44 protein-coding genes (2 of these 44 running past the window's edge) are annotated in these 57671 nt (G+C 71.8%); 21 read left to right on the top strand and 23 right to left on the bottom strand.

Features of this window, described 5'->3' with window-relative positions:
* A protein-coding gene (locus tag ACZ6ZP_RS10000) for a hypothetical protein (RefSeq protein WP_351160928.1) crosses the window boundary here: on the top strand, positions 1-363 show its 3' end. Its footprint begins 540 nt before the window's first position; the window shows 363 of its 903 coding nt (coding positions 541-903); its start codon lies beyond the left edge, outside the window; the stop codon is at positions 361-363.
* Positions 364-433: 70 nt separating this feature from the next.
* Positions 434-1750, top strand: coding sequence for an MFS transporter (locus ACZ6ZP_RS09995; protein ID WP_383817888.1), 1317 nt, complete (start codon positions 434-436; stop codon positions 1748-1750).
* Positions 1751-1764: 14 nt separating this feature from the next.
* Here ACZ6ZP_RS09995 and ACZ6ZP_RS09990 read toward each other — a convergent pair whose 3' ends face one another.
* The 5 genes from ACZ6ZP_RS09990 to ACZ6ZP_RS09970 form a co-directional block, all read right to left on the bottom strand.
* On the bottom strand, positions 1765-2271 hold the full coding sequence (locus tag ACZ6ZP_RS09990; protein ID WP_399973756.1) for a thioesterase family protein: 507 nt from the start codon (positions 2269-2271) through the stop codon (positions 1765-1767).
* Positions 2268-3263: a 3-hydroxyacyl-CoA dehydrogenase NAD-binding domain-containing protein gene (locus ACZ6ZP_RS09985; RefSeq protein WP_361461620.1), complete on the bottom strand. Its 996-nt coding sequence runs from the start codon at positions 3261-3263 to the stop codon at positions 2268-2270. Before ACZ6ZP_RS09985 ends, ACZ6ZP_RS09990 begins: the two co-directional genes overlap by 4 nt.
* Positions 3264-3380: 117 nt before the next feature.
* Positions 3381-4271, bottom strand: coding sequence for a beta-keto acid cleavage family enzyme (locus ACZ6ZP_RS09980; protein WP_469406286.1), 891 nt, complete (start codon positions 4269-4271; stop codon positions 3381-3383).
* Between the two features lie 80 nt (positions 4272-4351).
* Entirely contained in the window at positions 4352-5206 is an 855-nt protein-coding gene (locus ACZ6ZP_RS09975) for a TetR/AcrR family transcriptional regulator (protein WP_351160913.1), read from the bottom strand.
* 209 nt (positions 5207-5415) lie between these two features.
* The gene (locus ACZ6ZP_RS09970) at positions 5416-7365 is read right to left on the bottom strand and encodes a beta-N-acetylhexosaminidase family protein (protein ID WP_469406285.1); all 1950 of its coding nucleotides are present in this window, start codon (positions 7363-7365) and stop codon (positions 5416-5418) included.
* A gap of 353 nt (positions 7366-7718) precedes the next feature.
* On the opposite strand from ACZ6ZP_RS09970, the gene ACZ6ZP_RS09965 reads away from it, so the two are divergent.
* On the top strand, positions 7719-9965 hold the full coding sequence (locus ACZ6ZP_RS09965; RefSeq protein ID WP_351160907.1) for a terpene synthase family protein: 2247 nt from the start codon (positions 7719-7721) through the stop codon (positions 9963-9965).
* A gap of 178 nt (positions 9966-10143) precedes the next feature.
* On the opposite strand, the gene ACZ6ZP_RS09960 is transcribed toward ACZ6ZP_RS09965, so the two are convergent.
* Positions 10144-11004 (bottom strand): metallophosphoesterase family protein, encoded by an 861-nt coding sequence (locus ACZ6ZP_RS09960; protein ID WP_383817881.1) that lies wholly within the window; start codon positions 11002-11004, stop codon positions 10144-10146.
* Positions 11005-11068: 64 nt separating this feature from the next.
* Positions 11069-12718, bottom strand: coding sequence for a cytochrome bc1 complex cytochrome b subunit (gene qcrB / locus ACZ6ZP_RS09955; RefSeq protein ID WP_351160902.1), 1650 nt, complete (start codon positions 12716-12718; stop codon positions 11069-11071).
* Positions 12719-13217: 499 nt separating this feature from the next.
* Here qcrB and ACZ6ZP_RS09950 point away from each other — a divergent pair, with 499 nt between their 5' ends.
* The gene (locus ACZ6ZP_RS09950; RefSeq protein ID WP_469406560.1) at positions 13218-14417 is read left to right on the top strand and encodes a methyltransferase; all 1200 of its coding nucleotides are present in this window, start codon (positions 13218-13220) and stop codon (positions 14415-14417) included.
* On the opposite strand, the gene ACZ6ZP_RS09945 is transcribed toward ACZ6ZP_RS09950, so the two are convergent.
* From ACZ6ZP_RS09945 to ACZ6ZP_RS09935, 3 genes are all read right to left on the bottom strand, one after another.
* Positions 14323-15417: an LLM class flavin-dependent oxidoreductase gene (locus ACZ6ZP_RS09945; RefSeq protein ID WP_366462666.1), complete on the bottom strand. Its 1095-nt coding sequence runs from the start codon at positions 15415-15417 to the stop codon at positions 14323-14325. The two genes, ACZ6ZP_RS09950 and ACZ6ZP_RS09945, sit on opposite strands and share 95 nt — an antisense overlap.
* A complete protein-coding gene (locus ACZ6ZP_RS09940) occupies positions 15417-15959 on the bottom strand; it encodes an SRPBCC family protein (protein WP_351160895.1) in 543 nt (180 codons plus the stop codon). The genes ACZ6ZP_RS09945 and ACZ6ZP_RS09940 overlap by 1 nt, the downstream gene beginning before the upstream one ends.
* 111 nt (positions 15960-16070) lie before the next feature.
* Positions 16071-16568, bottom strand: coding sequence for a winged helix-turn-helix transcriptional regulator (locus ACZ6ZP_RS09935; protein ID WP_399973744.1), 498 nt, complete (start codon positions 16566-16568; stop codon positions 16071-16073).
* Positions 16569-16925: 357 nt separating this feature from the next.
* Between ACZ6ZP_RS09935 and ACZ6ZP_RS09930 the strand changes: the two genes are divergently transcribed.
* The 3 genes from ACZ6ZP_RS09930 to ACZ6ZP_RS09920 all read left to right on the top strand — a co-directional run bounded on the left by ACZ6ZP_RS09930 (position 16926) and on the right by ACZ6ZP_RS09920 (position 20555).
* A complete protein-coding gene (locus tag ACZ6ZP_RS09930; protein WP_351160890.1) occupies positions 16926-17801 on the top strand; it encodes an AAA family ATPase in 876 nt (291 codons plus the stop codon).
* Positions 17798-19234, top strand: coding sequence for a vWA domain-containing protein (locus ACZ6ZP_RS09925; RefSeq protein ID WP_469406282.1), 1437 nt, complete (start codon positions 17798-17800; stop codon positions 19232-19234). The genes ACZ6ZP_RS09930 and ACZ6ZP_RS09925 overlap by 4 nt, the downstream gene beginning before the upstream one ends.
* Before the next feature lie 190 nt (positions 19235-19424).
* Positions 19425-20555, top strand: coding sequence for a M20 family metallopeptidase (locus tag ACZ6ZP_RS09920; protein ID WP_469406559.1), 1131 nt, complete (start codon positions 19425-19427; stop codon positions 20553-20555).
* Here the strand turns inward: ACZ6ZP_RS09920 and ACZ6ZP_RS09915 are convergent.
* From ACZ6ZP_RS09915 to ACZ6ZP_RS09905, 3 genes are read right to left on the bottom strand one after another with little or no spacing between them, the layout of a single operon-like run.
* Positions 20533-21363 (bottom strand): ABC transporter ATP-binding protein, encoded by an 831-nt coding sequence (locus tag ACZ6ZP_RS09915; protein ID WP_469406281.1) that lies wholly within the window; start codon positions 21361-21363, stop codon positions 20533-20535. The two genes, ACZ6ZP_RS09920 and ACZ6ZP_RS09915, sit on opposite strands and share 23 nt — an antisense overlap.
* Before the next feature lie 4 nt (positions 21364-21367).
* The gene (locus tag ACZ6ZP_RS09910; protein ID WP_469406278.1) at positions 21368-22498 is read right to left on the bottom strand and encodes a FecCD family ABC transporter permease; all 1131 of its coding nucleotides are present in this window, start codon (positions 22496-22498) and stop codon (positions 21368-21370) included.
* Positions 22495-23514 (bottom strand): FecCD family ABC transporter permease, encoded by a 1020-nt coding sequence (locus tag ACZ6ZP_RS09905; RefSeq protein ID WP_469406557.1) that lies wholly within the window; start codon positions 23512-23514, stop codon positions 22495-22497. Before ACZ6ZP_RS09905 ends, ACZ6ZP_RS09910 begins: the two co-directional genes overlap by 4 nt.
* A gap of 226 nt (positions 23515-23740) precedes the next feature.
* Between ACZ6ZP_RS09905 and ACZ6ZP_RS09900 the strand changes: the two genes are divergently transcribed.
* The 9 genes from ACZ6ZP_RS09900 (at position 23741) to ACZ6ZP_RS09860 (ending at position 34134) form a co-directional block, all read left to right on the top strand.
* Entirely contained in the window at positions 23741-24730 is a 990-nt protein-coding gene (locus ACZ6ZP_RS09900; protein WP_361461642.1) for an iron-siderophore ABC transporter substrate-binding protein, read from the top strand.
* The gene (locus tag ACZ6ZP_RS09895; RefSeq protein ID WP_469406277.1) at positions 24727-25530 is read left to right on the top strand and encodes a 2,3-dihydro-2,3-dihydroxybenzoate dehydrogenase; all 804 of its coding nucleotides are present in this window, start codon (positions 24727-24729) and stop codon (positions 25528-25530) included. Before ACZ6ZP_RS09900 ends, ACZ6ZP_RS09895 begins: the two co-directional genes overlap by 4 nt.
* A 39-nt stretch (positions 25531-25569) precedes the next feature.
* Positions 25570-26790: an isochorismate synthase DhbC gene (dhbC, locus tag ACZ6ZP_RS09890; protein WP_366462665.1), complete on the top strand. Its 1221-nt coding sequence runs from the start codon at positions 25570-25572 to the stop codon at positions 26788-26790.
* Positions 26787-28412 carry a (2,3-dihydroxybenzoyl)adenylate synthase gene (locus ACZ6ZP_RS09885; RefSeq protein WP_469406274.1) on the top strand — a complete coding sequence of 542 codons (1626 nt, stop codon included), beginning with the start codon at positions 26787-26789 and terminating at the stop codon, positions 28410-28412. Before dhbC ends, ACZ6ZP_RS09885 begins: the two co-directional genes overlap by 4 nt.
* Before the next feature lie 111 nt (positions 28413-28523).
* The gene (locus ACZ6ZP_RS09880) at positions 28524-29156 is read left to right on the top strand and encodes an isochorismatase family protein (RefSeq protein WP_351160875.1); all 633 of its coding nucleotides are present in this window, start codon (positions 28524-28526) and stop codon (positions 29154-29156) included.
* Position 29157: 1 nt separating this feature from the next.
* A complete protein-coding gene (locus tag ACZ6ZP_RS09875; protein WP_351160872.1) occupies positions 29158-29388 on the top strand; it encodes a phosphopantetheine-binding protein in 231 nt (76 codons plus the stop codon).
* Positions 29385-33272 carry an amino acid adenylation domain-containing protein gene (locus ACZ6ZP_RS09870; protein ID WP_469406273.1) on the top strand — a complete coding sequence of 1296 codons (3888 nt, stop codon included), beginning with the start codon at positions 29385-29387 and terminating at the stop codon, positions 33270-33272. Before ACZ6ZP_RS09875 ends, ACZ6ZP_RS09870 begins: the two co-directional genes overlap by 4 nt.
* Positions 33269-33472 (top strand): MbtH family NRPS accessory protein, encoded by a 204-nt coding sequence (locus ACZ6ZP_RS09865; RefSeq protein WP_361461655.1) that lies wholly within the window; start codon positions 33269-33271, stop codon positions 33470-33472. The genes ACZ6ZP_RS09870 and ACZ6ZP_RS09865 overlap by 4 nt, the downstream gene beginning before the upstream one ends.
* Complete coding sequence (locus ACZ6ZP_RS09860) at positions 33469-34134, top strand: 4'-phosphopantetheinyl transferase family protein (RefSeq protein ID WP_383817864.1); 666 nt, start codon at positions 33469-33471, stop codon at positions 34132-34134. The genes ACZ6ZP_RS09865 and ACZ6ZP_RS09860 overlap by 4 nt, the downstream gene beginning before the upstream one ends.
* Here ACZ6ZP_RS09860 and fes read toward each other — a convergent pair.
* On the bottom strand, positions 34050-35327 hold the full coding sequence (gene fes / locus ACZ6ZP_RS09855; RefSeq protein ID WP_469406271.1) for an enterochelin esterase: 1278 nt from the start codon (positions 35325-35327) through the stop codon (positions 34050-34052). The genes ACZ6ZP_RS09860 and fes overlap by 85 nt on opposite strands.
* A 148-nt stretch (positions 35328-35475) precedes the next feature.
* Here fes and ACZ6ZP_RS09850 point away from each other — a divergent pair, with 148 nt between their 5' ends.
* Complete coding sequence (locus tag ACZ6ZP_RS09850; protein ID WP_351160859.1) at positions 35476-36327, top strand: hypothetical protein; 852 nt, start codon at positions 35476-35478, stop codon at positions 36325-36327.
* Here the strand turns inward: ACZ6ZP_RS09850 and ACZ6ZP_RS09845 are convergent.
* Positions 36317-36826: a MarR family winged helix-turn-helix transcriptional regulator gene (locus ACZ6ZP_RS09845; protein WP_351160856.1), complete on the bottom strand. Its 510-nt coding sequence runs from the start codon at positions 36824-36826 to the stop codon at positions 36317-36319. The two genes, ACZ6ZP_RS09850 and ACZ6ZP_RS09845, sit on opposite strands and share 11 nt — an antisense overlap.
* A 135-nt stretch (positions 36827-36961) precedes the next feature.
* Between ACZ6ZP_RS09845 and ACZ6ZP_RS09840 the strand changes: the two genes are divergently transcribed.
* Positions 36962-38416 carry an MFS transporter gene (locus tag ACZ6ZP_RS09840; RefSeq protein WP_361461668.1) on the top strand — a complete coding sequence of 485 codons (1455 nt, stop codon included), beginning with the start codon at positions 36962-36964 and terminating at the stop codon, positions 38414-38416.
* 153 nt (positions 38417-38569) lie between these two features.
* Complete coding sequence (locus ACZ6ZP_RS09835) at positions 38570-40408, top strand: non-ribosomal peptide synthetase (protein ID WP_399973720.1); 1839 nt, start codon at positions 38570-38572, stop codon at positions 40406-40408.
* On the opposite strand, the gene ACZ6ZP_RS09830 is transcribed toward ACZ6ZP_RS09835, so the two are convergent.
* From ACZ6ZP_RS09830 to ACZ6ZP_RS09795, 8 genes are read right to left on the bottom strand one after another with little or no spacing between them, the layout of a single operon-like run.
* A complete protein-coding gene (locus ACZ6ZP_RS09830; protein ID WP_469406268.1) occupies positions 40392-41576 on the bottom strand; it encodes a methyltransferase domain-containing protein in 1185 nt (394 codons plus the stop codon). The genes ACZ6ZP_RS09835 and ACZ6ZP_RS09830 overlap by 17 nt on opposite strands.
* A complete protein-coding gene (locus tag ACZ6ZP_RS09825; protein WP_469406266.1) occupies positions 41576-47620 on the bottom strand; it encodes an amino acid adenylation domain-containing protein in 6045 nt (2014 codons plus the stop codon). Before ACZ6ZP_RS09825 ends, ACZ6ZP_RS09830 begins: the two co-directional genes overlap by 1 nt.
* Positions 47613-49556 carry a condensation domain-containing protein gene (locus ACZ6ZP_RS09820; RefSeq protein WP_469406265.1) on the bottom strand — a complete coding sequence of 648 codons (1944 nt, stop codon included), beginning with the start codon at positions 49554-49556 and terminating at the stop codon, positions 47613-47615. The genes ACZ6ZP_RS09825 and ACZ6ZP_RS09820 overlap by 8 nt, the downstream gene beginning before the upstream one ends.
* Positions 49553-50500, bottom strand: coding sequence for a TauD/TfdA family dioxygenase (locus ACZ6ZP_RS09815; protein WP_469406262.1), 948 nt, complete (start codon positions 50498-50500; stop codon positions 49553-49555). Before ACZ6ZP_RS09815 ends, ACZ6ZP_RS09820 begins: the two co-directional genes overlap by 4 nt.
* Before the next feature lie 5 nt (positions 50501-50505).
* Complete coding sequence (locus tag ACZ6ZP_RS09810; protein ID WP_469406261.1) at positions 50506-50751, bottom strand: hypothetical protein; 246 nt, start codon at positions 50749-50751, stop codon at positions 50506-50508.
* The gene (locus ACZ6ZP_RS09805) at positions 50748-50972 is read right to left on the bottom strand and encodes an MbtH family protein (RefSeq protein WP_351160839.1); all 225 of its coding nucleotides are present in this window, start codon (positions 50970-50972) and stop codon (positions 50748-50750) included. Before ACZ6ZP_RS09805 ends, ACZ6ZP_RS09810 begins: the two co-directional genes overlap by 4 nt.
* Positions 50972-54331, bottom strand: coding sequence for a non-ribosomal peptide synthetase (locus ACZ6ZP_RS09800; protein ID WP_469406258.1), 3360 nt, complete (start codon positions 54329-54331; stop codon positions 50972-50974). The genes ACZ6ZP_RS09805 and ACZ6ZP_RS09800 overlap by 1 nt, the downstream gene beginning before the upstream one ends.
* Positions 54328-55620 carry an MFS transporter gene (locus tag ACZ6ZP_RS09795; protein WP_366462652.1) on the bottom strand — a complete coding sequence of 431 codons (1293 nt, stop codon included), beginning with the start codon at positions 55618-55620 and terminating at the stop codon, positions 54328-54330. Before ACZ6ZP_RS09795 ends, ACZ6ZP_RS09800 begins: the two co-directional genes overlap by 4 nt.
* A 296-nt stretch (positions 55621-55916) precedes the next feature.
* Here ACZ6ZP_RS09795 and ACZ6ZP_RS09790 point away from each other — a divergent pair, with 296 nt between their 5' ends.
* Together ACZ6ZP_RS09790 and ACZ6ZP_RS09785 are read left to right on the top strand one after the other, a co-directional pair.
* Positions 55917-57278, top strand: a complete 1362-nt coding sequence (locus ACZ6ZP_RS09790; RefSeq protein ID WP_351160832.1) for a B12-binding domain-containing radical SAM protein — start codon at positions 55917-55919, stop codon at positions 57276-57278.
* A gap of 31 nt (positions 57279-57309) precedes the next feature.
* A protein-coding gene (locus tag ACZ6ZP_RS09785) for a hypothetical protein (RefSeq protein ID WP_469406257.1) crosses the window boundary here: on the top strand, positions 57310-57671 show its 5' portion. The gene runs 454 nt beyond the window's last position; the window shows 362 of its 816 coding nt (coding positions 1-362); it begins with the start codon at positions 57310-57312; its stop codon lies off the right edge, out of view.

The following is a 57671-nucleotide window of genomic DNA, read 5'->3' as shown; positions in this document are numbered from 1 at the left end:
GGCGGCGCACTCCCCCAGGCCGGTCAGATATCGCTCGACAAGCCGGTGCGTGACATCCAGGGCTGCGACTTCGTCTCCGCGACCCGCCTCGTGTGCGCGTCCAACGACGCGTCGAAGGAGCTGTGGCCCCAGGACCGCCCCGTCCTCCAGGTGGACCTGGAGCACGCACTCGACGGGAAGCCCGTCACGGGGAAGGTCTCCAGCCTGTTCGCCGTCCCGCAACGGAGCATCTGCTCCGGCACGTTCGAGACGGAGGGCGTCGACTACGACACCGGGCGCCGCACGCTGCGCGCCGAGGTCGTACCGCCGGCGCCGTGCCTCGTGACGACGTCGGTCTACTCGTACAAGCCGACGACGGGCTGACCGGCACAGGGCCGCACACCCCGCACACACTCCGCCGGCGCCGGACGTGTGCGGACGGGCCGGGCGGGGGATGGTCGCGATCATGACACAGCAACACCGGCACGAACCTGTGCCCGACACGCTCCCCGCCCAGCCAGGACGCCCCGTACGGCAGCTGCTCGCCGCGTCGGTGGGCAACGCCGTGGAGTGGTACGACTGGTACGCGTACACGTTCCTCGCGACGTACATCGCCGACCAGGTCTTTCCCAAGAGTTCGGGCAACTCCCTGGTGCCGCTGCTCTCCACGTTCGCCGTCTTCGCGGTCGGCTTCTTCATGCGGCCGGTCGGCGGACTGCTCATGGGCGCGGTCGCCGACCGGCGCGGCAGGCGCGCCGCGCTGACCGTGACGATCCTGCTGATGGGCGGCAGCAGCCTGCTGGTCGGCCTGACGCCGACGTACGCGTCCGTGGGGGTGCTCGCGCCGGTCGTCCTCGTCCTGGCGCGGCTGCTCCAAGGCCTGTCCGTGGGAGGTGAGTTCGCGGCCTCGACGACCTTCCTCGTCGAGTCCGCCGGGCCCGGCAGGCGCGGCCTCTTCTCCAGCTTCCAGTACGTGTCGACGAGCGCGGGCCAGCTCGCCGCGTCCGGCGTCGCGGCGCTGCTCGTCGGCACGCTCTCCGACGGGCAGATGGACGGCTGGGGCTGGCGGCTGCCGTTCGTCATCGGCGCGGTGCTCAGTCTGGTCGGCTTCTGGATCAGGCAGGGCGCGTACGAGACCCACCAGGCCCCGCAGGACGCGGCCGAACGCCCCGGCCTGTTCGACGCCCTGCGCAAGCATCCGCGCCAGTCGCTGCTGATCTGCGGCATCACGGCGGGCGGCACGATCGCCTACTACACGTGGACGTCGTACCTCCCGACCTACGCCGAGCTCAACACCGACATCAGCAAGAGCCAGGCCCTCCTGTCGGGCACCCTCTCGCTCGCGTTCTTCGCGCTGCTGCAGCCGGTCGGCGGGCTGCTCTCCGACCGCTTCGGCCGCAGGCCGCTCCTGCTCTTCTTCGGCCTCGGCTTCGCCGTCCTGAGCGTGCCGCTCCTGCGCTCCCTGGACGGCTCGTTCAGCTCGCTCCTGATGGTGCAGTGCGCGGGGATGGTCCTGCTCACCGGCTTCACGTCGATCTCGGCGGCCGTGAACGCGGAGATCTTCCCCGCCCGCGTACGTGCCGCGGGGATCGGTTTCCCGTACTCCCTCACCGTCGCGCTGTTCGGCGGCACGGCCCCGTACATGGGCACCCTGTTCAAGGAGATCGGCGAACCGGGTCTGTTCCCTTGGTACGTGGCCGTGCTCTGCCTCGCGTCGTCGGCGGTGTATCTCAGGCTCCCGGAAACCGCCCACAAGGAGCTGGAGCGCTAGCGCCGCAACCGGCGCTAACCCTCCTTCGGCACCTGGGCGATGGAGCGGCCCGCCCACTGCGGGGCCGGTTCCGTGAGGCTCGTCAGGTGGTCGCGGATCGGGTCCGGGAACGGGGTCGTCCGGCCCGCGTTCTGGTCGACGTGGAGGGCCAGGAGTTCGGTGGTCGCCGCCGGGGTCGCGTCCGGGGTTATCGCAGCGTCGGGCTCGTCCACCACGTACAGCTCGTGGGTGAAGCGGGCCTTCTTGGCGTCGGCGCCCAGGATGCGGGTGCGGACCGCCAGGTGGGCGCCCTCCGCGACGTCGTCGAGATAGCGGATGTGCGCCTCGACCGTGTAGAGGGAGCAGCCGGTGGACTCGCGGTATCCCGCGTGCAGGCCGGTCTCGATCATCATGGCGTCGGTGGCGTAGCCGAAGACGAGGACGTAGAAGGCCTCGCTCATGTGGCCGTTGTAGTCGATCCACTCCGGACGCACGGTCCGGTGCAGAAGGGGCAGGGGCTCGGGGGGCAGGGACTCGCTCACTTGGTGTCCTCCTGTGCCGTGCGCTGCTGCGGCAGGCGGCCGGTCGCGCGCAGTACGTCGATGACTCCCTGGTCCCGCTCGGCGACCAGGTCGGCGATGGTCCGGCCGTCGGCCGCGTCGTCGCATCCGGCGACCACGGCGTCGTACAACTCCTTGTCCAGCTCGGGTGCTTCGAGGCGCGTCCACGGGGACTTCAGGGACGGGCCGAAGTGGTCGAGCATGTGGGCCATGCCGCCCTCGCCGCCCGCGAGCGCGAAGGTGAGCATGGGGCCCATGAACGCCCAGCGCAGGCCGGGGCCTTCGGTGATCGAGTCGTCGATCTCCTTCACCGTGGCCTCGCCGTTGGCGACCATGTGCAGCGCCTCGCGCCAGAGGGCTTCCTGGAGGCGGTTGGCTATGAAGCCGGGGACCTCGCTCGCCATGGTGATCACGGACTTGCCCGCGACCTCGTAGAAGCGGGACGACCAAGTGACCGCGTGCGGGGCGGTCTTGTCGCCGCCGACGACCTCGACGAGCGGGATGAGGTAGGGCGGGTTGAAGGGGTGTCCGACGACCAGGCGTCCGGGGTCTGCCGCCTCGGTCTGCATGTCGGTCATGGGGTAGCCGGAGGTGGAGGAGGCGATGACGACTCCGGCGGGCGCGGCGGCGTCGAGCTGCGCGAGCAGGTCCCGCTTGAGCTCCAGCTTCTCGGGGGCGCTCTCCTGCACGAACTGGGCGTCGGCGACGGCCTCTTCGAGGGTCGCGGTGACGGTCAGCCGGTCCTGCGAAGCGCCTTCGGCGAGGCCCAGCTGGGTCAGCGCGGGCCAGGCGGCGCCGACCAGGCGGCGGAGCTTCTGCTCGGCGTCGGGGGCCGGGTCCCAGGCGGTGACGTCGTAGCCGCGGGCCAGGAAGTGGGCGACCCAGCCGCCGCCGATGACACCGGCGCCGATGCAGGCGACGCGGCGGACGTCCTCGGGGGCGCAGGGTGCGGGGGGTGTGGTGATGTCGTTCATGGAGGGGGTCCTACTCGTCGTGGGGGTGCGGCGGGGTCGTGCCCCGAGGGGCGCGGGTCACCGCGCGACCGGCCACAGCCGGTCCGCGGCCGGATCTCCGCGCGATCCGGCGAAGCGCTACCGCTTGAGGCCGAGCTTCTGGCGGGCCTCGTCCGGGGTGGCGACGCGCGAGCCGAGGTTCTCGGTGATCTGCACGGCGCGCTCGACGAGTTGGGCGTTGCTGACCTTGTTGCCCTTGCCGAGGTAGAGGTTGTCCTCAAGTCCGACGCGGACCTGGCCGCCGAGCAGGATGGACTGCGCGACCCACGGCATCTGCATGCGGCCGAGTGCGAAGCTGGCCCACTGGGCGCCTTCGGGCAGCATGTTGACCATGGACTGGAGGACGCCCGGGTCGGCGGGTGCGCCCCACGGGATGCCCATGCAGAGCTGGAAGACGGTGGGGTTGTCGAGCAGCCCTTCCGCGAGGAGCTGCTTGGCGAACCAGAGCTGGCCGGTGTCGAAGATCTCCAACTCGGGCCGCACGCCCAGCTCCTGGATGCGCTTGGCGCCCTGGCGGAGCATGTCGGGCGTGGAGATGTAGAGGTTGTCGCCGAAGTTGAGGGAGCCGCAGTCCAGGGTGCAGATGTCGGGGAGCAGGTCCTCGACGTGCGGGAGGCGGTCCAGGCCCCCGACGAGGTCGGTGCCGGGCAGCTCGCCGAGCCCCTTCAGCGGTTCGGCCGGGTCGATGACCAGGTCGCCGCCCATGCCCGCCGTCAGGTTGATGACGACGTCGGTGCCGGTCTCCTTGATGCGCTCGACGACCTCGCGGTACAGGCGGGGATCGCGCGACGGGTCGCCGGTCTCGGGATCGCGTACGTGGATGTGTACGACGGCGGCGCCGGCCTCGGCGGCCTCCACGGCGGAGGTGGCTATCCGCTCGGGGGTGACCGGGACGTGGGGACTCTTGCGTACGGTGTCGCCCGCGCCGGTGAGGGCGGCGGTGATGATGACGTCTTGGTTCACGGGCATGGTGAACTCTCCCTCGGGGATGGGGTGTTGATGAACTTCTGGAGCTGGAGCTGGAGCCGACTGGACGCGTCTGCGGGTGTCTACGCGCCGCGCGGGGCGGCGAGCGTCGCGTCGACGTACACGAGCAGCGCCTCGTGCATGTCGTCGGGGGTCGTGCCGTCGGTGCCGGGGGTGGAGGCGAGCACCTGGGTGGCGAGACCGTCGATCAGCGCGGTGAGCCGGAGCGCGGCCGACTGCGGGTCGACGAGGCGGAACACTCCCTGGTCGACACCGCGCCGGATGACGTCGGCGACGGTCGCGCGCCACTGCCGGTAGTACTCGGCGTGCAGCCGTCCGACGGCGGTGGAGCGTGCCGCCTCCGCCCACAGGTCGAGCCAGACGCTCCACTGCCAGCGCTGCTGCGGGGTGCGGGGGATCTGGAGTTCGACCAGCTGACGCAGCTCGTCGGCGGCGTCGGCCGCGTCGGCGACGCGGGCCGCGCGGCGGGCGGTGTCCTCGTCCATGCACCAGCGGACAGCGGCCTCGAGGAGGTCGTCGCGGCCGGGGAAGTGGTAGTGGATGGCAGCGGTGCTGGTGGCGCAGGCTTCGGCGATGTCCGCGACGCGTACCGCGTGGAAGCCGCGTTCGGCCACGAGCCGGACCGTTTCGCGGACGATCTGGAGCGGGCGGCCGCCGTCCGGGGCGGCGGCGGTGCGTTCCCGGCGGGCCGGGGGTGCCACGGTCTGGGCGCCCGTGCCCAGGAGCCAGCCCGCGTCCACGCCGCCGGTGTCGGCGATGCGGGCCAGCTCCGCGGCGGTGAAGCGGCGGGTGCCGCCGAGGGAGCGGGAGAGCTTGGAGGGGTCCATCACGATGCGGCGGGCGAATTCGCGCTGCGTCGCGCCGGCGTCGGAGATGACCTTGCGGACTCTGTCCGCGACCTCGGGGTCTTGCTGCATGGTCGGTCACGCTACCTGGGCGTTGCGGTGATCGCAATCCGCAGGGAGCACCTTTCCGCAGCTACCTAAGGTCTTGCGATCCTGACTGACGTCTCAGTTATCGCAATGCCGGCCCTTTCTGCCCGGATACGGGAACACCCACCCGCTCACCCCTGCACTGCGGAGGCAATCGGGTGGGTGGACTGGAGAGCTTCGCCGCGCGGCGGCGGCTAGGTCCGGTCCTGGACCCCCTGGACGAACTGATCCAGGAACGGATCGGCGATCTTCACCGCCCCCAGCTGATGGTGCTCCGCCGGGTCCACGGAGATCGCCCGCGCCTGTTCCACGAGGGACTCCATCGCCGCACGCTCCCGCGCGGCCCGCGCGTCATCCCCCTGCTGGGCGGCGGACAGCGCCGCGAGCCCGTGCCCCAGCGCGGCACCCCACAGCTCCGTCGCGTCCAGCCACTGCTTCGCGTCGTGGAGGAACTGTGCGTCCGGCACCCCGGAGCGCAGCACCGCGGGAACCTTCTCGATCTCCCGCGCCGTGGGCCGCAGCGCCCGTACCGCCCCGGCGGGATCACTCTCGTACCGCTTCCAGAAGGCGTCGAGCTTCGCCCCGAGGACCGGGGACTGCGGCTGCCAGTTCGTCTCGCCGAACGTCGGCGCCGCGTGGTTGAGGTCCACGAACGTCTCCACCGCGCGGGCGACCCGCTCCTCTCCCCCGGCGAGATACAGCGCCGCCTGCCGACCCGACCGCGCCCGGTCGTACCCGCGGTCGTTCCACGAGAAGTCGTTCATGGTGAAGACGGCGAGCTTGCTGGCCCCCTCCTGGTTCATCGGGTTGGACACGATGCCGCTCAGGTGGCCGGACAGGCCGGGCTCGCGCTTGTCGTAGGGCGCGAGCAGCAGCCGGCCCGCCGTACGCGCGAAGTCGTTCACGGGAAAGTTGTCCCAGACGAACACCTTGCGCCCGAAGAGCTCGGCGGCCTTCTCCGCCTGGGAGTTGGTGATCTCCGGCGGGACCACGTCCGTGCCGGTCCACATCACCTCCACGGCGCCGTCGAGCTCGGCCCGCATCGTCTGCTTGTACGCGGTGTCCGTGAGGTCCCCATACTCCGTGGGCACCATCTGGAGCGGATTGGCGCCCTCGCGCTGCGCGATGAAGTCCCGCTGGATGGTGTTGAGGAGCCCCACCTGCGCCTTCGCCGCCGGACCGCGGCCCGGCGCGCCGAACTTCGCCTTGTCGGCGTCGCAGTTCCACTTGGTGTAGCTGATGTCGTCCAGCGGCACGGAGAACGACCGCACCCCGAGGTCGTACATCGCCTGGAGCTTCGCCGTCAGCGCCTTGACGTCCGCAGGGTCCGAGTAGCAGATGGAACCGCCCGGCGAGACGGCGAACGTGAAGCGCACGTGGTTGGCGGTCGCGCGGTCGATCAGCTTGCCGAGCTGGGTGAGCTTGTCCGCGGGGTAGGGCTCGCGCCACTTCTCGCGGTGGTAGGGGTCGTCCTTGGGCGCGTAGACGTACGTGTTGGCCTTGGTGTCGCCCAGGAAGTCCATCTGGTCGAGGCGTTCCGCCTCGGTCCAGGGCGGGCCGTAGAACCCTTCGATGCTGCCGCGCAGCGGCATGGCGGGGAAGTCGGAGACCTCGGCCCCCGCTATGCGCCCCTTGGAGATCAGCTGGGCGAGGGTCTGTGCCGCGTAGAACTGGCCGGTCGCGTCCTTGCCGCCGAGCGCGACGGTGCGGTGCTTCGCCCGCAGGGCATAGCCCTCGGCCTGCGCGGGAACCTTCGTCGCGCCGAGCGCCTTCGCGATGTCGGGCCGGGTCGCCGGGCCGAGCAGGACGGTCAGCGGGGCACGGCCCGAGGCCTTCGCGCGTACGTCGATGTCGCGCACCCCGTGGGCGCGCAGCGTCTCGGTGACGCGGCTTCGGGCCGCCTCGTCCGTGTCGTCGCCGACGACGAGTTCGGCGCGCCGGGCCAGCGGCACGTCGTCGCCCGCGCGGGCCAGGTGCTGCGGGGTCGGCGATACGACGGGGAGCTTGCGGGTCATGGACTCCTCCTGGGCCTCCCCCTGGGCCGCTGCGGGCGCGGCGACCGCCGCGGGCGCCAGCGGAACGGCGAGGACGGCCAGCGCGAGCAGCGCCGTACGCGGTCTGAGCGTGCGGGTCGTGCGGGGCATGGAACCTCCGGGCTTCGGGACGGGGGTGCGGGCGGGTTCAGGGGGCGACTGCCACGAGGGCCGCCGTTCTGGCAACGTTGTCGTGGGCGAGGACGCGGCCGGTGACCGCTGGACCAAAGCGCTTGGGCGCGAGCAGGCTAAAGCGAGAAAGATGTCATGTACAAGGGGGCGTGAGGCAGCGATCCGGCCGAACTCCGCGTACCGAGCTGCGCATACCGAACTCCGCGTACGGGCAAGCGGTTTTAACCGCGCGGGTCACGCGATGGTGTGACGCTCCGGTGATCGCCGCATCGGTCACCCCCGCGCGGGTAGTGCTCGGCTGCCCGTACGCCACCGCGCGAGGAGAACGCCGTATGTCGCAGCCCTTCGAACTGCCCGCCTTCTACATGGCGCATCCCGCCCGCCTCAACTCCCATGTGGAAGAGGCGAGGGAGCACTCCAGGAAGTGGGCTCGCGACATGGGGATGCTGGAGGGGTCGGGCGTCTGGGAGCAAAGCGACCTGGACGCCCACGACTACGCGACGCTGTGCGCGTACACCCACCCCGACTGTGACAGCCCGGCGTTGTCCCTGATCACCGACTGGTACGTGTGGGTGTTCTTCTTCGACGACCACTTCCTCGAACTGTTCAAACGGACCCTGGACCGCGAGGGCGGCAAGGCCTATCTCGACCGGCTGCCCGCCTTCATGCCGATGGACCTGTGCGCACCCGTGCCGGAGCCGACCAATCCGGTCGAGGCGGGTCTCGCGGACCTGTGGGCGCGCACGGTGCCGTTCATGTCCAAGGACTGGCGGGCGCGGTTCGCCGAAAGCACGGAGAACCTGCTCAACGAATCCCTGTGGGAGCTCTCGAACATCAACGAGGGCCGGATCGCCAACCCCGTCGAGTACATCGAGATGCGCCGCAAGGTGGGCGGCGCGCCCTGGTCGGCGGGGCTCATCGAGTACGCGACGGGCGCGGAGGTCCCGGTGGCCGTCGCCGGTTCCCGGCCGCTGCGCGTCCTCAAGGAGACGTTCTCCGACGCGGTGCACCTGCGCAACGACCTCTTCTCGTACCAGCGGGAGATCGAGGAGGAGGGTGAACTCTCCAACGGCGTGCTGGTCCTGGAGAAGTTCCTCGACTGCTCCACGCAGGATGCGGCGGAGGCCGTGAACGACCTGCTGACCTCGCGGATGCAGCAGTTCGAGAACACGGCGTTGACCGAACTGGCCCCGCTCTTCGCCGAGACCGGTCTGCCGCCCAAGGAGTGCGCGGACGTGCTCGCGTACGCCAAGGGCCTGCAGGACTGGCAGTCCGGCGGGCACGAGTGGCACATGGTGTCGAGCCGCTACATGAACAAGGGCGGAGCCGCGCCCTCACCGCTGGCAGGGCCCACCGGGCCCGGCACGTCGGCCGCCGGGATCAAGGCGCTGATCGCGGCCACGGGCGCGGAGCGGCTGCGCGGCCACACGCACGTTCCCTTCCGGCGGGTGGGACCGTCCCGGCTGCCCGACTTCGACCTGCCCTACGCGACCCGGCTCTCGCCCCACCTGGAGGAGTCGCGCCCCCGCACCGTGGACTGGGCGGACCGGATGGGCATGCTCGAACCCCAGGCCGGGGTGCCCGGTTCGGACATCTGGGACGCGCGCAAGCTGCACGGCTACGACTTCCCGCTCTGTGCGGCGGGCATCCATCCGGACGCGGACCTGGAGGCTCTCGACCTGGGCTCGCAGTGGCTGACCTGGGGAACGTACGGGGACGACTACTTCCCCGTGGTCTTCGGCAGGCACCGCGATCTCGCGGGGGCCAGGCTCTGCAACGAGCGGCTCTCGCTGTTCATGCCGCTGGACCTCGCCGACATGCCCGCCCCGGCCAACGCCCTGGAGCGGGGCCTCGCCGACCTGTGGGAGCACACGGCGCGACCGATGGACGAGGAGGGCCGCCGCACGCTGCGCACCGCCGTCGAGGTCATGACGGCCAGCTGGCTCTGGGAGCTGGAGAACCAGGCGCAGAACCGTATCCCCGACCCCGTCGACTACATCGAGATGCGCCGCCTGACCTTCGGCTGCCCGCTGACGATGAGCCTGTGCCGCCTCGGCCACGGCCCCCAGGTCCCGCAGGAGATCTACCGCACGGGCCCCATGCGGAACCTGGAGAACGCGGCGAGTGACTACTCGGCCCTGATGAACGACGTCTTCTCGTACCAGAAGGAGATCGAGTACGAGGGCGAGATCCACAACGGCATCCTCGTCGTGCAGAACTTCTTCGACTGCGACTATCCGAGCGCGCTCGGCATCATCGACGACCTGATGAAGTCGCGTCTGAGCCAGTTCCAGCACGTCGTGGCGCACGAACTACCGATCCTGTACGACGACTTCGCCCTGCCGCAGGAGACGCGGGACATCCTCGACGGCTATGTGCGCGAGCTGGAGAACTGGATGGCGGGGATCTACACCTGGCACCGCGAGTGCCGCCGCTACCGCGAGGAGTACCTCTCGCACGGCCCGCTGCGCACCCCTTCGGGCTTCGGCATGGCGGCCGTACGCCCGGACTGGCTCCGGGAGTTCGGCCTCGCCGTCGACCGCCAGATGGAAGGGGCGCTCGGCCTCGGGCAGGGCTGAGGAGGCTCGGCCAGGGCTGCGGAGATCCGGTCTGGGGCGGCGGGGGCAACGGGGGCGGCGCGACCGGGGTGGGGCCCATGAGTCCCGTCCCAGACCGCGCCCGCCGCGCCGCCCGCGCCCTGGCCGATGCCCGCTACGGCCTGGACGCCGTACCCACCGAGCGCCCCGGTCCCGCTGACTATCCGGCTTCCTGGGGCTCCGGCAGGATCTGGCGGAGTCGGGGGTCGGGGTGGCGGTCGCGGTGCCACTCGCGCGGGTAGCCGACCGAGACCTCCTGGAAGCGGACGCCGTCGTGCCAGGTGGTGCGAGGGATGTGCAGATGGCCGTAGACGACGGCGGCGGCGTCGTACTTCACGTGCCAGTCGGCGGTCAGCTCGGTGCCGCACCACAGGGCGAACTCGGGGTAGTGCAGGATCCGGGTGGGGTCGCGCACCAGCGGCCAGTGGTTGATCAGGACGGTGGGCAGGCCGGGCGTCCGCCGCGCGAGCATCTCCTCGGTGAACGCCACGCGGGCGCGGCACCAGTCGTCGCGGCCGAGGTAGGGGTCGGGGTGCAGGAACACCTCGTCGGTGCAGACGACGCCCGCAGCGTGGGCCGCCTCCAGGGCGTCCCGCTTGGCGTACGTGCCCTCGGGGCGGAACGTGTAGTCGTAGAGCAGGAACAGCGGCGCCACGGTGACCGGGCCGCCCTCGCCGCGCCACACCGGGTAGGGGTCCTCGGGGGTCGCGGCGCCCAAGGAGCGGCACAGATCGACGAGGTGGCGGTAGCGGGCCTCGCCGCGCAGCTGGATCGGGTCGTCGCGGGGTGTCCACAGTTCGTGGTTGCCCGGTGTCCACACCACTTTGGCGAAGCGTTCGGTGAGGGTGCGCATCGCCCACTCGATGTCGGCCATGCGCTCGGCGGTGTCCCCGGCGACGATCAGCCAGTCCTCGTCGGTCTCCGGCCGCAGGGTCTCGAGGAACTTGCGGTTGTCGTCGTACGCGACGTGCAGATCGCTGATGGCGTACAACTTCGGCGTCTTTTCGGGTACTTGTGTCACTCCGTGAGGCTAACCGCAGAGCTGATCGCGCGGGGCGCGATCAGCTCCCTTCGGCGCCCCGCCGTCAGTGGTGTCCGTCCCCGCCGCTCCGCTGGATCTCCAGGTACTCCTCGGGCGTCGCCTTGGGCACCTGCGCCGACGGTCCGAACATGGCCCGGCCCAGGCGCGCCCGCACCCGCTCGCCCCGGGTGACCTTGCGCGCCACGCCGTGCTCGTCGACCACGGGGCCGATCTCGTACGGCTTGGGCTGCTCGTGCGCGGTCAGTTTGTACAACTCGCCCTGCGAGAGCGGTTCGTGGACCTCCACGTACTCACCGTGCGGCAGGCGTTTGATCGTGCCGCTCTCGCGGCCGTGCAGCACCTTCTCGCGGTCGCGGTGCTGCAACCCCATGCACCATCGGTGCGTGATGAAGAAGGCGAGCACCGGCCCGACGAAGCAGGCGATCCGCACGAACCACGTGATCGCGTTGATGGAGAGATGGAAGTGCGTCGCCCAGATGTCGTTGCCGCCGCCGACCATCAGCACGGCGAACAGCGTCAGCCACGCCACGCCGAGCCCGGTGCGCACCGGGGCGTTGCGCGGCCGGTCCGCGATGTGGTGCTCGCGTTTGTCCCCGGTGACCCAGGCCTCGATGAAGGGATAGACCGCGATCGCCGCCAGGATCAGCGGGAAGAGCGAGAACGGGATGAAGACGCCCAGTTCGAGCGTGTGCCCCCAGGCGTTGATCTCCCAGCTGGGCATCACCCGGATCAGGCCTTCGGAGAAGCCCAGATACCAGTCGGGTTGAGCGCCGGTGGAGACCAGATCGGGGCGGTACGGTCCGATCACCCACACGGGGTTGATGGTGGCGATCGCGCCCATCAGCGCCAGGACGCCGAAGACGAGGAAGAAGAAGCCGCCCGCCTTGGCGATGTAGATGGGCAGGAAGGGCGCCCCCACCACGTTCTTCTCGGTCTTTCCGGGCCCGGCGAACTGGGTGTGCTTGTGGTAGAAGACCAGGATCAGGTGGGCGACGACGAGCCCCAGCATGATCCCCGGCAACAGCAGCACATGCACGCTGAAGAGCCGCGGAATGATCGCGTCCCCCGGGAACTCCCCGCCGAAGAGGAAGAAGGAGAGATACGTCCCCACGACCGGGACGGACAGGATCGCACCCTGCGCGAAGCGGATACCGGTTCCCGAGAGCAGGTCGTCCGGGAGGGAGTAGCCGGTGAGGCCGGTGATGATCCCGAGGAACAACAGCGTCCAGCCGAACAGCCAGTTGACCTCACGCGGCTTGCGGAAGGCGCCGGTGAAGAACACCCGCATCATGTGCACGAGCATGGCGGCGACGAAGACCAGCGCGGCCCAGTGGTGGATCTGCCGGATCAGCAGGCCTCCGCGCACCTCCATGCTGATGTCGACCGTGGACTCGAACGCCCGGGTCATCTGGATGCCCTTGAGCGGGGTGTAGACGCCGTCGTAGACGACCTCGGAGCCGCTCGGCTCGAAGAAGAGCGTCAGCCAGACCCCGGTGAGGATCAGGATCAGGAAGCTGTAGAGGCATATCTCCCCGAACATGAAGGACCAGTGGTCGGGAAAGATCTTCCGCATCTGGCTCTTGGCCAGGGTGTTGATGCCGAGGCGGCCGTCCGCCCAGTCGGCGACCCGCTCCCCCTTGCCGGCCGGGGCCGACCGTTTGCTGTCCCGGGTGTGCTCGACGCTTCCACTCATTCGTCTCCCCCTCAGGCGGCTACCAGGTTAGATCAAGGGTTTCCCGGAGCCAACAGGCCCTGCCCGGCGGGTAGTTGACGATCAACGGACGCGCTGGTCGGGGGCGGTGGCGGCGGCGACATCCGAGGGCCGAGAAGTCGATTGCCCGGCCGTGGTCCCGTATGAGACATTCGCACTGCATCACGCCCATCCTCGGACTCACCTCCGCGGTCTCACCTCCGCGGACTCGTCTCCGCGGGCCCATCTCTTCGGGTCCGTCTCCTCAAGGAGCACTCATGACGCTCGGCACGGTGCCCGGCCTGGTGCTCGGCGACGCCTCCCGCACTTCGACGCGGGAGCCGCACCACCTGCCCTGAGCCCCTCGCTCCCGCTCCTCGTCGAAGTGCTCTTCGTGCCCCGCACGTTCACTCTCTGAGGAGTACCTGTGTCCGAGATCCACTGGATCCGCTGGATCGACGGCGACGCCGAGCACACCGCACGCTGGCACTCCGAGACCGGAATGCCGGCGCCCCGCCGTGTCGTCGTCGCCGACGACCGCATGAACGCGTCCACCGCCCACCGCCTGGCCTGCGAAGGCACCGCCCTGCTGTGGCGGGGCGACTACCACCAGGCGCGCCAGCTGCTCAGGGCGATGGGCCGGCGCGTCGACCGCAAGACCCCGACGGCGGCTCCCTCGGCGGTCCCGTCCCCGACGGCGGCTCCTCCGGCGGTCCCGTCACCGACGGAGGCTCCCTCGGCGATCCCGTCCCCGACCTCGGCCTTCCATCTCCAGCGCCGCGCGAGCGGCCACCGGGCCCGCGTACTCGGCAGGCTCCTGGTGCCGCTGGACGCGGACCACACGCTCGCCCTGCGCAGGGCGCCGGACGTCCGGGCGGCCTGCGCGGAGGCGTACGGTCCGCCCCTGCCGACCCCGTCGGTGGTCTCGCTGCGGGAGCTGCTCGGTGTGCTCGGCGCACACCAGTGGCGCGCCAAAGGCGTGGACGTCCCCGCGCTCGGCGCCCGGATCCACCCGCACTACGGGGTGTTCTCACCGGTCAGGGGCGAGTACGTCGACCTGGTGGCGCAGGCGCCGCTGCCCGGCCCCGCCGCGCACGGCGGGCCCGCCTACGACCTCGGCACCGGCACCGGCGTCCTCGCCGCGGTCCTTGCCCGCCGGGGCATCCGCCACGTCGTGGCCACCGACAACAACCCCCGCGCGGTGGCCTGCGCCCGCGCCAACGTCAGCCGCCTCGGCCTCACCGGCCAGGTGGAGATCGCCACCGGCGGCGACCTCTTCCCGCCGGGCCGCGCCGCCCTGGTCGTATGCAACCCGCCCTGGCTGCCCGCGAAGCCCAACTCGGCCCTTGAGCAGGGCGTCTACGACCCCAAGGGCGCCATGTTGCACGCCTTCCTGACGGGCCTGGCCGAACATCTGCTGCCCGGCGGCGAAGGCTGGCTGATCATGTCGGACCTGGCCGAGCACCTGGGCCTGCGCGCCCCGGGCGAACTCGGCGGCGCCATCACGGCGGCGGGCCTGCATGTCGCCGCCCGCATCGACACCCGGCCGCACCACCCCCGGGCAGCCGACCCCGCGGACCCCCTGCACGCGGCCCGCGCCGCCGAGGTCACGTCGCTGTGGCGGCTGACGGCCGGGCCACCGGAGGGCTCCCCTGCCGCTCCACCTCCCGGACCAGTTCGATCGCCCGCCCCAGGGTCGTGAGCCGCGCGTCCAGGCTCTCGCCCGCCGGATAGAAGCGGACCGTGTCCACGCCCGCGTCCCGCCACACCCTCAGCCGCTCGCGGACCATGTCCTCGGTGCCGATGAGGGTGGTGGCGAGGACCATGTCGTCGGTGATCAGGTCCGCCGCGCCGTCGCGGTCGCCGCCCTGCCAGCGGGTGCGAACCTCAGCCGCGATGTCGGCCCAGCCCTGCCTGCTGTAGGCGTTGTTGTAGTAGTTGGTGGTGGCCGAGCCCATGCCGCCCAGGCTGAAGGCGAGCTCCTTCTTGCGGCTCGCGACCATCGTGCGCAGCGCGTCCTCGTCCTCGGCGAAGGCCACTTCGGCGCCCTGACAGATGTTCAGGTCGCCGCGAGTGCGGCCGGAGGCGGCGAGGCCCGCGTCGAGGTGGTCGAAGTAGGCCTCCTTCGCACCCTCCGGGACGAAGCTGGTGCCCAGCCAGCCGTCGGCGATCTCGCCGGTCAGGCGCAGCATCTTGGGCGAGAGCGTGGCCAGGTAGATGGGCAGTTCGTGCTCGGCACGCATCGACAGGCGCATGGGCCTGGCCTCGCCCCCGGGCAGCGGCACGGTGAACTCCCGTCCCGCGTAGGAGATCTTCTCCCCCGTGGCGGCCTGGCGGACGATCTCCACGGTCTCCCGCATCCGGGTGAGCGGCCGCGCGAACGGCACGCCGTGCAGGCCCTCGATCACCTGCGGCCCCGACGGTCCAAGGCCGAGGATGAAGCGGCCCTCGGAGATGTTCGAGAGGGTGATCGCCGCGCGGGCGATGGCCGCCGGGGTCCGGGTCGCGAGCTGGATGATGCCGGAGCCGAGCAGCATGCGCTCCGTGCGCGCGGCCAAGTAGCCCAGCGGGGACGGCGCTTCGGAGCCCCAGGCCTCGGCGACCCAGCAGATGTCCATGCCCAGTTTCTCGGCCTCGGTGACGAAGTCGACGGTCTCCCGCCAGTTCGCCCCGGACGCCTCGATGGTCGTCGACGTACGCATCACGCCTTCGCCTCCCCGGCCGACCCGGAAGCGGCGCCCTCGGCCAGCTTCTTGATCGCGTCCAGCGTGGCGGTCATGTTCTGCTCGAACTCCCGCATCCGTACGTACACGATCTTCTGTTCCTTCTCCGGCATCCGGTCGATCGCGTACGACAGGCCCGAGCGGCCCGGCCCCATCCGCACCCACTGGGTCAGCTCGGTGCCGCCGTCGTCCGCCGCCCCCAGGCTGAACCGCCAGAGCGCGCTGGGGCGTTCGGGGTCCTCGACGGCCCAGGCGAACACGCGCGGGGCCTCGCACTCCACGACGTACGACGTGGTCTCCCACGCACCGAACGACGCGTGCTCGCTGCGGCCGACGAACCGGGCGCCGGGCACGGGCCAGGTCGCCCCGTCCAGCCACTCGACCGACCGCAGCTCCGCGCTGAGCGTGGGCATCAGGCCGATGTCGGAGACGAACTCCCACACGCGTTCCGGTGACGCGGCGATCCGTGTCCGCACCTCGGCCGTCGGCCCGTCCGCGTAACGCGCGCCTGTCCACTCCATCGTGGGTCGCCTCTCTGTAGTCAACTAGTCAACTCTGTAGCCGCTGACCACGAGAGTTGCGTAGATAGACTCACTCGTCAAGGGTGAGGTCCCCGACGGTGAGGCAGGGGTTCAGCGGTTGAAGCGGTCCCGGATGTCCGGCCGTTCGGCGAGCCGCGCCGGGTAGCCGGGGCCCAGGCGCGGATGCGTGTCCGCGGCCGACATCGGCTCCTTGCAGTGGCCGCAGACCACCTCGGCCTCGGCCTCGTGCCCGCAGCGGTCGTGCTCGAAGACGACCGGCGCGCCCTCGTCGCCGCTCAGCCAGCGGTTGCCCCAGCTGTTCATCACGGCGAGCACGCCGAAGAAGTCGCGGCCCTTCTCGGTGAGCACGTAGTCGTAGCGGACCGGCTCGCTCTGGTAGGCGCGCTTCTCCATCAGGCCCTCGTCGACCAGGCGGCGCAGCCGGTCGGTCAGGGTGTTGCGCGCGATGCCCAGCTCCTGCTGGAAGACGTCGAACCGCTTGATCCCGTAGAAGGCCTCGCGCAGCACGAGCGGGGTCCACCAGTCGCCCAGCAGGTCCATGGTGCGGGCGATGGAGCAGGGCCAGTCGGCAAAGGAGGTCCGCCTCATGCCGCAAGGATACGAGAAGGGACCAGCGGTCCCGGTGGGTCTCGGGACTGGACTCAGCAGCCCGTGGCGGGTGCGGGAGCGATCACGTGACGTTCGACGCAAACGCGGCGGCGGCGTTGTGGAGCGACGCAGAGGGCTGATCAAGTGGCAGCAGCTGCTCTGCCCGCCCACTCGAACCAGCCGCTGTTCCCCACCACTCCGATCCACCGTTGTGCTCCACCCGCCCCGATCCACCGTTGTGCTCCACCACTCCGATCCGCTGTCGTGCTCCACCGCCCCGAATCAGCCGCTGTACCCGACCACCCCAAATCGGCCGCTGTGTCCCACCACCCGACTCGCGATCACGTCGCACCCGCCATGCCGGAGGCCCCGTTGCTCTTCACTTCCGTGGACGATGTCGCCACGCGGCTCGCCGAGACGGGCTACCTGGCCTCGCCGGCCGTCGCCACCACCGTCTTCCTGGCCGACCGCCTGGGCAAACCGCTGCTCGTGGAGGGTCCGGCGGGGGTCGGCAAGACCGAGCTGGCCAAGGCCGTCGCCGAGGTCGCGGACGCACGCCTGGTCCGCCTCCAGTGCTACGAGGGCGTGGACGAGTCCCGCGCGCTCTACGAGTGGAACCACGCCAAGCAGCTCCTGCGCATCACCGCGGGCCGCGACGAGTCGTGGGACGAGACGCGCACGGACATCTTCAGCGAGGAGTTCCTGCTGCCGCGCCCGCTGCTCACCGCCATCCGCGGCGACGAGCCGAAGGTCCTCCTGATCGACGAGACCGACAAGGCAGACGTCGAGGTGGAGGGGCTGCTCCTGGAGGTCCTGAGCGACTTCCAGGTCACGGTCCCCGAGCTGGGCACCATCACCGCCACGCGCCGCCCCTTCACCGTCCTCACCTCGAACGCGAGCCGCGAGCTCTCCGAGGCGCTGCGCCGGCGCTGCCTCTTCCTCCACATCGGCTTCCCCGACGAGGAGTTGGAGCGCCGCATCGTGCGCCTGAAGGTGCCCGGACTCGACGAGGCGCTCGCGCAGTCCGTCGTCCGCGTGGTCGGCGCGCTGCGCGCGATGGACCTGCGCAAGGTGCCGTCGGTCGCGGAGACCATCGACTGGGCCCGTACGCTGCTCGCCCTCGGCGCCGGCACCCTCGACGAAGACGTGGTACGCGACACGCTCGGCGTCGTGCTCAAGCACCAGGACGACGTGCTGAAGGCGGCGGCCAAGCTGGACCTGGACGCGGTGTGACGGCGGCGGCGACCGGGGTCCCCGAGCGTCTCACCGCACTCGTGCAGGCGCTGCGCTCGCACGGCATCCGGATCGGTACGGGCGAGACGGTGGACGCCGGGCGGGCCATCGAGGCGCTCGGCCTCACCGACCGGGAGCGGGTGCGGGAGGGGCTGGCGGCGGCGCTGCTGCACAGCGAGGGGCAGCGGCCGGTGTTCGACCCGGTCTTCGACCTGTACTTTCCGCGCGGGATCGGGGCGCCGGACACCAAGGACACCTCCGGCACGGGGCGGGGCTTCGACAGGGACGACCTACGGGACCGCCTGGCAGCGGCACTGGCCGCCAACGATCAAGCGCTGCTGGCCCAGTTGGCGGCTGAGGCGGTGGACGGCATGGGCGGATACGGGACGCGGCCGGGCTCCGGAGGCACAGGCGGGTCCGGCGGCGCAGGCGGGTCGGGCGGCGCAGGCGGGTCGGACGGATGGTCGTCGCACCAGACGCTGTCCCGGCTCCGTCCGGAGACCCTGCTGGCCCGCATCCTGGCCGGTATCCGCCAGGGAACAGCCGAAGACGACTTCACCGACCGCCTCACGGCCGACGAGATCCGCCGCCGCATCGAGAGCTTCCGCGGCCAGGTGCGCACCGAAGCGCGCCGCCGGATCGCCGAGCGGCGCGGCGCGGACGAGATCGCGCGGCGGGCCATCGCCCCGACCGCCGACCGGGTGGACTTCCTCATCGCGGGCCGCGCGCAGCTCGACGAACTCCGCAGGACGGTCCAGCCCCTTGCCCGCAAACTGGCGACGCGCCTGGCCGCGCGCCGCCGCCGGGCCGCCCGCGGCCACATCGATCTGCGCAGGACCCTGCGCGGCTCCCTCTCGACGGGCGGTATCCCGATGCGCCCGGTCCTGCGGCTGCGCCGCCCCGCACGCCCCGAACTGGTCCTCCTGTGCGACGTGTCGGGCTCGGTGGCGGGCTTCGCCAACTTCACGATGCTGCTGGTCCAGGCGCTGCACGACCAGTTCAGCAAGGTGCGGGTCTTCGCCTTCGTCAACCGTGTCGACGAGGTGACCGACCTCATCGCGCGCGGCACGTCCGACCCCGAGGGCCTGGGCAGCCGGATCATCTCCGGGGCGGCGGTCACCGGCTACCACGGCAGCAGCGACTACGGCTCCTCCCTGGGCGAGTTCACCGAGCGCTACGCCGATGCGGTCACCTCGCGCTCTACGGTCTTCGTACTCGGCGACGCCCGCACGAACATGAGCGACCCGAACGTCCCCGCCCTGCGCACCCTCGCGTCGCGCGCCCGCAAGGTGTACTGGCTCAACCCGGAGCGCCGGGCCCAGTGGCAGACGGGCGACTCGGCGGCGGGGACGTACGCCGAGCTGGTGGAGATGTACGAGTGCCGCAACGCGCGGCAGCTCAGCGCCCTGATCGCCCGGCTGCTGCCGGTCTGATCCGCCGACGTCCGCCGACGTCCGCCGGCGGCCCCGGGACCCATGAGGGCCCCGGCGGTTCGAAGAAATCAACGCCTTGGCATCCCCTGCGGCCGTGCCCGAGGGCGGCGCTCCGGGACCCGGGCCGCACCGCCTTAAGCTGTCCCGGCAGCGGTGGGCGGAACGGCGAGGAGACGACGTGGCAGGCGGCGTGGACCAGGTCAAGGAGGAGATCCGGGAGCGGATCAGTGACGTCCGGGGTGAGCTCGTCGGGCTCAGTCGGCGCATTCACGCCCATCCGGAGATCGCCTTCGAGGAGCGGCAGGCCGCCAGGTGGTGTGCGGACGTGCTGCGTGCGCACGGCTTCGCGGTGACCGCGCCCGCGTACGGGCTCGACACCGCCTTCGAGGCGGTCCTGGGGTCGGGGCCCGTGACCGTCGCGTTCACCTGTGAGTACGACGCGCTGCCCGGCATGGGGCACGCCTGCGGGCACAATCTGATCGCGGCGGCCGGAGTGGGGGCCGCTCTCGGGCTCGCTCCCTTCGTCGAGCAACTGGGGCTCACCGTGCGGGTGTTGGGTACGCCTGCCGAGGAGAGTGGTGCCGGGAAGGCGTTGCTGCTCGACGCCGGTGCTTTCAAGGGCGTCGACGCGGCGATGATGATCCACCCGTGTCCGTTCGAGGTCGCCGACTTCCACTCGTACGCGATGGGGGCGCTCTCCGTTCAGTACACCGGCAAGTCCGCGCACGCCGCGCTCAACCCGCAGGACGGGCGGAACGCGGCCGACGCGCTGACCGTGGCGCAGGTGGCCCTGGGGCTGCTGCGCCAGCAGCTGCCCGGGGAGTGGAAGGTGCACGGCATCACCACCGAGGCCGGGACCGCGCTCAACGCGATTCCCGAGCGGGCCAGCGCGGCCTACGCGCTGCGGACGCCGTCGGTGGAGGAGCTGCGCGAGCTACGGGAGCGGGTGGCCGACTGTTTCCGGGCGGGGGCGCTCGCGGCCGGGTGCGCGGTGGAGCTGGAGCAGCCCGCGCCCGACTATCTCGACTTCCGGTCCGACGCCGGTCTCGTCGCGCTGTGGGAGGCGAACGCGCGCGCCCTCGGGCGGCCCGAGCCGCAGCGGCGCGGGCCCTTCGCGTCCACGGACATGGGCAACGTCTCGCACGTCGTGCCCTCGATCCACCCCGTGCTCGACATCAGCGGGGGCGGCTGCGGCCCGCACCAGCCGGAGTTCGCCGCGGCGGCCGCCACGCCGGTCGCCGAACAGGCCATGGTCGACGGGGCTGTTGGGCTCGCGTGGACGGCCGCGGACTTCGCCATCAGCCGCTCGGAGATTTCGTAGGCGCCTTCGCCTTGGCCTTCGCCTTCGCCTTCGCCTTCATCGTCGGTACGACCACCGGGGAGCCGTCGCCCGGTGCCTGAAGGATGTCCGCGTCGATCCCGTACAGCTCCTTGACCAGCTCGGCGGTCACCACATCGCGGGCCGGGCCGTTCGCGACGATCTTTCCCGCGTTCATGGCGATGACGGTGTCGGCGTAGCGCGCGGCGCTCGCCAGGTCGTGCAGGACCATGACGACCGTGCGGCCTGCCGCGGCCACCTCCCTCACCAGGGACAGGACTTCGACCGCGTGCCCGAGGTCGAGCGCGCTCGTCGGCTCGTCCAGGAGAACGATCGGTGTCTGTTGCGCGAGGACCATCGCCAGCCAGCAGCGCTGGCGCTGGCCGCCGGAGAGGTGGTCGAGGCGGCGCGCGGCGAGGTCCGTGGTGCCGGTGGCTTCGAGGGCCTCGCGCACGGCGGCCTCGTCCTCGCGCGACCACTGGCGGAACAGGCCCTGGTGGGGGTGGCGGCCGTAGCGGACGAGTCCGGCGACGGTGACCGCCTCGGGGGCCTGCGGGGACTGGGCGAGCAGTGCGATGCGGTGCGCCGCGCGGCGCTGGGTGAGCCGCCACACGTCCTCGTCCCCGGCGTGCACCGTGCCCGAACTCGGCTTGTGGAGGCGGGAGATGGAGCGAAGGAGCGTCGACTTTCCGCAGCCGTTGGGGCCGACGATGGCGGCGACCTGTCCGCTGGGGATGGTCAGGTCGACGCCGTCCACGGCGGCCGTGTGGCCGGGGTAGCCGGAGGTGAGCGCCTCGACGGTCAGTTGCACGGGGTCAGGCCTTTCCGGTCTGCTCGGAGTTCTTGCCGAAGAGGACCCACAGGAGGAAGGGTCCGCCGAGGACGCTGGTGATGACGCCCACCGGGATCTCCACGGGAGCGACGACGCGGCCGAGCGCGTCGGCGGCGCCCACCAGGGCCGCGCCGACCAGGGCCGAGCCGATGATCGGGACGCGGGTCGGGCCGCTGAGCCGGGTGGCGACGACGGGGGCGGCGAGCGCGACGAACGCGATCGGTCCGCCGATGCCGACGGCCACGCCGGACAGGGCGACGGCGAGGGCGAGGGTCACGGCGCGCACGCGGCGGACGTTGACGCCGAGGGTGGCCGCCATGTCGTCGTCGAAGCGCAGGAGTTGGAGGCGGCTTCCGGCGACGAGGGAGAGCGGGACGAGGACGAGCAGGAGCAGCGACAGGGGCGTGCCGACGCTCCAGTCCCGGCCGCTGAGCGAGCCGACGGTCCAGAGGAAGACGCCGCCCGCGGTGTTGTCGTTCTCGCGGGACATGACGAGGTCGGTGACGGCGCCGATGACGGTGGAGACGCCGATGCCGACGACGAGGATGCGGTAGCCGCCGCTGCCCGCGCCGCCCGCGCAGGCGACGACGACCATGGCCGCGGCGGCGGCGCCGAGCGGCCCGAGCCACCAGTCGCCGATCATGCCGGTGGACGAGCCGACGACGGAGGCGACGACGGCCGCGGTGGCGCCTTCGTTGACGCCGATGATGTCGGGGGTGGCGAGCCGGTTGCCAGCGAGGGTCTGGGTCAGGCACCCGGCGATGCCGAGCGCGGCGCCGACCATGAGCCCGACGGCGATCCGCGGCAGCCGGAAGTCCCGCACCAGCATCACGGTGGCGGAGTCGCCGGTTCCGAGTAGCCCGGAGAGGCTGTCGGAGAAGCTCATTCCGGTGGAGCTGGCGAAGGTGGCGAGCGAGACGACCACGCCGATCACCAGCGTGAGTCCGACGGCGGCGAGGGCGCTGCGGTAGGGGAAGAGCCAGGAGAAGGTGCCGACGCGTACGGCGGTGGAGTCGGGCGGGGTGATGTCGGGCGGGACCGCTTCCGAAGCCTTCGAAGTCCGCGGGGTCTCCGGAGCCCCCGGAACAGCCTCGGGTGTCTCATGGGTACTCACGCCGCAACCCCCGCCGTCGACATCCGCTGCGACCGTGCGATCCAGATCAGCAACGGGCCGCCGATGAAGGCGAGAAGCACGCTCACCGGGGTCTCCCAGGGGCGGATCACGACCCGGGCGAGCAGGTCGGCGGCGATCATCACGTTCGCCGCGACCAGTGCGGAGAGCACCAACTGGCCCGCCATCCGGGGGCCGGTGACGGCGCGCGCGGCGTAGGGGGCGAGGAGGCCGAGGAAGGCGATGGGTCCGGCGAGTGCGACCGCCGAGCCCGCGAGGAGCGTCACCGCCGCCGCGACGATCAGGCGGATGCGCCCCGGGTGGTGGCCCAGCGAGCGTGCGCTGTCGTCGCCGAGCGCGAGGGCGGAGAGCGGGCGTACGCAGCAGAAGGCGATGAGGAGTCCGACCGCGATCAGCGGGATCAAGGGGTAGGTCTCGGAGGTCTTGATCCCGGCCAGCGAGCCGATGGTCCAGTAGCGGTAGGTGTCGAAGGTGGCCTGCTCACCGAGGAGGACGTACGACGTCATGCCGTGGAAGGTGGCGCCCAGCGCCGATCCGGCGAGCACCAGCCGCAGCGGCGAGCCCGCGGCCCGGCCGGACGCGGCGAGCAGGAGCACCACCGCGCTCGCGGCCATGCCGCCGACCAGGGCCCAGACCAACACGCCGTACGCGGAGGTCACTTCGAAGTAGGTGAGGCCGATCACGACACCCAGCGCCGCGCCCGAGTTGACCCCCAGGAGGCCCGTCTCGGCGAGCGGGTTGCGCGTGACGGCCTGCAGGAGGCAGCCCGCCGCGCCGAGGGCGACACCGACCAGGACGCCGGCGAGCGTACGCGGAAGGCGTACGTCCATCACGGCGAGGCGGATCTGGGCGTCGGCCCGCGCCGACCGATCCCCGGTGAGGAAGTCCCAGGCGCGGCCCATCGGCGTCGATCCCGACCCGACCAGGAGCGAAAGGAGGCCGAGCAGCAGGAGCAGGACGACGAGGGCGGCGGCCGCCCACAGTGTGGGGCGATGCATCTTCGCCAAGTCCGGTATCGGAGGTCTGGATCCGGACGTTGGGACCGGCCCCCCTTGCGCAACCAACATGAAGTTAGCCTAACCTAACCTTGACCTGGAGCCCCGAGTCGGGGTGGCGGCGAACTCCCTGTTCCTTCAGGGGCAATTCGTCATGCCCCGACACGGCCAGGGATGACCCTTATGTCCGGACTGACCGCCGGACTACAGAATCATGGAGATCACGGACATGCCCTCGAACCACTCCCCGCGCACCCGGCTGACCGCGGTTGCGGCCCTCACTCTGGCCTCCGCGCTCGCTCTTTCCGCCTGTGGTTCGGACTCGTCCGACGACTCCGGCTCCGGCTCCGGCGACAAGGCCAAGAACGCCGCGAAGAACGTCACCGTCACCGACGCCTCCGGTGCGGAGGTAAAGGTTCCGGCCAATCCCGAGAAGGTCGTCGCGCTGAGCGAGATGGACCTCGACTCCGCCCTCGCCCTGAAGGTCAAGCCCGTCGGCCTCTCCGCGGGCCGCGGCCAGAAGGGTGCCCCCGAGTACCTGGCCGACCAGGCCAAGGACATCCCGGTCGTGGGCGCCGTCACCGGCCCCGACATCGAGAAGGTCCTGCAGGCCAAGCCGGACGTCATCCTCGCCGGTCAGCTCGCCGACCAGCAGGTGCTCAAGCAGCTCAAGGCGATAGCCCCGACGGTCGTCACGATCGACAGAACCAAGGACTGGAAGAAGTCCCTGGAGATCACCGGCGAGGTGCTCGGCAAGTCCAACGAGGCCGACGCGTTCCTCAAGGACTACGACGCCAAGGCCGCCGCCGTGAAGAAGAACCTCGGCGACAACGCGGGCGCGAGCGTCTCCGTGGCGCGCTACTCCGCCAAGGGCACCGCCGTGATGCAGCAGGGCGTGTTCATCTCCGACGTCCTGAAGGACCTCGGCTTCAAGCGCCCCGGCATCCAGAACAAGAAGGGCGAGGGCCACTCGACGCCGCTCAGCGACGAGGACCTCAAGCAGATCGACGCCGACTGGCTGTTCATCGGCACGCTCGCCTCCGCGGGACCGGACGCCGACCTCTTCAAGGAGCTGAAGGGCAAGGCCGCGTACAAGCAGCTCGACGCGGTCAAGAAGGACCACACCACCGAGATCGACGGCTCGAAGTGGACCAGCCTGGGCGGCGCGCAGGCCGCCGTGTCCGTCCTGGAGGACGTCGAGAAGGCGATGGGCAAGTGACTTCCGGCATAACCGACCCTGAGCTCGCGGGCCGGGTGGCTCTGGTCACCGGCGCGGGCCGGGGCATCGGACAGGCCGTGGCCCGCGCGCTCGCCGAGCGCGGCGCGCGGGTCGTGGCCGCCGACCGGTCGCCCGACGTCAAGAAGCAGGACGTCGAGGCGCGGCCCGAGGGCGGCGGCCGCATCACCGGCATGGTCCTCGACGTGACCGACGCGGCCGCCGTGGACGCGGCGTTCGAGGAAATCGAGCGCACCACGGGGCCGTTGGACATCCTCGTCAACGTGGCGGGCATCCTGCGGCCCGCCCCGGTCGTCAAACTCACCGACACCGACTGGGCGGAGACCTTCGCCGTCAACACGAACGGCGTCTTCCACACCTCGCGCGCCGCGGCCCGCCGCATGACCGCACGGGGCAAGGGGTCCATCGTCACGGTCGGCTCGAACGCCGCCGGAGTGCCCCGCACGCAGATGGCCGCGTACGCGGCGTCCAAGGCCGCGGCCACGATGTTCACCAAATGCCTCGGCCTGGAGGTCGCCCGCGACGGCGTGCGCTGCAACGTCGTGTCGCCGGGCTCCACGCACACCGACATGCAGCGGCAGTTGTGGACGGGCGATCACGAGCGGGCCGAGGCCCGGGTCATCGACGGTGACCCGGCCTCCTACCGGGTCGGCATTCCGCTCGGCCGGATCGCCGACCCCTCCGACATCGCCGACGCGGTCGCCTTCCTGGTCTCGGACCGGGCCAGGCACATCACCCTGCACGACCTGTACGTGGACGGCGGCGCCACCCTGCGCGCCTGAAAGCCGCGCCGCCCTCCCCTACTTGACGAGGAGTCATCCGTGACACCCCCCCATGACGTGGTCGCTCCCGCCGCCCCCACCACCCCCGGGGCCGTCGGCGCGGCAACCGCTCTGCTCGACGCCTACCGACCCGGCGACACCCGGTTCTTCGCGTCGCCCACCCGCACCCTCCTCGCCCACGGCACGGCCGCCGAAGTTCCGCACGACGAACGGCCGTTGACGGAGCGGGTCGCCGCCACCCTCGACGCGCAGCGACGCGCGGGCAACCAGGCCCCGATCGTGGTCGGCTCCATCCCCTTCGACCCCGCCGCGCGCGCCGTGCTCGCCGTGCCCGAAGCGACCCGCTGGGCGCCCGCGCTGCGCACCGACCCGCTGGTCGCGCTGCCCACCCAGCCGCCCGCCACGGCCGGCGGCTGGCAGGTGCGCGAGGTTCCCTCCGGAGCGGAGTACGCGGCTTCGGTCGAGGCCGCCGTTGCGCGCATGCAGCGCGGTGAGTTCGACAAGGTCGTCCTGGCCCGCACGCTGGAGCTGTCCACGGACAGCCCGCTCGACCTGCCCGCGATGCTCCAGCGCCTGGCCCGGCGCGACCCGCGCGGCTACTCCTTCGCCGTGCCCACGGGCGCGGGACGCACCCTCCTGGGAGCCAGCCCGGAGCTGCTCGTCTCCCGGCACGGCAACCGCCTGACCGCCAACCCCCTGGCCGGTTCGACGCCCCGCTCGGCGGACCTCGCCGAGGACGTGCGCCGGGCCGCCGCGCTGCTGGAATCGTCGAAGGACCTGCACGAGCACGCCGTCGTCGTGGACGCCGTGCACAAGGCCCTCGCCCCGTTCTGCACCGACCTGGAGGTGCCGGAGCGGCCCACGCTGGTGCGCACCGCCACCATGTGGCACCTGTCGACGACCGTGACCGGCGAGCTGGCCGAACCGGCCACCTCCGCCCTGGAGCTGGCGACCGCCCTGCACCCGACTCCGGCTGTCTGCGGTACCCCTACCGGGCACGCCCGTGGCGTCATCGGCGAACTGGAGCCTTTCGACCGAGGCCACTACACCGGCATGGTGGGATGGAGCGACGCGCGCGGCGACGGCGAGTGGGTCGTCACGATCCGCTGCGCCGAGGCCGAGGAGACGGAGAGCGGCGGCGGACAGCTGCGGCTCTTCGCGGGCGCGGGGGTCGTGGCCGACTCCTCGCCGGAGGCCGAACGGGCCGAGACGGGCGCCAAGTTCCGTACGTTCCTGGACGCGGTGGGGGTCGACCGATGACGACGGCAGACAGGCGCCCAGACGCACCGCCCATCCCCGAGGTCTTCGCCGAGCGCTACCGCGCCGCCGGGTACTGGCGCGGCGAGACGTTCGGCGGCATGCTCCGCGAGCGTGCCGACGCGCACCCCGCGCGGGTCGCGATCACCGACGGGGACCGGAACTGGACGTACGGCGAACTCGACGTGCGCGCCGACCAGCTGGCCGCGGGCTTCGCCGCCCGCGGCATCGCCAAGGGCGACCGGGTCGTCGTCCAGCTGCCGAACGTCGCCGAGTTCTTCGAGGTGATCTTCGCGCTCTTCCGGATCGGCGCCCTGCCGGTCTTCGCGCTGCCCGCGCACCGCGAGACGGAGATCCACTACTTCTGCGAGTTCACCGAGGCCGTCGCCTACGTCATCCCGGACCGGGCAGGCGGCTTCGACCACCGTGACCTCGCCTCGAAGATCCGCGCCGAAGTGCCCACCCTGCGCGAGGTGTTCGTGGTGGGCGAGCCGGGCGAGCACACGGCACTGTCCGACGTGCCGCGCGAGCCGGCGCCGGTCGACGGACCCGAACCGTCCGACCTCGCGTTCCTCCAGCTGTCGGGCGGCAGCACCGGCGTGCCCAAGCTGATTCCCCGCACCCACGACGACTACATGTACTCGCTGTGGGGCTCGAACGAACTCTGCGGCGTGACCGAGGACTCCGTCTACCTGGTGGCGCTGCCCGCCGCGCACAACTTCCCGCTGTCGTCTCCCGGTTCGCTGGGGCTGCTCTACGCGGGCGGCCGTGTCGTGCTGTGCCCGCAGCCCGACCCGGACACCGCGTTCCCGCTCATCGAGCGGGAGCGGGTGACGATCACCGGTCTCGTCCCGCCGCTCGCCCTGGTGTGGACGGACGCGGGACGCACCACGCCGTACGACATCTCCAGCCTGGAGGTGCTCCTGGTGGGCGGCGCGAAGTTCAGCGAGTCGGCCGCGCGCCGGGTCGCCCCCGCGCTCGGCTGCACCCTCCAGCAGGTCTTCGGGATGGCCGAGGGTTTGGTCAACTACACGCGTCTGGACGACCCGGCGGAGACCATCGTCACCACGCAGGGCCGCCCGATCTCCCCGGCCGACGAGATCCGCATCGTCGACGACCTCGACCAGGAGGTCCCCGACGGCGAGGCGGGCCACCTGCTGACCCGCGGTCCGTACACCATCCGCGGCTACTGGCGCGCTCCCGAGCACAACGCCCGCTCGTTCACCGCCGACGGCTTCTACCGCACCGGCGACATCGTGCGCCGCACCCCCACCGGGCATCTGGTGGTGGAGGGCCGGGCCAAGGACCAGATCAACCGCGGCGGCGAGAAGATCGCACCGGAGGAGGTCGAGAACATCATCCTCGCCCACCCCCACGTCCACGACGTGTCGGTCGTCGCCGTGCCCGACGAGTATCTGGGCGAGCGGACCCTGGCGTACGTGATCCTGCGCGCGGACGCCGAACCGCTGAAGCCCGTCGCCATCAAGAAGTTCGTACGGGAGCGCGGTCTGGCCGCCTACAAGGTGCCCGACCGGGTCGAGTTCGTGACCGCCTTCCCGCAGACCGGCATCGGCAAGATCAGCAAGAAGGACCAGCGGACGACCGCCGCGGCCCCGGGCGGCTGACCCCCGCCCCCGGCTCCGGCTCCGGCTCCGGCTCCGGCTCCGGGCAGCCGACCACTGCCCGGCAGCACCCGATCCACCCAGCTTTCCTGGATTTCCCGAAAGGCCACCACCATGGCGCTCCCCGCCGTCACGCCGTACCCGATGCCCTCGTCCGAGGAACTGCCCGCCAACCGGGTCTCCTGGACCATCGACCCGCAGCGGGCGGTGCTGCTCGTCCACGACCTGCAGAACCACTTCCTGACCGCCTACACCCCCGACACCTCGCCGACCACCGAACTCCTTGCGAACGTGGGCGAGTTGGCGAAGGCGGCGCGCGCGTCGGGCATCCCCGTGCTGTACTCGGCGCAGCCGGGCGGCCAGTCGCCGGCCGAACGCGGTCTCCAGCAGGACTTCTGGGGCCCCGGGCTGCCCGACGACGAGCACGCCAAGGCCATCGCGGGCCCGGTCGCGCCGGAGCCCGGCGACACCGTGCTCACGAAGTGGAAGTACAGCGCGTACGTCCGCACCGACCTCGAGGAGCGCATGCGCGCGGCGGGCCGGGACCAGATCGTCATCGTCGGCGTGTACGCGCACATCGGCGTCCTGATGACGGCCTGCGACGCGTGGATGCGGGACGTTCAGGCGTTCGTCGTCGCGGACGCGGTGGCCGACTTCTCCCGCGAGGACCACGACATGGCGCTGCGTTACGCGGCCGGACGGTGCGCGGTCGTCACCACCACCGACACGGTTCTGAAGGGGATCTGACATGGCGCTCAGCGTGGAACTCATACGGGCCGACGTCGCCGATGTGCTCGGCGAGGACCCGGCCGACATCCCCCTCGACGAGAACCTCGTCGACTACGGCCTTGACTCGGTGCGCATCATGTCGCTCATCGAGCGCTGGCGCCGCGAGCACGAGATCACCGCGACCTTCGTGGACCTGGCCGAGCAGCCCGCCATCGAGGCCTGGGCGCCGATTCTGGGAGCCTCGGCATGAGGCTCACCGCTGCCCAGTCGGGCATGTGGTTCGCGCAGGCGCTCGACCCCGGCAGCCCGGCCCAGAACACGGCCGAGTGCCTGGAGATCCACGGTCCCGTCGACCCGTCGCTGTTCGCGCGGACGCTGCGTCAGGTGGTGTCCGAGGCCGACGCCCTGCGCGTACGGATCATCGAAGGGGCCGACGGGCCACAGCAGTTGGAGGTCGTCGACCCGACGCTGCCGCTGAAGGTGCGCGACCTGCGCGCCGCGCCCGACCCGGACGCCGAGGCGCGGGCGTGGATGCGCGAGGACCTGGCCACGCCGTTCGACCTGGCGGCCGGGCCGCTGTTCGCGCACGCGCTGTTCCGCGTCGGCGACGAGCGCTGGCTGTGGTACCAGCGGGTGCACCACATCGTGATGGACGGCTTCGGCTACTCGCTGCTCGCGCGGCGCACCGCAGAGGTGTACACCGCGCTGGCCGCGGGCGAGTCGCCCGGCCAGAGCCCCTTCGGGCGTCTTGAGGACCTGGTCGCCGAGGACACCGCGTACCGCGCGTCGGAGGCGTTCGACACCGACCGCCGCCACTGGGACGGCGCCTTCGCCGACCGGCCCGACGCCCCCAACCTGGCGGGGCGCACCGCGCTGCCGTCGCGCACCTTCCACCGCCGCAGCGCCCGCCTCTCCCCCGAGGCGACGTCCCGGCTGCGGGAGTCGGCGTCCTCGATGCGGGCGACCTGGCCCGAGGTGCTCGTCGCCGCGCAGGCCCTGTACGTCTCGCGGGCCACCGGCTCCGCCGAGGTGGTGCTCGGCCTGCCGATGATGGGCCGCATGGGTTCGGTGGCGCTTCGCGTGCCCGGCATGGTGATGAACGTGCTGCCGCTGCGGCTCACCGTGACCCCGCGGGCGACCTTCGCCGAGCTGACCCGGCAGGTGGTGCTCGGCATCCGTGCCGCCCGCCGCCACCAGCGCTACCGCTACGAGGACATCCGCCGCGACCTGGGCCTGCTCGGCGAGGGCCGCTCGCTGGTCGGACCGCTGATCAATGTCATGCCGTTCGACTACGGCCTGACCTTCGCGGGCGCCCGCACCGACGCCCACAACCTGTCGGCGGGCCCGGTCGACGACCTCACGGTCAACGTCTACGACCGCGCCGACGGCAGCGGCCTGCGCATCGACTACGACGGCAACCCCGCCCTGTACGAGCCGGACGAACTCGGCGTCCACCAGGCGCGGTTCATGGAGCTCCTGGAGCGCATCGCGGAGGCGGGACCGCACACCCCGCTGGCCGAGCACACGATCGCGCGCCGCATCGAACTCTCCCTGGTGGTCGACGAGTTCAACGCCACGGCGCATCCGGTGCCGCCCACCACCCTGATCGGCCCGATCGAGGGTCAGGTGGTCCGCACCCCGGACGCCACCGCCCTGGTCTTCGGCGACCAGGAGCTGACCTACGCCGAGCTGAACGCCCGCGCCAACCGGCTCGCCCACCACCTCATCGAGGTGGGCGTACGTCCGGGCGCGCTGGCGGCGGTCGCCGTGCCCCGTTCCCTGGACCTGGTGGTCACGCTCCTGGCCGTGCTCAAGGCGGGCGGCGCCTATCTGCCCCTGGACCCGGACTACCCGGCGGACCGCCTCGCGTACATGCTGGACGACGCGGGCCCTGCCTGCGTGATCGCCGACCGCGCCGACCGGGTGCCCGCGTCGGGTGTGCCGCTCGTTGCCCTGGACCGCCTGGACACGACGCCGTACGGCACGTACGACCCACCGCGCGCGCTCACCCCGCACCACCCCGCCTACGTCATCTACACGTCCGGGTCGACGGGCCGCCCCAAGGGCGTCGTCGTGCCGCACTCGGCGATCGACAACCGGCTGCGCTGGATGCAGGCCGAGTACGAACTTACCGCCGGTGACCGGGTGTTGCAGAAGACGCCGTCCGGGTTCGACGTCTCGGTGTGGGAGTTCTTCTGGGCGCTGCGGGTGGGTGCGACGCTGGTCGTCGCCGAGCCGGGCGGCCACAAGGACCCGGCGTACCTCGCGCGCGTCATCCGCGAACAGGACGTCACCGTCTGCCACTTCGTGCCGTCGATGCTCCAGGTGTTCCTGTCCGAGCCCGCCGCCGCTGACTGCGCGGGCCTGCGGCACGTCTTCTGCAGCGGCGAGGCGTTGCCGCGCGAGACGGTGCGGGAGTTCGGGCGTGTGCTCGACGGCGTGCCGCTGCACAATCTGTACGGCCCGACCGAGGCCGCCGTCGACGTGACGTACCACCCGTGCGCCACCGGCGCGACGGGCCCGGTGCCGATCGGCAGGCCCGTCTGGAACACCCGCCTGTACGTCCTGGACGCGGCGCTCCAGCCGTGCCCGCCCGGCATCCAGGGCGAGCTGTTCCTGGCGGGGACGCAGCTGGCAGCCGAGTATCTGGGGCGGCCCGAGCTGACCGCGTCCCGCTTCGTCGCCGATCCGTACGGCCCGCCCGGCACCCGCATGTACCGCACGGGCGACCTGGCGCGCTGGACCGAGCACGGCGAGATCGAGTACCTGGGCCGCACCGACCACCAGGTGAAGCTGCGCGGCCTGCGCATCGAACTGGGCGAGATCGAGGCCGAGTTGGCCGCCGATCCGGCGGTGGGAGCGGCCAGCGTCCTGGTCCGCGAGGACCGGCCGGGCGATCAGCGGCTCGTGGGGTACGTGACGCCCTCCGACACCGGAATCGTGCCCGACCCCGAGGAGCTGCGGACCCGGCTGGCCCGCACGCTGCCCGACTACATGGTGCCGGGCGCGATCGTCGTCCTGGACGACTTCCCGCTCAGCCCGAACGGCAAGCTGGACCGGCGCGCCCTGCCCGCCCCCGCCTTCGAGGGGTCCGGCGACGGCGGCCGGGCGCCCGGCGGCCACCGCGAGGAGACGCTCACCCGGCTCTTCGCCGAGATCCTCGGCGTGCCCCAACTCGGCGTGGACGACGCCTTCTTCGACCTCGGTGGCACCTCGCTCCTGGCGGCCCGCCTGGTCGCCCGGGTCCGCGACACGCTCGGCGCCCGGCTCACCATCGGCTCGCTCTTCCAGGCGCAGACCCCGGCGGCGCTCGCCGCCCACCTGGACGCGGACCACAGCGACGCCGACCACGCCCTGGACGTGCTGCTCGCGCTGCGCGCGGGCGGCGACCGCACCCCGCTGTTCGCGTTCCACCCGGCCGGCGGCATCAGCTGGTGCTACTCGGGGCTGCTCTCGCGGCTCGATCCCGGCCAGCCGGTGTACGGCCTCCAGGCGCGCGGGCTGCACGGCGAGGGAGGACTCCCGGCCACGATGGAGGAGATGGCGGCCGAGTACGTCGACGCCCTGCGGGCCGTCCGGCCGCACGGCCCCTACCGGCTGCTCGGCTGGTCGGTGGGCGGCGTCCTCGCCCACACGGTCGCCGTACTGCTCCAGGAGGCGGGCGAGGAGGTCGAGTTGCTGGCGCTGCTCGACGCCTATCCGTCCGACCAGTGGCGCGACGCGGCGGTCCCGGCGGAGGCGGACGCCCTCAAGGCGCTGCTGCGGATGGCGGGTTACGACCTGACGGACGAGCTGACCCGCGAGGACGTCCTGGCGACGCTCCAGCGCGAGGGCAGCGCCCTGGCGGGGCTTCCCGACCGGACGCTGACGGCGGTCCTCGACATCGTGGTCAACAACGCCCGCCTGATGCGCGAGCACGAGCACCGCGCGTTCGACGGCGACGCGCTGTTCTTCACGGCCTCCGCGCCGCGCGCGGAGGACTGGCTGACCAGGGAGGCCTGGGCGCCGTACGTCAGCGGCTCGATCAGCAACCACGACGTGGACTGCCTGCACCCGGAGCTGACCCAGCCGCGCCGTCTCGACGAGGTCTGTGCCGTCCTCGCCGCCCGTCTCAAGGAGCTGGACCACGCATGACGAGCACACCCGGCCCCTTCGACGCGGTCGACACCGGCACCGGAACCGACACCGAGCCGACCCACCTGGTCCTGGAGAACGCGCTCGGCGAGTACTCCCTGTGGCCGGTCTTCCGCCACGCGCCCGAGGGCTGGACGGCGGTGTACGGACCGGAGACGTACGGCCGTTGTGTGGCCCGCCTCCAGGAACCGCCCGCGTGACGGAGCTCCACCTGGTCCGCCCGGCCCCGCTCGACGTGTCGCTCCTGGACGCCGACGAGCGGCGCCGGGCGGCGGCGTTGCGGCGCCCCGCGGACCGGGAGCTGTACGCGGCGGCACACTCCGAGCTGCGCCGGCGGCTCGGCGCGCGCCTCGGCGTCGATCCGGCGGCGGTGGAGCTGGTACGGCTGCCGTGCCCGCTCTGCGGCGGTCCGCACGGCCGTCCCGCCGTGGCCGGAGGGGCGGGCCCGCACTTCTCGCTTTCGCACACCGACGGCCTGGCGCTGCTCGCCTTCGCGGACCGGCCGGTCGGCGCCGACGTCGAGAAGCTGCCGTCCGCGGGCGTGCTGGCCGACGTGGCGGCGTCCCTGCATCCCCGGGAGCGGGCCGAACTGGCCGAACTCCCTGATGGGGAGCGGCCTTTGGCCTTCGCCCGCTGCTGGACCCGCAAGGAGGCGTGCCTCAAGGGGACGGGTGAGGGCCTCGCCGGTGACGGGATGGCGTCGCTGCTGGTGGGGACGGGGCGCACGCCCCTCGCCGTCCCGGGCTGGACAGTACGGGACGTGGCCGTGCCCGAGGGCTATGCGGCGGCGGTGTCCGTCGCGGACTCGGCGCCGAGCAGCCCGACGAGTCCGTCCGCGAGTTCGGTGCGCCAGCACAGGTAGTCGTGCCCGCCGTTGAACTCGCGGTACACGGCGTCGTCGTACCCCTTCTCCCGCAAGGTGGCGCGCAGCCTGCGCATGGCGGGCAGCGCGACCCACTCCTGCTCGCCGGCCGAGAGCCAGAACCGCACCGGCAGCCTCTCGCTCGCCGCGATGCGTCCGGTCAGCCACTCGGAGCGCTCCAGGTCGGGCCCGTCGGGCCACCAGAAGGACCCCGACTGTGCGAGGACGCGGCCGAACCGCCCCGGCGCGATCACTCCCGCATACGCGGCGGTGAGGCCGCCGAGGCTCTGGCCCGCGACGACGGTCCGGGCCGGATCGCCGGTCAGGGACAGCCGCTCGCCGGCCCAGGGCAGCAGTTCGGTCTCCAGGAACCCGACGAACCGCTCGTTGCAGGCGAGTTCGGCCCAGCGCTGGTCGGCGCCGAGGGATTCGGGGAGCAGGGCGGCGAGTGGCGGGATGCGGCCGTCGGCGACGAGGTTGTCCAGGAGCGCCGCGACATCCAGGCCCGGCTGCCACATCTCGCCGTCCATCAGGACCAGGACGGGCAGGTCGCGCCCGCCGCCCGGCGGCTCGTACAGATGCACGCGCCGTTCGTTGCCGAGCAGTTCGCTGCGGACGGAGTGGGTGGTGACGGTGCCGCGCGCGATGCCGTCGCGGCGCTGCCAGTCGTCGCCGGTCGGCGCCTGCGGCAGCTCGACGTACGAGACGGGGACGCCGCCCCAACGCCGGGTGAGGGTGCGCGCGTTGAGCGGGTCGGTGCGCTGCTGCTGTCGCAGCCAGGGCCAGTAGGCGCCTTGTTCCTGCGGTCCGTCCCCCTCGTCCACGCACAGGCTGTAGGTCGCTCGCCAGTCGGCGCGCATCCGGATCGACCAGTGCCAGATGTCGGTGCCCGGCACCCGCTCCATCAGGTTGGGGGTCATGTCACGCGGGTCGACGATCTTGTTCGGCATGACGAGGACGGCGCGGGTCGCGTCCGTGCCGCGCCACAGGAAGGTGACCACCCGGTGCCCGTCGTCGCCCTGCGGGTCGGGCTCGACGACCGGCGTCCCGCCAAAGGCCCGCACGTCGCCCCAGAAGTCGCCGCGCTCCACGGCCCGCTCCAGCCACGCACTCTCCGCGCGCTCGACGGGGCGCGGTCGCGGGATGCGGGGCGGCCGACGGGTGGCCCCGTCGGGAGGAGCGGTGAGCGGCATGGGGGGAGCCTCCAGGGGTTCGCTGCGCAGACGTTCACTGCTCCTGCGCACACATGGCTAAGGGTGACCTTACTTGAGTCGGCGCCCCCTGCGCCGACCAGGGCATGGCCGAGTCGCCTGCCCCGGGGCCACCGGTACATTGCCGCCTATGTCGATACCGAACCCGCAGCCCAACCAGCCCAATCCGTACCAGCAGACCCCGAATCCCTACCAGCAGCCCCCGGGCGGGGTGTCGCCTCAGCCCTACGGCCAGCCGCCGGGCCCCTACGGCCAACAGCCGGGCCCGTACGGCCAGCCGCCCGCCCCGCCCGCTCCCCCGGCAGGGCCGCGCAGGCCCACGCCGGGCTGGGTGTGGGGAATCGGCGGCGTCGTGGTCGCGTCGGCCCTGTGGGCGGGAGCGCTGTTCGCCACCGGCGACCTCGGCTCCGACAGCGGCTCCGGCGGCGGCGACGCGAAGGCGGACCTCGGCGGTTACCAGTACACGAAGAACCTCTGCGACGTCTCCCCGCTGGACGCCTTCCAGAAGAAGTACGAGATCGACCTGGACACCGCGTCGACCACGAACTACGGCTCCCGGCAGAAGGCGTTCGACCAGGGCTACTGCAGCCGCAAGCTCAAGGACCCGGACGCGGACGCCGACTCCTATTCGAGCACCTTCGTCTACTCCACCGCCCGGTGGCACAAGGCCACCGACCCGGCGGGCGACTTCGCTTCGGAGCAGAAGGCCTACGAGGACCAGTCGCAGAAGGCGTACAGCTACAAGACCAAGGCCGTGAGCGGCATCGGGGACGAGGCGTTCCTGGTGACCGAGACGAGCGGCACGGACGCGGACGACCTGAACGGCATGACCCTTGCCGTGCGCGACGGCTGGTTCACGTACCAGATGCACTGGAGCTCGTACGGCGGCACGGACGACAAGGCCGAGCCGCCGACCGCGGCGGAGGTCGAGGAGATGCTGACGTCCGACACCCGCGCGGCGATGGACGGGCTCAAGAAGTAGCCCGGGGACGCGGCCAGGGATGCCCCTCCAGGCGCTCGATGTCGGTGTTGAAGCGCTGGAGGAACCCGGCGAACGTCGCCACGTCCTCCCGTGACCAGTCGCCCAGGACCTTCTCCAGGCCCTGGGTGTACTCGGCCCGGTCGGCGTCGAGTTGCCGCGTGCCCTCGGCGGAGATGCGGAACTTGCGGGCCATGCCGCCGTCGGGGTCGGGGATGCGCTCGACGAGTCCGCCGCGCATCATGGCCGCGGTCTGCCGGTTGAGGGTGGAGGCGTCGAGACCGAAGGCGTCGGTGAGCTGGCCGATGGACATCGGACCGTCCATCTGGATGCGGCTGAGCAGGATGTAGGCACTGCGGTCCAGGCGTCCGCCGGACGAGCGCGTGCGGGGATTGAACAGGTGCGAGTGCCGTCCGAGCAGCATCGTCTCGAATTCGACCTGTCGAACAGGCTTGTCCGGGCGGCCTAGGGGCTTGTCGATGCGACGACCGGGATTGTCCATGGAGTCATCGTACTCGGTATGTGTATCATGCATGTCGTATGCATCATGCATATCGCGTCGCCATCAGGTCGCGCGATCGTCCGGAAGCCGCCTGGAAGCCGTCCGTGGGCGCCCGGATAACCGAGGGAGAAGTCTGTGGTCAGCTCGAAGCCCGATGTCCGCCCTGGGCGCGTCGTCGGGGTACTCGCTCTCGCGGGCATCGTGGCCGCGATCATGCAGACGCTGGTGGTGCCCCTGATCGGCGACCTGCCCGCCATGCTCGACACCAGCCCGTCGAACGCCTCGTGGGTGATCACGGCCACGCTGCTCTCGGCGGCGGTGGCCACACCCGTGGCCGGGCGGCTCGGCGACATGTACGGCAAGCGGCGCATGCTGCTCGTCTCCGTGGTGCCGCTCGTCGCGGGCTCGGTGGTCTGCGCGCTGTCCTCCTCCGTGGTGCCGATGATCGTCGGCCGGGGCTTGCAGGGCCTGGGCATGGGCGTGGTGCCGCTGGGCGTCAGCCTCCTGCGTGACGTGCTGCCCCCGGAGAAGCTCGGCTCCTCCATCGCCCTGATGAGCGCGTCCATGGGCGTGGGCGGCGCGCTCGGCCTGCCCTTCTCCGCGGCGGTGGCCGAGAACGCCAGCTGGCGCGTGCTGTTCTGGGTCGCCGCCGCCCTGAGCCTGCTGGTCGCCGTCCTGGCCTGGCTCTTCGTGCCCGCGGGACGGACGGGCTCCGGCACGGCCCGCTTCGACGTGCTCGGCGCGGTCGGCCTGGGCACCGGTCTCGTCTGCCTGCTGCTCGCCGTGTCCAAGGGCTCCGACTGGGGCTGGACGAGCGGCACCACGCTCGGCCTGTTCGCCGCCGCGGTCGTCGTCCTGCTGGCCTGGGGCCGGTGGGAGCTGCGCAGTAGTGAGCCGCTGGTCGACCTGCGCGTCACCGCACGCCCGCAGGTCCTGATGACGAACGTGGCCTCGGTCCTGGTCGGTTTCGCGATGTACGCCCAGTCGCTGGTGGTCCCGCAGCTCCTCCAGCTTCCGGAGGCCACCGGTTACGGCCTGGGCCAGTCGATGATGGCCATGGGCCTGTGGATGGCCCCGGCGGGCCTGATGATGATGGCCCTGGCCCCGCTCGGCGCCAAGCTCTCGGCCGCCCGCGGCCCCAAGGTCACACTGTCGGTCGGAGCCCTGGTCATCTCGCTCGGCTACGGCTCCTCCCTGCTCCTGATGGGGTCGACCTGGGGCCTGCTGGTGGTGACGCTCATCTGCAACACGGGCGTCGGCCTCGCGTACGGCGCCATGCCCGCCCTGATCATGGGCGCCGTCCCCCAGTCGGCGACCGCCTCGGCCAACAGCTTCAACACCCTGATGCGCTCGATCGGCAGCTCCGCGGCGGCAGCCGTGATCGGCGTGGTCCTGGCCCAGATGACGACGGACTTCGGCGGCCACTTCCTGCCCTCGGAGAACGGCTTCCGGGCCGCGATGCTGATGGGCTGCGGGGTGGGCCTCGCGGCTGCCGTGGTGGCCGCGTTCATTCCCGTACGCGAGGTGGTGGCCGGTCCCGACACCGAGACCGCCACCGATCCGCGCCCGGCGTCCGAAGCCACGGCCTGAAATACGCCGCTGATCGGCGGTGTGACAGGGGTGAACCGGTGAACGGCCGCGGGCCTGTTGTGGGACCGCGGCCGCACCTCTAGCATTTCTGCGGCTGTCACTCGATGCGTCTGCGCGCGGATACTCGTCCCGGAACTGCGAACGGAGCCGGCCATGACCGTGACGGTGGATCAGGAAGCCTCGCAGGACGACGAGTTCCCTCCCTCCGTCTACGAGTGGTTCGCCGGGCAGGCGCAACGGCGGCCCGACTGCACGGCCGTGGTGCAGGGCGACGTCCGGATGACGTTCGGGGAACTGCATGCCGGAGTCGTCCGCTTGTCCGAGGAGCTCCTGGGGCACGGAGTCGGTCCGGAGCAGACGGTCGGGCTCTTCGCGGACCGTTCGCCCGGCCTGGTCATCGGTCTCCTCGCCATACTGCGGGCGGGCGGCGCCTATGTGCCGCTGGGCACCGATCTACCCACGGAACGGCTGGCGTTCATGGTGCGCGACACCGCCATGAAACTCGCCGTCACCGATACCGGGCACGAGCGTCTGCCTACGGGCGAAGAGGTGCGGACCGTGCCTCTTCGCCCCACGAGCGCCACGCCGCCGAAGCACGCCCCCGCCCGGCCGGACGCGCCGGACCCCGCACGGCTCGCCTATGTGCTGTACACCTCCGGCTCCACCGGGCGCCCCAAGGGCGTGGCGGTGGAACACTCCGGGCTCTCGAACTACGTCGGCTGGACGGTGTCCGAGTTCTCCGGTGGAGCGCCGGTCGACACGTATCTGCATACGCCGCTCGGCTTCGACTTCTCCCTGACGAGCTTCTTCCTGCCGCTGGTCACCGGCGGCACCCTCCATCTGGCCCCGCGCGAGCAGGAGGCCGAGGATCTCGCGACGGCCGTCCAGAACCCGGACATCGACCTGGTGCGCCTGACCCCCTCGCACATCGAGATGCTCACGGCACGCCTGGGCGACCGGCACGGGCTGCGCGGGCCGCGGCGGTTCGTCGTCGGCGGTGAGATCCTGCGCGCCCGCCATCTCGCGGCCCTGCGGCGGCTCTTCCCCGACTCGGTCGTCTACAACCACTACGGGCCGACGGAGACCGTGGTGGGCCGCTGCTTCCTGCGCCTGGACGCCACCGCCGGGTTCCACGCCGGGGAGTACGCGCCGGACGATCCGCTGCCGATCGGCCACCCCCTGCCGCGTACGCGGGTGACCGTCGACCACGTGGACGAGCGCCGGGCGGCCGACGGGGTCGGCGAGCTGGTGATCAGCGGGGCGGGCGTGGCCCGCGGCTATCTCAACCTGCCCGACGCCACGGACAAGGCGTTCGGCGTGCTGCCCGACGGCGCCGGACGCTTCTACCGCACGGGAGATCTGGTCCGGCTCGACTCGCGGGGCCGTCCCGTCGTCGTGGGCCGGGCCGACGGGCAGGTGAAGATCCGCGGCCATCGGGTGGAAGTCGCGGAGATCGAGGCGCGGTTGTGCGCGGTGGAGGGGGTCCGCGCGGCGGTGGTGCTGAAGGCCCGCGAGCCACGCAGCGTGCTTGGCGCGTTCGTGGTCCTGGACGCGAGCGGCCCTTCGGGACCGGACTTCGGGCGGTTGCGCTCCGAACTCGCCGCGTCCCTCCCGCCGTACATGATCCCCCAGCACTTCTCCGCCCTCGCCGAGCTGCCGCTCACCCGGCACGGCAAGCTCGACCGGGGGCTCCTGCAGGACCTGTTCGAGAAGCAGGCTCCGGCGTCCGCCGACCGGGCTGCGGGGGAATCCGAAGCCGGACAGCGCGACGGGCTGATGCGTGAGGTGTGCGCCCTGTGCGAGCGCGTTCTCGGAGTGCGCGGAGTCCGGCCCGGCGACAACTTCGTCGACCTGGGCGGGGACTCGATCACGGCGATGAAGCTCGCCACCGCCTGCCGACGGAAGGGGATCACCGTACGCAGCGTGCGGTTCCTCACGGCGGACAGCCTCGCGGACGCGTTGCGCGGGGCGGAGGTCAGCGGCGCGCGGTGAGCAGGAACATCTGGCCGACGGCCGTCGGATCGTGTGCCGTGCGGTCCCGGTCGAGGTCCACGAGGCGCGCCAGATGGTCGGCGTTCGTCCCCGCCGCGCCGGCCCCCGTCACCTGCCAGTCCGGCGACGTGCAGAACGGCGTGGCGCGCGCCTCCGCGAAGCCCGCCTCCGTGAACTCCACGCGCAGCAGCTCCCGTTCGGTCAGCCGTGACCGCAGCTGGGCCATCTCCGCCGGTGAGTAGAAGGACAGGAACGTCTGAAAGCGGCAGGCGGGGTCCCACGCGCTCACCACCAGGAGCCCACCGGGCCGCAGCGTCCGGAACGCCTCGGCGAGGAAGCGCTCGCGCTGGGCCGCCGACAGGTGGTTGACCGTGCCCATCATGCACGTGACCAGGTCGAAGCTGCCCTCGCGGAAGGGCATCGCGGTGCCGTCGGCGACGGCGAACCGGCGGGCCCAGCGTTCGTCCACGCAGACCCGGATTCCCGCGTCGCTGAGGTCGATCCCGTACGACCGCACCCCGTACCGGTCGAGCACCTGGGGGTAGCGCAGAGTGCCGCTGCCGACGTCGAGCGAGGTGGCCACCGCGGTGACGTCCCCGACGGCATCCCCGACGGCGGTGAGCAGTTGCACCAGTTCGAGACGCTTCTTGATGCTGTCGTGCAGGCCGGTGTGGTCGAACTGGACGTAGAACAGAGCGTCGTAGGCCGCGATCCGCGAGTCGGAGTTCCCGAGCAGACCCCGCGCCTCCAGGTCCCTGACGAGCGCGGAGGACGGGACGGCCGGGCCGGCGCAGCTGCGACTGTCCTCATGCAGCTTCCAGGCATCCTCGTACGTGGCGTCCCAGGCGAGCAGCGTCTCGAAGCGGTCGGCGGCCTCGGCGTGTCTGCCCTCCTCCCGCAGGGCCCGCGCGCTCTCGTACAGCAGGCGTTTGTCGTCGTCCCCGGGGCCGCTCAGTGCCGCCTGCTGATAGGCGATGGCCGCGGCCGACTGGGCTCCGAGGTGCTGGAAGCACTCCCCGACCAGGTACAGGGCGCGGGCCCGCAGCCGAGGGTCCTCAGCAGCCTTCTGGAGCGGGCCGACCGCCGCGCGGTGGTCTCCCGTCTCGAACAGGGCCAGGCCCGCGTCGAACGCGGCCCGGCTGCCGTCGGGGAGGGCGAGTCTCTTCATCAGGCGGCACCGGCCCCCGGATCGTCGGTCAGGGTGGGGGGCTGGTTCCGGGTCAGGGAGTTGAGGGTGCCGACGAATTCGTCGAGCAGTTCGGTCATGGTCGCTTCCTCGAACAGCTCGGTGCTGTACTCGAGGAACCCGGTGATCTCACCGTCCGCGTCCGTCTGGCTCTCCTGGCTCTCCTGGCTCTCCTGGCTCTCCTGGCTCTCCTGGAGGATCAGCGCCACGTCGGACCTGGTGGTGTCGAGGCCGACCGGGACCGGTGCGATCCTCAGCCCCGGTATCTCCATGCCCGACCGTCCCGGCGTGTTGTTCAGCACGAGCTTGGTCTGGAACAGCGGGCTGTGCCGGCGGCTGCGGGGCGGGTTGAGCGCCTGGACGACCCGTTCGAAGGGCACGTCCTGATGGCTGAGCGCTTCGAGCACCGTGCCGTGCACCCGGCCCAGCAGCTCCCGCCAGGTCGGCTCGCCCGCGAGGTCGATGCGGAGCACCAGCTGGTTGACGAAGAAGCCGAGCATCTCCTGTGTCTCGGCGGCGGTGCGGCCCGCGACATCGGTGCCGACGGTGACCTCCCGCTCCCCCGTGCGGGCGCACAGGGCCGCGCCGAGCGCGGTGAGCAGCACGGCGAACGGAGTGGCCCCGGACTCGCGGCACAGCCGCCGGATCTCCGCCACGGTCTCCGCCGGGATCACGACCGGGAGCAGTCGGCCGCTGCCGGTGGGCCGCACGGGGCGTGGGTGGTCCGTGGGCAGCAGCGGCAGCTCCGTGACGCCGGCCAGCCTGCGTCTCCAGTAGGCGAGCTGGTCGTCCAGGTGGCCGTCGTCCAGCATCCGCCGCTGCCATAGGGCGTAGTCGGCGTACTGGACCTGTGGCGCGACCGGCTCGGGCTCGCGGCCCTCGGCGAAGGCCTCGTAGAAAGCGGCGAGTTCGGCGTTGAAGAGGCCGAGCGACCAGCCGTCGTGGACGATGTGGTGCAGGGACAGCAGAAAGGCGTGGTCCCGCGGCGCGAGGCGCACCACATGCGCCCGCAGGACCGGCCCCCGGGCCAGGTCGAAGGGGCGGTGGTACTCCGCCCGGACCAGCCGCGCCAGTTCCGTCTCCCGTGCGGCCCGGGGCAGGGCGCTGAGGTCGACCAGCGGGCAGGGCACCGGCTCGGGCGGCCGGATCTCCTGCCGGGGCACTCCGTCGGGCGCGGTGATCAGGGTCCGCATCACCTCGTGCCGGGCGACGAGCGCGTCGAGGGCCCGGGAGAGCGCGCGAACGTCGAGCGGGCCGTGGATCCGGTCGAAGACCGGGACGTTGTACCGGAGGTCGCCCGGGTTCAACTGGTCCATGAACCACAGGCGTTCCTGCGCGCACGAGGCGGGCAGCACCCCGGTGCGCGGCACGGCGGTGAGCGGCGGCGGCCCGGAACCTGCCTCGGGCTCGCGCAACGCGTCGACGCAGGCGGCCAGTTCGGCGAGGGTGCGGTGGTCGAACGGGGCGCGCGCGGGCAGGGCGACGTCCAGGCGCTTGCGCAGGCGGAAGACGACCTGAAGGGTGAGCAGGGAGTGCCCTCCGAGACCGAAGAAGTCGTCGCCGGGCGTGACGTCACCGCAGTCGAGCAGCTCGCGCCAGATGTCGGCGACCACCTGCTCGGTGCCGGTGAGCTCCCGGCCTGCCACGGTCCACACGGCCCGCTCCACGACCGCGGGGTCCGCCGCGAGCCGGCGCAGTTCGGTGCGGTCCGTCTTGCCGTTCGGGGTGAGCGGGAGTTCGGGCATCGGGACGTAGTGCGCCGGAAGGAGCGGCTCGGGCAGCCAGTTCCGTACGTGGGCGTCGATGTCCGGGACGGCCATCGCGCAGGCCCTGCGCCAGTGCGGGTCGTTGGTGTGATGCCGTGCGTCGAAGGGTTCGGCGGCGGGGGGCTCGGCGCCGGGCGTCGTGCGGCGCTCCGTGGCGTGGGGGTGCGTCGCCGTGGCCGGGAGCCCGGAGCCCTCGGCCGCACGGCGCACCAGGGTCACGTCGTAGGCGCCGTCGGACCGCCCGTCCAGCCAGCTCAGCTCCACCTCGTACGCGCCCTGCTCCGCCAGCTCCCACCAGTCCTCGGGCGCGCAGCCCTGTGGGGGCAGGGCGCTGGCGCGGGCACGGAGCTCGCCCACGGAGGAGGACGGCGCACGCTCCTCGATGAGGTCGCGCAGGGCGAGCGCCCCGCTCAGCCGGGCGTTGGGCACCCCGGCGAGGCGCAGGCGCTCGGGGCGCTCCCGCTCGACCAGGTCCAGCAGCTCGCCGGGGGCCAGGGGCGAGGTGGCCCAGTCGAGCACCGTGCCGGTGGGCTCCGGCGCGGGCGGCCTGGGGCCGACCGTGATGACGACGTCGTAGCGGTAGTGGCTGAGTTCGTTGTCGTCGCGGCCCCGCTTGGGCAGGACGCGGACCCGCGCGATCCTGGGCCAGCGAGCCGCGACCTCGTCGAACAGCCGTGGATCGACGCACAGTTCGGGGTCGAGGGCGCTCTGGCGGCGGATACGGGAGCGCAGTTCGCCGAGGCGCATGTTCGCGGGGGCCCGGTGCACCTGGACGGACGTGTGGAACAGGTCGAGCAGCGGAAGGCTGCGCAGATCGCCGAGGAAGACGTGGCCGCCGTCCGGTACCGCGTCGACGGCCTGCCGCAGCACGTCCAGGAGGTAACCGGCCGAGGGGAAGTACTGGACCACCGAGTTGAGCACCACGGTGTCGGGCGCCGGGGCCGCCGTTGGTCGCGTGATACTCCGGTGTGCGGGGGCCGTCCGGACCTCGACCCTGCCGGGCGGTAGGCCCATGGCGTCCACCGCGCTCCGTACGTGGGCGACGGCGGCGGCCGATAGGTCGGTGGCCCGGTAACTCCTGGCCGCATCCAGCAGGTTGAGCAGGATCATGCCGGTGCCGCTGCCGATCTCCAGGACGTCGCGGGGCCGCAGGGCCCTGAGGCGCCGGAGCGTCTCGTCCAGCCAGCCACGCATCTGCGCCTCGTCCAGGGGCCGCCCCGTGTAACTGCTGAGCCAGCCGGCGAGGTTGAAGGAGGCACCGCCGTCCGCGGGCAGGTCTCCGTACGTGGTCTCGTACAGGCGGCGCCACTCCTCGACGCGGTCGCCGTCCCAGTTCCCCTCGCTGCGGGCACCCTCCCGCAGGCAGACGAAGGCGATGATCCGCTCGTCGCCCGGTGCGCGTCGCACCACCTCGACGGCACAGTCCCGCACCTCGGGGTGGCTGCGCACCGCGGCCTCGACCTCGGCGGGTTCGAGCCGGTGGCCCCGCACCTTGACCTGTTCGTCCCGTCGGCCGAGGTACTCGAGCTCGCCGCCGGGCAGCAGCCGGACCAGGTCTCCCGTGCGGTACAGCCTGGCGCCCGGGACCGTGCCGAAGGGGTCGGGCACGAAGCGTTCCGCGGTGAGCGCGGGCCGGCTCCAGTAGCCCTGGCCCACTCCGGCACCGCCGACGCAGGCCTCGCCCGGCACGCCGACCGGCACCGGGCGCAGCGCCTCGTCCAGGACGTGGACGCGGACATTGGCGATCGGCCGCCCGATCGGCACCCGGTCCCCGCCGCCCGCCGCCCGCGCGATGTCCGCCTCCGTGCCGCCCGCCTCCTGGCCGCTCGCCGCCTCGAAGGCGGTGCAGGCCACGGCGGTCTCGGTGGGTCCGTACTCGTTGATGATCCGCGCGGCCGGTGAGCCCGCGCGCAGCGCGGACAGGGCGTCCTCGTGCAGGCCCTCGCCGCCGAGGACGACCGTCCGGGCGGGCAGAGCGAGCGGCGCGCCGTCCGCTGCCTGTTCGAGCAGTCTCAGGTGGGAGGGCGTCAGTTTGACGAAGCTCAGGTCGGCGGCGTCCGCCAGCAGGTCGCGCAGGGCGGCGTCGGGCGTGTCGTCGGCGGCCGGTGCCGGGAGCAGCACGCGCTGTCCGGCGAGCAGCGGCGCGAAGACGCTCGTCACGGTCAGGTCGAAGGCGAGGGGCGAGTGCACGGGTACGCCTGTTCCCGTGGCCGCGCGGTAGTGGTCCTTGGCCCACAGGAGGTAGTTGACGATGTTGCGGTGGGTGAGCAGGGCAGCCTTGGGCCGGCCCGTGGAGCCCGAGGTGAACATGAGGTAGATCAGGTCGTCCGCCGACACCCGCACGTCCGGTGCGTGTGCGGGCCGTCGCGCGATCGCGTCGGCTTCGGCGGCGGGCCGGACGACGCGGGCGCCGGCGGGGTCCACCTCGGTGGGCAAGCCGTCGTCCGCGAGCAGGACGGCGGCCCGGCTGTCGGCGAGCATGGCGTTCGTCCGGGACGGCGGGTGGGTGGGGTCGAGCGGGACGTAGGCGGCGCCGGTCTTGAGGATCGCGAGCAGCGCGGTCACCGTGTGGGGGCCGTGCGCCATCAGGACGGCCACCACGGTGCCGGGGCGGGCCCCGGCGTCCCGCAGGTGGTGGGCGAGCCGGTTCGCCGCGCCGTCGAGCTCTTCGTACGTCAAGGTGCGGTCCGCCCCGCACACGGCGACCGCGTAGGGGGTACGGGCTGCCTGGGCCGCGACCAGTTCGTGCAGGGGCGTGTCGCAGGAACCGGTGCCGGTGTCGTTCCACTCGTGGACGATCCGCCGCAGTTCGCGCGCGGACAGCACCGGCAGCGCGGACAGGCGCTGTTCGGGGTCGGTGACCGCGGCACAGAGCACTTCGCCGAGTGAGTCGCAGATGCGGCCGACGGTGGTGGCGTCGAAGAGGTCGGTGGCGTAGTCGACCAGGCAGTCGAGTCCCTCGTCGGTCTCCAGGATGTTGAAGTCGAGGTCGAAGCGGGAGGACTCGGTGGCCGTGTCCAGCAGCGTCACCGTCAGGCCGGAAGGGTCACCGGCGACGGGCGGCGTGTTGTGCAGCGTGAAATTGACCTGGTACAGCGGGTTGCGCGCGAGATCGCGCTCGGGGAACAGACGCTGGGCGATCAGGTCCACCGGGACGTCCTGGTGGGCGTGCGCCTCCAGGCAGGTCTGTCGCACCCGGGCCAGATGGTCCGCGAAGCCGGGGTCGCCGTCGAGGCGCGTGCGGAACAGCACCGAGTTGGCGAAGAAGCCCACCAGGTCGTGCAGTTCGCTCTGCCGCCGGTTGGCGACGGCCCCGCCGATGAGCATGTCGTCCTGCCCGCTGTAGCGGTGCAGGACGGTGGAGAGCGCGGCGAGCAGCGTCATGTGGAGGGTGGCCCCGTGCCGCACCCCCAGCTCGCGCAAGGACTCGGTCAGCCCCGCGCCGACCACGAAATGGTGGGTGGCCCCCCGGTGGCTCTGCACGGGTGGCCGGGGCCGGTCGGTGGGCAGGTCGAGCCGGTCGGGGGCGCCGCTGAGGTGTGTTTCCCAGTAGGCCAGTTGCCGCCGGATCTCCTCGCCGCCCTCGCGGACGGACTGCCAGCGGGCGTAACCGCCGTACTGCACCGGCAAGGGCGGCAGAGGGCTCGGCAGACCGAGTGCGAACGCCTCGTACAGTGCGGTCAGTTCGCGGCCGAGGACGGCGAGGGACCAGCCGTCCACGGCGACGTGGTGGAACACCGAGAGGAGCACCGACTCCTCGGCGGACAGCCGCAGCAGCCGGAACCGCGCGGGCGGGGCGGCCGCCAGGTCGAAGGGGACGCCGTGCTCGGCCTCGATGAGGCGGTCCGCCTCGGCCGCCCGCCGTGCGGGCGGCAGTGCGCGCAGGTCGACGACGGGCAGCGGGACGCGTACGGCATCCAGGACGCGCTGCACGGGGACGCCGTCGACCGTGGGGAACGCGGTGCGCAGGATCTCGTGCCGGGCGGTGATCTCGTCGAGGCAGCGGCGGAGCAGGGCCGGGTCGAGTCGCCCGGTGAGCCGGAAGGGGTTCACGCTGGTGTAGCCGGAGCTCTCCGGCTGGAGCGCGCCCAGGAAGAGGATGCGCCGCTGGGCCGACGACACCGGCGCGTCGCCCTCGGTGGGCCCGGCGAACAGGCTCAGCGGCGGGGTGATGCCGCGTTCGCTCAGCTGCCGGAGCAGTTCCGCGCGCTTCTTCGCGCCGAGGTTCTGGATCCGCTCGGCGAGATCGGCTTCAGGCATGGTCCTCCTGTCGCTCCAGGGCGGCCACGAGCGCGGCCAGTTCGTCCGCCTGCGCGCCCTCGCTCCCCGCGGTGTCCGACGCGGCGGCGACGGCCTCGGCAAGACCCGCGGGGGTGGGCACGCGGAAGAACGCCTCCAGGGTCACGTCGGCGCCGTAGCGCTCCTGGACCTGGGTGATGAGCACCGTCGCCAGGAGCGAATGGCCGCCGAGCCGGAAGAAGTTGTCGTGCCGTCCGATCCCGGACCGGCCGAGGAGTTCCTCCCACAGGGCGGCGAGTGCACGCTCCATGGAGCCCACGGGTTCGGTGTGGTCGGCGGCCGGTGACGGGCCAAGGGCCGGGGTCGCGTCCCGGGAGGGGGCGGCCATGAGCCGGCCGCTCCCGTCCGACCGCACCGCGACTCCGGTCGGCCGCGCGGGGACGCCGGGAGCCTCGGGCCGGTCGTGGCGCAGGAGTTCACCGACCGCTCCCTGCGGCGCGGGATGGCCGTAGGGGTCGCGGACGCTCAGCTCGGCATCCGCGGGCAGGTCCGCGAGGGCCTCCGTCCGGCGCAGCTCGTCCGGCAACGCGCCCGGGGCGTAGCGCCGCTCCTCGGCCAGGGGGAGGTCCCGCACGGCGCGGTCGGGCCGCTCGGCCAGCTCGCGCAGGGCCCGCCGCCAGGCGTGGCCCAGGGCGGCGACGGTGTCCCTGTCCCACAGCTCGGTCGCGTAATCCAGGGTCGCCGACAGCCGGCCGGCCGTGTTCGCGACGGTGCACACCAGGTCGAAGGTGGTCACGGTGGTGGCCGCTTCGCGCATCCGGACGCGCAGCCCCGGTACGGACAGATCGTCGTCCGGTTCGACGATCATCTGGAACACGATCTGGAACAGGGGGTTTCGGTTGGCCCGCCGGTCCCCGCCGTGCGCGGCCACCAGCCGCTCGAAGGGCAGGTCCTGGTGTTCGTAGGCGTCGTGGCAGGTCTCCGCGGTGGCTCGCAGCACGTCACGCAGGGTGTGGTCGTCGCGCACCAGGGTCCGCAGGACCACCATGTTCACGAAGGAGCCGATCACGTTCTGGGTCTCGGGGCGGGCGCGGCCGGACGTGGTGCCGCCCACGGCGAGGTCGGTCTGACCGCTGTAGCGGTGCAGGGCGACGTAGAAGCCGGCGAGGAGTGCCATGAACAGGCTCGCTCCCTCCTCCCGGCACAGGTCGTTCAGCCGGTCCGCGAGGTGGTCGTCGAGCGGGACGGAGAGCTCCTGGCCCCGGTAGGACCGCTGTTCGGGCCGCGGTCGGTCGGTGGGCAGGACGAGGTCGGGGAGGTCGCGGACGCGCTCGCGCCAGTGGGCGATGAGCCGGTCGTGGCCGCCGGACGCCTCGGCTCGCCGCTGCCAGGCCGCGAAGTCCGCGTACTGCAAGGGGAGTTCGGGCAGCTCGTGCGGGGCCCCGGCGACATGGGCCCGGTACAGCGCCCACAGTTCCCGCAGGAAGAGGTCGAGCGACCAGGCGTCGGCCACGATGTGATGGAGCGTCACGAGCAGGACGGACCGCCGGTCGGTGAGCCGGATCAGCGTGGTCCGCAGCAGCGGGACCCGCCGCAGGTCGAAGGGTTCGGCGGCCTCCTGACGGGCCAGCCCCGCGACCAGTTCCCGCTCGTCCACCGGGGTGTCCCGCCCGAGCAGGGCACGCAGATCGAGGGTGCGCGGCGCGGGCTCGTCGTCGGTGACGATCTGGCGGAGCTGTCCGTCGAGGACGCGGAAGCAGGTGCGCAGGCTCTCGTGGCGGCGGACGCATGCGCGCACCGCCGCGGCCAGGGACACCGGGTCGACGTCACCGTCCAGGTCCAGGACGCGGGCGACCGTGAACACCCCGGCCCGGTCGGCCAGTTCGTCGAGGAAGTACATCCTGGCCTGGGCGTACGACGCGTCGCTCACCAGGGCGGAGACGGTGCGGCCCGTCATGCCGGACGCCTCTGCCCGGCCGCCGCGACCGCCTCGGCCATGGCGACGGCGACCGTACGGGGGCGGGTGAAGGGTTCGCGGCCGTGCGCGGTGAGCATGTTGTCGACGACCAGGACGTCGTCGCGGACGTAGTCGAACCGGGTGGCCGCCGAGCGGTAGCAGTCGCGCACGTGCGCCACGACGTCGTCCGGGATGTCCGCGCCGTCGCCGAAGTAGCTCTGGTTGGGCAGATCCTCCTCGCCGAACAGTTCGAGCATGCCCGCGCGGTTCTCCGGCGACAGCGTCGAGAGGTGGAAGATCGCGGCGTGGTTGAACCACACCTCCTCCCCCGTCTCCGGATGCCGGTGCACGGCCTCGCGCACCGATGACGTGCGCAGTCTGCCGTCCGCGCGCCACTCGGCGTCGACGCCGTTGGCCGCGCAGAACCGCTCCACCTGCGCGCGGTCCTCGGTGTCGTAGACCTCCTGCCAGCGCAGCCCGAACTCGGAGCCGAAGTTGCGCACCACCTTCCAGCCACGCCGCTCGAACTCCTCGCGCACGGCGGGGTCGAGGGCGTGCAGCACACGACGGGTGTCCGACAGCGGGGTCGCCCCGCGGCCGCCCGGCGGTTGGACGCAGTAGAAGTACAGGCTCATCGGCCAGGACACGCGGTAGGAGTTCTCGTTGTGGAAGAAGATCTCTTCGTGCGGCGGGTAGTCGGTGGAGGTGTAGACCCGGCCCTTGATGGTGCTGCGCGGCGATGACCGTTCCTCGTAGGGCAGCGGGTCCTCGCCGGACAGTTCCCGCACCGCGGACTCGAATCCGTCGACCCCGCCGACCGCGAAGCCGCGCAGCAGGACGGCTCCGTTCGTGCGCAGCCGCCGCCGTATCGCGGTGCGGTCCCCGCCGATCCGGTCGAGGAGCTTCTCGCCCTCGTGTGCCTCGATGACGTGGGGCAGCTCCACGGCCGTCACTCCCGCCCGGCGGCCGGCTCGAACCGCAGCTCGTCGGCGCAGAAGGCACGCCACTGCGGCGTGGACGCCTCCCACAGCACCCCTTGGTCGGCCTGGACCGGGTGCCGTACGACGGCCAGGTCGTCGCGCAGGTACACCACGGTGTCATCGGGCAGGTCGCGCTGTTCCCCGGCCGCCGATGCGGCCCAGCCGGCGAAGCCGCGCACATCGCCGAGGAGGCAGCCCAGGTAGTACGGCGTCATCCCGCGGCCTCCCGCTCGATCCGGCGGCGCAGGCTCAGCGGCCGCATGTCGGTCCACACGGTCTCGATGTACGCCAGGCACTCCTCGCGCGTCCCGCCGTGCCCGGTGTCGTCCCAGCCCGCCGGCCGCTCCCGTCCCGCGGGCCAGATCGAGTACTGCTCCTCGTGGTTGACGACCACCCGGTATCCGTCCGGGTCGCCGCCGTGCGGTCCAGCCGTCACTAGCCCTCCTCGTACACGATGCGTTGGCGGGCGACCGGCACGATCCGGTCGAGCCGGCCCGGTCCTTCGTCCGTCCCGCCGTCGGTGGCGGGCTCGGCGAGCAACTGCTCGACCAGTGGCGCAAGGCGGGCCACCGTCGAAGCACGGAAGAAGGCCCGGACGGTGATGTCCACGCCCCAGGTGTCATGAGCGGCGGCGATCACTCGCATCACCATGAGTGAGTCACCGCCGTGGCTGAAGAAGTCGTCGTTCACGCCGATGTCCGCGCGCCGCAGCGCGGTGCGCCACAGGTCGAGCAGGGTGTGCTCGACCGGGGTGCGGGCCGGCCGTGAGGTGCCGGGCGGGGCGACCTCGGTGCCGACGGCTCCCGCAAGCGCGGCGCGGTCGAGCTTGCCGTTCGGGGTGAGCGGGAGCTCGGTCAGGAGCACCAGGCGGTCGGGCAGCATGTAGAGCGGCAGGTGCTCGCGCAGCACGCCGTGCCAGTCCACGCCGTCCTGCCCGGCCTTCGGTACGAGGTAGGCGTGGACTCGCTTCGCGTCCGGCTCCCCCTCGGTGAGGACGACGGCGTCGCGGACGTGCGGGGAACGGCGGAACGCGGCCTCGATCTCGCCGAGTTCGACGCGGTAGCCGCGCACCTTGAGCTGGTGGTCGCGGCGGCCGAGGAACTCGATGCGCAGGCCTTGTGGCCCGTGGCGGTAGCGGCCGCGGTCGCCGGTCCGGTACATCCGCTCGCCGGGCCGGGAGGCGAAGGGGTGCGGCACGAAGGCGTCGGCGGTGCGGCCCGGGGCGCCGAGGTAGCCGCGGCTGAGGGTGGGGCCCGCGATGTACAGGGTGCCGGGCACACCCGGGGGCACCAGGCGCATCCGGTCGTCGAGGAGATAGGCCTCGGTGCCGGGCAGGGGGGTGCCGATGAGCACGCACCGGGTGTCGTGGTCATCGGCGCCGACGGGGAAGTAGGTGCTGTCGATGGTGCCTTCGGTCAGCCCGTAGCAGTTGACCACGTCTGTATCCGGTCCGCACAGCCCGCGGATCCTCGCCAGCTCGTCGGCGGGGAAGGTGTCCGAGCCGACGATGAGCAGCTTGAGGAAGGCCAGGTCGGCGCGGTTTTCGGCGACGTGCGCGGCCAGGGTCCGCAGCACCGTGGGCACGAAGTCGGCCACGTCGACGCCCTCCTCGCGCATCAGCCGCAGCAGCCGGGCCGGAAGGAGCAGCGTTTCGCGGGGGCAGACCACGAGGGTGGCGCCGGACCCGACGCAGCGGACGAGCTCGCCGAGGTACCCGTCGAAGCTGAAGTTGGCCATCTGCAGATGGGCCCGGATGCGGCCGCGCAGGGCGAAGGCGTGCTCCCACGCGAGCTGGATGCGCCGGAGCGATCCGTGGGTGGCCATGACGCCCTTCGGGCGCCCCGTCGAGCCCGACGTATACATGACATAACAGAGGCTGTCAGGGCCGAGGTCGCGCTCGGGCCGGGTGCCGGGGGTGCCGGCGCTGTCCGCGTGGGCGGCCCCGCTCGGGTCACGGCCGTCCGGTCCTGCCACCAGGCTGCGTACGGGATCGCCGGCCAGGTCGGCGACGATCGACTCCTGGGTGACCACCACCTCCACCCCGGCGTCGGCGACGATCATCGCGCGGCGGGAGGCGGGGCTGTCGAGGTCGAGCGGCACATGGGCGGCGCCCGCCTTCCACACCGCGAGGACCGCGACGACGCTCTCGGCGGAGCGCTCCATGTAGATGCCGACGCGGGACCCGGGGGTGACGCCCTCGCCGAGCAGCCGGTGGGCAAGGCGGTTGGCCGCGCGGTCGAGTTCGCCGTAGGTGAGCCGGGTGTCGCCGTGCACCAAGGCGGGGGCGTCGGGCGTGCGGTCGGCCCACTGCTCGAACACGTCGAGCACGCAGCCTTCTGCGACGGACCCGGCGGACGCGTCGGACGCGACCGGCACTCCCGTCGCGGCGTCGAGCAGCAGCGCGCGGTCCTCGGAGCCGAGCGCTCCCGTCAGGCCGACGGGCTGTTCCGGGTCCCGGGTCATGTCGTCGAGCACGGACCGCCACAGGCGGAGCAGCCCGTCGACGGTCTCCGCGCGGTAGAGCCCGCTGTCGTAGTGGGCGAGGACGTCCGTACGCTCCTCATCGGCGAACACGTCGACGGTCAGGTCGAACTTGGCGACGCCGATGTCCACCTCCTCGGCGCTCGCGGTCAGGGCGCCGGGTCCGGTGCGGGTGGAGGGCGCAGCGATGTACTGGAAGGTGACGCCGAAGAACTGACCGTCGCCGTCGCCGTCGCCGCGCTCCGTGTCGAGGGCGGACACGACGTCCTGGAAGGAGACCGTCTGGTGTTCGTAGGCCCCCAGGCAGGTCTGGCGCACCCGGGCCAGGGCCTGGCGCACGGTCGGGTCGCCCGACAGGTCGGTGCGCAGGGCGAGCATGTTGAGGAAGGGGCCGATCAGCAGGTCGGCGTCGACGTCCTCCCGCAGGGCGCTCGGCGTGCCGACCAGGACATCGTCCTGGTCCATGTGGCGCGAGAGCGCGATCACGAAGCCGGTGAGGAGCACCATGAAGGGGGTGCCGCGCTCGGCGCGGGCCAACTCCCTTACGCGACGCATCAGTCCGGGATCGAGTGTGCGGCGCGCGGTGGCAGCGGGAGGCGTCGCCCGGCCGGGGGGCGTGCGGTCCGGGGGCAGTCGCCGGACGTCGGGAAGTGCCGAAAGTCGCGCGCGCCAGTAGGCCAGTTCGGCGTCGTACACGGGGTGGCCGGCGCTCAGGTGCCGACGCCGGGCGACGAGGTCGGCGTACTGAACGGGCAGCGGGGACAGGTGGGGCTCGCGGAACTCGGCCTGTGCGCCGACGAGTTCGAGGAATTCGTCGAGGAACACCTGCCGGGACCAGCCGTCGCTGACGATGTGGTGCCAGTTGAGCAGCAGGGTGTGGTCGTCGTCGGCCGAGCGCAGCAGGACCGTGCGTATCAGAGGGCCGGATTCCAGGTCGAACGGGCGTCGCGCGTGCTCCTCGGCGAGGCGGTGGGTCTCGGCGGCGCGGTGCTCGGGGCGCAGCCCGGTCAGGTCGATCAGGGCCGTGGCCAGCGGCAGTTCGGGGGCGACGCGGGTGCGGGGTACGCCGCCGTCGGCCGGGAAGCTCGCGCGCAGGACGTCGTGCCTGCGGACGATCTCCCGCACGGCGCCGGCGGTCGCGCCGGCGTCGAGCGGGCCCCTCAGGCGGATCGCCGAGCACGCGTTGTAGAGCGCGGTGCCGGGATGCATCCGGTCCAGGAACCAGAAGCTCTCCTGGACCGGGGAGAGCGTGTCCGTCGCCGACGGCGCCGTGGGGCCGGACAGGGGCCGGGTGCCGGGGGTGCCGAAGCTCATGCGACCTCTCCTGCCGGGCGGTCGGCGGCGTGGGGCCGGGCGATGCCGGTCAGCATGCCGGTCAGCGCGATGGCCAGGACGGCGACACCGATGACGAGACAGATCGTGGTGACCCCGGCTCCGGCGGCGGCCGCGGTGGTGATGGCCGCACCGATCGGCCCGAGCGCCGTGTGAATGGTCCAGAAGGCGGACGTGACGCGGCCGAGCAGATGACTGGGCGTCACTTCCTGACGCAGCGACATGGAGGAGATGCCGGCGATGCCGGTGCACATCAGGGTGATCGTCATCAGGACGGCGATCACGGGGACGCTCCCGGACAGGCCGATCCCGGCGACGGCGAACCCCGCGACCGAGAACGCGCAGATCCAGGTCGCGCCGAACGCGAACCGTCGGCGCACCCGGGCGACCACCGCGGAGGCGATGAACGAGCCGACCGTCCCGGCCGTCAGCACATAGCCGACCGTGGTGTCCGGGCGGTTCAGCTCGTCCTTGACCAGGTAGATGACGAGGTCGGTCAGGCCGTAGATGAGGAAGGTGATCAGCGAGAGCAGGAGCGTCAGGGGACGCAGCACGGGGTGCAGCCACAGGAACTTCGCGCCGGCCAGGAACTCGTTGCGGATGGAGCCGTGTTGGGCGGATTCGGACGTGCGCGGCCTGCCGTTGAACTTCACCAGCAGAACACCCAGGGCGGAGACCGCGAAGGTCGCGGAGTCGATGCCGATCGCGGCGGCGGGACCCGCGGACGAGGCCACGAAACCCGCGAGCGCGGGTCCGGCGACGCTGGCGACCGCGTACGTCGCATACATGTGGCCGTTGGCCCTGGTGATCTGATCCGGTTGAACGATGGCCGGCACCACGGTCACGTAGGTGACCTGGAAAAGCATCGAGAAGCATCCCGCGATGGGGACGACGGTGTAGATCAGCCAGACGGGCGTCGCGGAGATCCACGCGAGGGGGATCACGAGGTAGAGCAGGCAGCGCGCCCCGTCGGCAAGCATGAGGAGCCGTCTGCGGTCGAAGCGGTCGGCCACGACTCCGGCGAACAGGCCGGTCAGGATCGACGCGACACCGGTGAGGCCGGTGACGAGACCCATTTGGAGGACCGAACCCGTGCTGTGCAGCACCAACAGCGGCAACGCGACATAAGAGAAGGAGTCACCGAGCGCGGAAAGGGTCTGAACGCCTAAGAAAATGCGATACGCGGGGTTGCTCCATAAAGAGGGCGAACTGCCCTCCGTACCCGTCGGCCGTGCCTGATCCTGATCCTCGGACAGTTCCCCTGACGGCACGGGTTCCCCCAATCCAGATCTGCCGACGGGCAGTAGATCACACGCCCAGAGGGCCGTCAAGGACGCCTGGATCAAGCCCCCTTGATGCGCCTTCTTGACGGTGCTCCGTCACACATGCTAAACATTCAATTTCGCTTGGTACGTCTGTACGCACCCCCAACCGCCTCTTGCCTGGAGAGAAATTGCGGGTCGCTTTTGTGCATACGCCCATGTCTACCGTTCCTATTGCTCAGCGCAAAGACTTCTGGCGGAACTTCGACATTCAGTACCATGCGGCCCACCCGGGGCTCGACCACATGCGAAAGAACATGTGGGAGCTTCCGCACTGGATGCACTGGCTGGGCGGAGTACTCGTCGCGCACGGCTACACCGACATCGACGTGGTCGATCTCTACACCGATCCGGACGCGTTCACGCGACCGGGGCACCTGGCCGTGGACGCCGTGGAGGCGGCCGTGCGCCGGCACCCCGCGGACGTCTATCTGTTCTCCCCGATGACCGTGAACCTCTGCTACGCGTACGAGATCTCGGACGCCGTCAAGCGGATCAGTCCCGCGGCCCACATCGTCTACGGCGGGGTCGTCGCCACACCGCTGGCCCACGAGGTGGCCGCCCACCCCAGCGTCGACTACGTCGTGGTCGACCGCGGCGAGCATGCCCTGCCCGCGCTCCTGGACGCCCTGACCGACGGACGCGACGTGTCCGGCGTGGGCAACCTGGTGCACCGGCGCTCCGACGGCTCCACCGTCCGGACGGAATCCACTTATCCGCATCTGCTCCCGGCCGACATCCCCTTCCCCAAAGTGGACCTTTTCCCCACGAGCACCGGCGAGGACATCCGCTACTTACGGCAGGTCTATGCCCTGGGCTGCCCTTACAAGTGCACGTTCTGCACCATCCAGACGATCGGTCAACGCCCCGACTATTTCCCCCTGGACCGCGTTCTCAAAGAGATCCGCGCCTACCGGTCCCGCTACGGCGGTCGGCACAACATCTACTGGGGCGACGAAACCTTCACCCTGCACCCGGACCGCACCCTCGAACTCCTGGAACTCCTGGAGCAGGAAGGCGACATCAATTACGACTGCCAGACCCGGCTGAATTGCCTGACCGATGACCGCATATTGCGCAAGCTGAAGAGCAGCGGCTGCCAGTGGGTGGAGATCGGCCTGGAGACCGCGGTCCAGGAAAGTCATGAGACGCACAAACACCACATGAAGCTGAGTGCGACCAGGGAAACCCTGAAGAAGGTCAGGGACGCCGGGCTCGCGGCCTGCTCCTTCACCGTGAACGGCTTTCCCGACCAGAGCACCGACGACATGCGGCGCAGCATCGACTGGGTATGCGAACTGCTCGACGAGGACCTGCTGCAGGCGACCTATCTCTTCGGCCTCGTGCCCTATCCGGGAAGTGCCATGTTCGAGCACCCCGAGCGTTTCGGGATGAAGCTGCTCCACCGCGACTTCCGTCTTTACCACGAGGATCTGCCACCCGTCTTCGCCACCGACAAGGCCACCCCGGACCAGGTCTACGACGTGTTCCTTGAGGGCCAGGACCTGTTCGCGCAGGCCATGGACAAGACCCCGTACTTCGGTGCCGCGCCGGCCCCCGGCACCGCCGACGAGTACGGCACCTTCTGGGCCGATGCCCACGTATAGCCTTCCGCGGCCCCGGACAGACGGGAGCACCATGACTTCTTCTCGATGGCACGTACTGCGGCAGGGCGACGCGGGCCTCATCCTCACGGTGGCCTTCGACGCGGGGCGCGGGGACGCCCGCTTCGCCGACCTGGCCTCCTTCCTGGACGGAAGGCATGTACTGGAGGGGGTGCCGAATCACTGCACGGTCGAAGCGCTCCTGCGGCAGGGGCCCGGCGAGTACGTGACGCCCTGGCTGGAGGCCGTCAAGGAGCGCGGGCAACCGGTGCTCGCCGTGCTCGGACACTGCGCGGGAAGCGGCCTGGCCCGCGAACTGGCGTACCGGTTACGGATGTTGGGGCTCGGCGAGCCCTCCCTGATCACCTTCGATCCGGTGCTCGTCGACAGCCACAC

It is taken from the genome of Streptomyces sp. NPDC054047 (assembly GCF_055585065.1).
The sequence above is the reverse complement of the archived record's forward strand: the minus strand, read 5'-3'. Positions and strand labels throughout refer to the sequence as shown.

What these genes read in the sequence shown, in the direction of transcription:
- ACZ6ZP_RS09995 (WP_383817888.1), top strand. Translation starts at nt 434, where the DNA reads ATGGTCGCGATCATGACACAGCAACACCGGCACGAACCTGTGCCCGAC.
- ACZ6ZP_RS09985 (WP_361461620.1), bottom strand. Translation starts at nt 3,263, where the DNA reads ATGAACGACATCACCACACCCCCCGCACCCTGCGCCCCCGAGGACGTC.
- ACZ6ZP_RS09980 (WP_469406286.1), bottom strand. Translation starts at nt 4,271, where the DNA reads ATGCCCGTGAACCAAGACGTCATCATCACCGCCGCCCTCACCGGCGCG.
- ACZ6ZP_RS09975 (WP_351160913.1), bottom strand. Translation starts at nt 5,206, where the DNA reads ATGCAGCAAGACCCCGAGGTCGCGGACAGAGTCCGCAAGGTCATCTCC.
- ACZ6ZP_RS09970 (WP_469406285.1), bottom strand. Translation starts at nt 7,365, where the DNA reads ATGCCCCGCACGACCCGCACGCTCAGACCGCGTACGGCGCTGCTCGCG.
- ACZ6ZP_RS09965 (WP_351160907.1), top strand. Translation starts at nt 7,719, where the DNA reads ATGTCGCAGCCCTTCGAACTGCCCGCCTTCTACATGGCGCATCCCGCC.
- qcrB (WP_351160902.1), bottom strand. Translation starts at nt 12,718, where the DNA reads ATGAGTGGAAGCGTCGAGCACACCCGGGACAGCAAACGGTCGGCCCCG.
- ACZ6ZP_RS09950 (WP_469406560.1), top strand. Translation starts at nt 13,218, where the DNA reads ATGCCGGCGCCCCGCCGTGTCGTCGTCGCCGACGACCGCATGAACGCG.
- ACZ6ZP_RS09945 (WP_366462666.1), bottom strand. Translation starts at nt 15,417, where the DNA reads ATGCGTACGTCGACGACCATCGAGGCGTCCGGGGCGAACTGGCGGGAG.
- ACZ6ZP_RS09940 (WP_351160895.1), bottom strand. Translation starts at nt 15,959, where the DNA reads ATGGAGTGGACAGGCGCGCGTTACGCGGACGGGCCGACGGCCGAGGTG.
- ACZ6ZP_RS09935 (WP_399973744.1), bottom strand. Translation starts at nt 16,568, where the DNA reads ATGAGGCGGACCTCCTTTGCCGACTGGCCCTGCTCCATCGCCCGCACC.
- ACZ6ZP_RS09930 (WP_351160890.1), top strand. Translation starts at nt 16,926, where the DNA reads ATGCCGGAGGCCCCGTTGCTCTTCACTTCCGTGGACGATGTCGCCACG.
- ACZ6ZP_RS09905 (WP_469406557.1), bottom strand. Translation starts at nt 23,514, where the DNA reads ATGCATCGCCCCACACTGTGGGCGGCCGCCGCCCTCGTCGTCCTGCTC.
- ACZ6ZP_RS09900 (WP_361461642.1), top strand. Translation starts at nt 23,741, where the DNA reads ATGCCCTCGAACCACTCCCCGCGCACCCGGCTGACCGCGGTTGCGGCC.
- ACZ6ZP_RS09885 (WP_469406274.1), top strand. Translation starts at nt 26,787, where the DNA reads ATGACGACGGCAGACAGGCGCCCAGACGCACCGCCCATCCCCGAGGTC.
- ACZ6ZP_RS09880 (WP_351160875.1), top strand. Translation starts at nt 28,524, where the DNA reads ATGGCGCTCCCCGCCGTCACGCCGTACCCGATGCCCTCGTCCGAGGAA.
- ACZ6ZP_RS09875 (WP_351160872.1), top strand. Translation starts at nt 29,158, where the DNA reads ATGGCGCTCAGCGTGGAACTCATACGGGCCGACGTCGCCGATGTGCTC.
- ACZ6ZP_RS09870 (WP_469406273.1), top strand. Translation starts at nt 29,385, where the DNA reads ATGAGGCTCACCGCTGCCCAGTCGGGCATGTGGTTCGCGCAGGCGCTC.
- ACZ6ZP_RS09865 (WP_361461655.1), top strand. Translation starts at nt 33,269, where the DNA reads ATGACGAGCACACCCGGCCCCTTCGACGCGGTCGACACCGGCACCGGA.
- fes (WP_469406271.1), bottom strand. Translation starts at nt 35,327, where the DNA reads ATGCCGCTCACCGCTCCTCCCGACGGGGCCACCCGTCGGCCGCCCCGC.
- ACZ6ZP_RS09850 (WP_351160859.1), top strand. Translation starts at nt 35,476, where the DNA reads ATGTCGATACCGAACCCGCAGCCCAACCAGCCCAATCCGTACCAGCAG.
- ACZ6ZP_RS09845 (WP_351160856.1), bottom strand. Translation starts at nt 36,826, where the DNA reads ATGGACAATCCCGGTCGTCGCATCGACAAGCCCCTAGGCCGCCCGGAC.
- ACZ6ZP_RS09835 (WP_399973720.1), top strand. Translation starts at nt 38,570, where the DNA reads ATGACCGTGACGGTGGATCAGGAAGCCTCGCAGGACGACGAGTTCCCT.
- ACZ6ZP_RS09830 (WP_469406268.1), bottom strand. Translation starts at nt 41,576, where the DNA reads ATGAAGAGACTCGCCCTCCCCGACGGCAGCCGGGCCGCGTTCGACGCG.
- ACZ6ZP_RS09825 (WP_469406266.1), bottom strand. Translation starts at nt 47,620, where the DNA reads ATGCCTGAAGCCGATCTCGCCGAGCGGATCCAGAACCTCGGCGCGAAG.
- ACZ6ZP_RS09820 (WP_469406265.1), bottom strand. Translation starts at nt 49,556, where the DNA reads ATGACGGGCCGCACCGTCTCCGCCCTGGTGAGCGACGCGTCGTACGCC.
- ACZ6ZP_RS09810 (WP_469406261.1), bottom strand. Translation starts at nt 50,751, where the DNA reads ATGACGCCGTACTACCTGGGCTGCCTCCTCGGCGATGTGCGCGGCTTC.
- ACZ6ZP_RS09800 (WP_469406258.1), bottom strand. Translation starts at nt 54,331, where the DNA reads ATGAGCTTCGGCACCCCCGGCACCCGGCCCCTGTCCGGCCCCACGGCG.
- ACZ6ZP_RS09790 (WP_351160832.1), top strand. Translation starts at nt 55,917, where the DNA reads ATGCGAAAGAACATGTGGGAGCTTCCGCACTGGATGCACTGGCTGGGC.